This is a genomic window from Blautia sp. HCN-1074 (assembly GCF_037890165.1).
GTDB lineage: Bacteria > Bacillota > Clostridia > Lachnospirales > Lachnospiraceae > Blautia_A.
Window position 1 is genome coordinate 1 of sequence record NZ_JBBKBP010000022.1, and the last position, 57,671, is coordinate 57,671.

General features: G+C 42.6%; 51 protein-coding genes, 1 tRNA gene and 1 pseudogene (1 of these 53 running past the window's edge). 5 read left to right on the forward strand and 48 right to left on the reverse strand.

Translation table 11 applies throughout. The features are described from left to right. Nucleotides 1–74: 74 nt before the first annotated feature. The 20 genes from WKT11_RS15535 to WKT11_RS15630 all read right to left on the reverse strand — a co-directional run bounded on the left by WKT11_RS15535 (nt 75) and on the right by WKT11_RS15630 (nt 19,568). Nucleotides 75–728: an HAD family hydrolase gene (locus WKT11_RS15535; RefSeq protein WP_118137090.1), complete on the reverse strand. Its 654-nt coding sequence runs from the start codon at nt 726–728 to the stop codon at nt 75–77. A 115-nt stretch (nt 729–843) separates the two neighbouring features. Beyond that, complete coding sequence (gene radA, locus WKT11_RS15540) at nt 844–2,220, reverse strand: DNA repair protein RadA (protein ID WP_118247297.1); 1,377 nt, start codon at nt 2,218–2,220, stop codon at nt 844–846. Beyond that, on the reverse strand, nt 2,214–2,627 hold the full coding sequence (locus WKT11_RS15545; protein WP_008705473.1) for a hypothetical protein: 414 nt from the start codon (nt 2,625–2,627) through the stop codon (nt 2,214–2,216). The genes radA and WKT11_RS15545 overlap by 7 nt, the downstream gene beginning before the upstream one ends. A 325-nt stretch (nt 2,628–2,952) precedes the next feature. Continuing rightward, nucleotides 2,953–5,406 carry an ATP-dependent Clp protease ATP-binding subunit gene (locus WKT11_RS15550; RefSeq protein ID WP_118137086.1) on the reverse strand — a complete coding sequence of 818 codons (2,454 nt, stop codon included), beginning with the start codon at nt 5,404–5,406 and terminating at the stop codon, nt 2,953–2,955. Between the two features lie 8 nt (nt 5,407–5,414). After that, nucleotides 5,415–5,792, reverse strand: a complete 378-nt coding sequence (locus tag WKT11_RS15555; RefSeq protein WP_118247298.1) for a GntR family transcriptional regulator — start codon at nt 5,790–5,792, stop codon at nt 5,415–5,417. Between the two features lie 231 nt (nt 5,793–6,023). Further along, nucleotides 6,024–6,794, reverse strand: a complete 771-nt coding sequence (locus WKT11_RS15560; protein WP_117676473.1) for an SseB family protein — start codon at nt 6,792–6,794, stop codon at nt 6,024–6,026. Between the two features lie 4 nt (nt 6,795–6,798). Continuing rightward, nucleotides 6,799–7,521 (reverse strand): DNA alkylation repair protein, encoded by a 723-nt coding sequence (locus tag WKT11_RS15565; RefSeq protein ID WP_242986801.1) that lies wholly within the window; start codon nt 7,519–7,521, stop codon nt 6,799–6,801. Between the two features lie 369 nt (nt 7,522–7,890). Continuing rightward, nucleotides 7,891–9,165 (reverse strand): phosphoribosylamine--glycine ligase, encoded by a 1,275-nt coding sequence (purD, locus tag WKT11_RS15570; RefSeq protein WP_340285192.1) that lies wholly within the window; start codon nt 9,163–9,165, stop codon nt 7,891–7,893. A gap of 25 nt (nt 9,166–9,190) precedes the next feature. Continuing rightward, nucleotides 9,191–9,832 (reverse strand): phosphoribosylglycinamide formyltransferase, encoded by a 642-nt coding sequence (gene purN, locus WKT11_RS15575; protein ID WP_117676475.1) that lies wholly within the window; start codon nt 9,830–9,832, stop codon nt 9,191–9,193. Beyond that, a complete protein-coding gene (purM, locus tag WKT11_RS15580) occupies nt 9,826–10,851 on the reverse strand; it encodes a phosphoribosylformylglycinamidine cyclo-ligase (RefSeq protein WP_117676476.1) in 1,026 nt (341 codons plus the stop codon). Before purM ends, purN begins: the two co-directional genes overlap by 7 nt. A 75-nt stretch (nt 10,852–10,926) precedes the next feature. Next, on the reverse strand, nt 10,927–11,427 hold the full coding sequence (purE, locus tag WKT11_RS15585) for a 5-(carboxyamino)imidazole ribonucleotide mutase (protein WP_117676477.1): 501 nt from the start codon (nt 11,425–11,427) through the stop codon (nt 10,927–10,929). Nucleotides 11,428–11,640: 213 nt separating this feature from the next. Continuing rightward, nucleotides 11,641–13,662, reverse strand: a complete 2,022-nt coding sequence (locus tag WKT11_RS15590) for an aminopeptidase (protein WP_117676542.1) — start codon at nt 13,660–13,662, stop codon at nt 11,641–11,643. A gap of 38 nt (nt 13,663–13,700) precedes the next feature. Next, nucleotides 13,701–14,021: a DUF6142 family protein gene (locus WKT11_RS15595; protein WP_117676478.1), complete on the reverse strand. Its 321-nt coding sequence runs from the start codon at nt 14,019–14,021 to the stop codon at nt 13,701–13,703. Continuing rightward, entirely contained in the window at nt 14,005–14,478 is a 474-nt protein-coding gene (locus tag WKT11_RS15600; RefSeq protein WP_117676543.1) for a VanZ family protein, read from the reverse strand. Before WKT11_RS15600 ends, WKT11_RS15595 begins: the two co-directional genes overlap by 17 nt. Nucleotides 14,479–14,575: 97 nt before the next feature. Further along, nucleotides 14,576–14,728, reverse strand: a complete 153-nt coding sequence (locus tag WKT11_RS15605; RefSeq protein WP_178761025.1) for a hypothetical protein — start codon at nt 14,726–14,728, stop codon at nt 14,576–14,578. A gap of 58 nt (nt 14,729–14,786) precedes the next feature. Next, nucleotides 14,787–15,467, reverse strand: a complete 681-nt coding sequence (pyrE, locus tag WKT11_RS15610; RefSeq protein WP_117676479.1) for an orotate phosphoribosyltransferase — start codon at nt 15,465–15,467, stop codon at nt 14,787–14,789. Nucleotides 15,468–15,577: 110 nt separating this feature from the next. Then, nucleotides 15,578–16,480, reverse strand: coding sequence for a dihydroorotate dehydrogenase (locus WKT11_RS15615; protein WP_117676480.1), 903 nt, complete (start codon nt 16,478–16,480; stop codon nt 15,578–15,580). Next, a complete protein-coding gene (locus WKT11_RS15620) occupies nt 16,480–17,268 on the reverse strand; it encodes a dihydroorotate dehydrogenase electron transfer subunit (RefSeq protein WP_117676481.1) in 789 nt (262 codons plus the stop codon). Before WKT11_RS15620 ends, WKT11_RS15615 begins: the two co-directional genes overlap by 1 nt. A gap of 10 nt (nt 17,269–17,278) precedes the next feature. Further along, nucleotides 17,279–18,205 carry an orotidine-5'-phosphate decarboxylase gene (pyrF, locus tag WKT11_RS15625; RefSeq protein WP_117676482.1) on the reverse strand — a complete coding sequence of 309 codons (927 nt, stop codon included), beginning with the start codon at nt 18,203–18,205 and terminating at the stop codon, nt 17,279–17,281. Between the two features lie 76 nt (nt 18,206–18,281). After that, a complete protein-coding gene (locus WKT11_RS15630) occupies nt 18,282–19,568 on the reverse strand; it encodes a dihydroorotase (protein WP_117676483.1) in 1,287 nt (428 codons plus the stop codon). 307 nt (nt 19,569–19,875) lie between these two features. Here WKT11_RS15630 and WKT11_RS15635 point away from each other — a divergent pair, with 307 nt between their 5' ends. Then, complete coding sequence (locus WKT11_RS15635) at nt 19,876–20,076, forward strand: cold-shock protein (RefSeq protein WP_008705499.1); 201 nt, start codon at nt 19,876–19,878, stop codon at nt 20,074–20,076. A 122-nt stretch (nt 20,077–20,198) separates the two neighbouring features. Here WKT11_RS15635 and WKT11_RS15640 read toward each other — a convergent pair whose 3' ends face one another. Then, on the reverse strand, nt 20,199–20,669 hold the full coding sequence (locus WKT11_RS15640) for a hypothetical protein (protein WP_181977704.1): 471 nt from the start codon (nt 20,667–20,669) through the stop codon (nt 20,199–20,201). Nucleotides 20,670–20,747: 78 nt separating this feature from the next. Further along, nucleotides 20,748–21,587, reverse strand: coding sequence for a DegV family protein (locus WKT11_RS15645; protein ID WP_117676485.1), 840 nt, complete (start codon nt 21,585–21,587; stop codon nt 20,748–20,750). A gap of 211 nt (nt 21,588–21,798) precedes the next feature. Between WKT11_RS15645 and WKT11_RS15650 the strand changes: the two genes are divergently transcribed. Further along, the gene (locus tag WKT11_RS15650) at nt 21,799–22,299 is read left to right on the forward strand and encodes a DUF5721 family protein (RefSeq protein WP_117676486.1); all 501 of its coding nucleotides are present in this window, start codon (nt 21,799–21,801) and stop codon (nt 22,297–22,299) included. A 9-nt stretch (nt 22,300–22,308) separates the two neighbouring features. On the opposite strand, the gene WKT11_RS15655 is transcribed toward WKT11_RS15650, so the two are convergent. From WKT11_RS15655 to WKT11_RS15685, 7 genes are all read right to left on the reverse strand, one after another. After that, nucleotides 22,309–22,653: a sporulation initiation factor Spo0A C-terminal domain-containing protein gene (locus tag WKT11_RS15655; RefSeq protein WP_117676487.1), complete on the reverse strand. Its 345-nt coding sequence runs from the start codon at nt 22,651–22,653 to the stop codon at nt 22,309–22,311. 596 nt (nt 22,654–23,249) lie between these two features. Beyond that, the gene (htpG, locus tag WKT11_RS15660) at nt 23,250–25,319 is read right to left on the reverse strand and encodes a molecular chaperone HtpG (protein ID WP_118410981.1); all 2,070 of its coding nucleotides are present in this window, start codon (nt 25,317–25,319) and stop codon (nt 23,250–23,252) included. 143 nt (nt 25,320–25,462) lie between these two features. Beyond that, the gene (locus WKT11_RS15665; RefSeq protein WP_340285193.1) at nt 25,463–28,207 is read right to left on the reverse strand and encodes an Ig-like domain-containing protein; all 2,745 of its coding nucleotides are present in this window, start codon (nt 28,205–28,207) and stop codon (nt 25,463–25,465) included. A gap of 313 nt (nt 28,208–28,520) precedes the next feature. Further along, on the reverse strand, nt 28,521–28,778 hold the full coding sequence (locus WKT11_RS15670) for a glyoxalase (RefSeq protein ID WP_117844711.1): 258 nt from the start codon (nt 28,776–28,778) through the stop codon (nt 28,521–28,523). A gap of 1 nt (nt 28,779) precedes the next feature. Next, nucleotides 28,780–29,589 (reverse strand): HAD family hydrolase, encoded by an 810-nt coding sequence (locus tag WKT11_RS15675; protein WP_340285194.1) that lies wholly within the window; start codon nt 29,587–29,589, stop codon nt 28,780–28,782. Continuing rightward, complete coding sequence (locus WKT11_RS15680; RefSeq protein WP_117676491.1) at nt 29,576–30,241, reverse strand: HAD family hydrolase; 666 nt, start codon at nt 30,239–30,241, stop codon at nt 29,576–29,578. The genes WKT11_RS15675 and WKT11_RS15680 overlap by 14 nt, the downstream gene beginning before the upstream one ends. A 6-nt stretch (nt 30,242–30,247) precedes the next feature. Then, on the reverse strand, nt 30,248–30,841 hold the full coding sequence (locus WKT11_RS15685; protein ID WP_117676492.1) for a Maf family protein: 594 nt from the start codon (nt 30,839–30,841) through the stop codon (nt 30,248–30,250). A 233-nt stretch (nt 30,842–31,074) separates the two neighbouring features. Here WKT11_RS15685 and WKT11_RS15690 point away from each other — a divergent pair, with 233 nt between their 5' ends. Next, complete coding sequence (locus WKT11_RS15690) at nt 31,075–31,494, forward strand: hypothetical protein (RefSeq protein WP_118411019.1); 420 nt, start codon at nt 31,075–31,077, stop codon at nt 31,492–31,494. A 96-nt stretch (nt 31,495–31,590) separates the two neighbouring features. Here the strand turns inward: WKT11_RS15690 and WKT11_RS15695 are convergent, their stop codons facing one another. Continuing rightward, the gene (locus tag WKT11_RS15695; protein WP_118410982.1) at nt 31,591–33,258 is read right to left on the reverse strand and encodes a glutamine--tRNA ligase/YqeY domain fusion protein; all 1,668 of its coding nucleotides are present in this window, start codon (nt 33,256–33,258) and stop codon (nt 31,591–31,593) included. Nucleotides 33,259–33,611: 353 nt separating this feature from the next. On the opposite strand from WKT11_RS15695, the gene WKT11_RS15700 reads away from it, so the two are divergent. Continuing rightward, the gene (locus WKT11_RS15700) at nt 33,612–34,121 is read left to right on the forward strand and encodes a Uma2 family endonuclease (protein ID WP_117676494.1); all 510 of its coding nucleotides are present in this window, start codon (nt 33,612–33,614) and stop codon (nt 34,119–34,121) included. A gap of 87 nt (nt 34,122–34,208) precedes the next feature. After that, nucleotides 34,209–34,508, forward strand: a pseudogene (locus WKT11_RS15705) (Uma2 family endonuclease); the annotation flags it as partial. A gap of 665 nt (nt 34,509–35,173) precedes the next feature. On the opposite strand, the gene WKT11_RS15710 reads toward WKT11_RS15705, so the two are convergent. The 18 genes from WKT11_RS15710 to WKT11_RS15795 form a co-directional block, all read right to left on the reverse strand. After that, nucleotides 35,174–35,245 (reverse strand) — tRNA-Thr (locus WKT11_RS15710). A gap of 121 nt (nt 35,246–35,366) precedes the next feature. Next, the gene (gene sigH, locus WKT11_RS15715; protein WP_117676497.1) at nt 35,367–35,966 is read right to left on the reverse strand and encodes an RNA polymerase sporulation sigma factor SigH; all 600 of its coding nucleotides are present in this window, start codon (nt 35,964–35,966) and stop codon (nt 35,367–35,369) included. A gap of 134 nt (nt 35,967–36,100) precedes the next feature. Continuing rightward, nucleotides 36,101–36,838, reverse strand: coding sequence for a 23S rRNA (guanosine(2251)-2'-O)-methyltransferase RlmB (rlmB, locus tag WKT11_RS15720; protein ID WP_117676498.1), 738 nt, complete (start codon nt 36,836–36,838; stop codon nt 36,101–36,103). Next, the gene (locus tag WKT11_RS15725) at nt 36,835–37,314 is read right to left on the reverse strand and encodes a Mini-ribonuclease 3 (RefSeq protein WP_117676499.1); all 480 of its coding nucleotides are present in this window, start codon (nt 37,312–37,314) and stop codon (nt 36,835–36,837) included. Before WKT11_RS15725 ends, rlmB begins: the two co-directional genes overlap by 4 nt. Further along, nucleotides 37,299–38,708 (reverse strand): cysteine--tRNA ligase, encoded by a 1,410-nt coding sequence (cysS, locus tag WKT11_RS15730; protein WP_117844715.1) that lies wholly within the window; start codon nt 38,706–38,708, stop codon nt 37,299–37,301. The genes WKT11_RS15725 and cysS overlap by 16 nt, the downstream gene beginning before the upstream one ends. Before the next feature lie 134 nt (nt 38,709–38,842). Further along, on the reverse strand, nt 38,843–39,319 hold the full coding sequence (gene ispF / locus WKT11_RS15735) for a 2-C-methyl-D-erythritol 2,4-cyclodiphosphate synthase (protein WP_117676501.1): 477 nt from the start codon (nt 39,317–39,319) through the stop codon (nt 38,843–38,845). 2 nt (nt 39,320–39,321) lie between these two features. Beyond that, a complete protein-coding gene (locus WKT11_RS15740) occupies nt 39,322–40,596 on the reverse strand; it encodes a sn-glycerol-1-phosphate dehydrogenase (protein ID WP_117676502.1) in 1,275 nt (424 codons plus the stop codon). Between the two features lie 231 nt (nt 40,597–40,827). After that, nucleotides 40,828–42,312: a serine hydrolase gene (locus WKT11_RS15745; protein WP_117844717.1), complete on the reverse strand. Its 1,485-nt coding sequence runs from the start codon at nt 42,310–42,312 to the stop codon at nt 40,828–40,830. Nucleotides 42,313–42,594: 282 nt separating this feature from the next. Continuing rightward, entirely contained in the window at nt 42,595–44,952 is a 2,358-nt protein-coding gene (locus tag WKT11_RS15750) for an ATP-dependent DNA helicase (protein WP_118516725.1), read from the reverse strand. 308 nt (nt 44,953–45,260) lie between these two features. Next, complete coding sequence (locus tag WKT11_RS15755) at nt 45,261–46,580, reverse strand: aspartate kinase (protein WP_117844721.1); 1,320 nt, start codon at nt 46,578–46,580, stop codon at nt 45,261–45,263. A 145-nt stretch (nt 46,581–46,725) separates the two neighbouring features. After that, complete coding sequence (gene tsaA, locus WKT11_RS15760) at nt 46,726–47,436, reverse strand: tRNA (N6-threonylcarbamoyladenosine(37)-N6)-methyltransferase TrmO (protein ID WP_340285198.1); 711 nt, start codon at nt 47,434–47,436, stop codon at nt 46,726–46,728. 133 nt (nt 47,437–47,569) lie between these two features. Further along, nucleotides 47,570–47,836 carry a type III toxin-antitoxin system TenpIN family toxin gene (tenpIN, locus tag WKT11_RS15765; RefSeq protein WP_147417420.1) on the reverse strand — a complete coding sequence of 89 codons (267 nt, stop codon included), beginning with the start codon at nt 47,834–47,836 and terminating at the stop codon, nt 47,570–47,572. Between the two features lie 321 nt (nt 47,837–48,157). Beyond that, the gene (locus WKT11_RS15770; RefSeq protein WP_161233744.1) at nt 48,158–50,293 is read right to left on the reverse strand and encodes an Ig-like domain-containing protein; all 2,136 of its coding nucleotides are present in this window, start codon (nt 50,291–50,293) and stop codon (nt 48,158–48,160) included. Next, on the reverse strand, nt 50,280–51,170 hold the full coding sequence (locus WKT11_RS15775; protein WP_022380417.1) for an ECF transporter S component: 891 nt from the start codon (nt 51,168–51,170) through the stop codon (nt 50,280–50,282). The genes WKT11_RS15770 and WKT11_RS15775 overlap by 14 nt, the downstream gene beginning before the upstream one ends. Beyond that, the gene (locus tag WKT11_RS15780) at nt 51,149–52,906 is read right to left on the reverse strand and encodes an ABC transporter ATP-binding protein (protein WP_340285195.1); all 1,758 of its coding nucleotides are present in this window, start codon (nt 52,904–52,906) and stop codon (nt 51,149–51,151) included. The genes WKT11_RS15775 and WKT11_RS15780 overlap by 22 nt, the downstream gene beginning before the upstream one ends. Next, complete coding sequence (locus WKT11_RS15785; protein ID WP_195659076.1) at nt 52,903–53,895, reverse strand: energy-coupling factor transporter transmembrane component T; 993 nt, start codon at nt 53,893–53,895, stop codon at nt 52,903–52,905. The genes WKT11_RS15780 and WKT11_RS15785 overlap by 4 nt, the downstream gene beginning before the upstream one ends. Next, nucleotides 53,888–55,138: a DUF4430 domain-containing protein gene (locus WKT11_RS15790; protein ID WP_340285196.1), complete on the reverse strand. Its 1,251-nt coding sequence runs from the start codon at nt 55,136–55,138 to the stop codon at nt 53,888–53,890. Before WKT11_RS15790 ends, WKT11_RS15785 begins: the two co-directional genes overlap by 8 nt. Beyond that, nucleotides 55,135–57,671, reverse strand: partial view of an Ig-like domain-containing protein gene (locus tag WKT11_RS15795; protein ID WP_055151894.1) — the 3' portion only. Its footprint extends 1 nt past the window's final position; only the last 2,537 of its 2,538 coding nucleotides appear in the window; the start codon is cut by the window's right edge — 2 of its three bases fall inside, at nt 57,670–57,671; the stop codon is at nt 55,135–55,137. Before WKT11_RS15795 ends, WKT11_RS15790 begins: the two co-directional genes overlap by 4 nt.

Below are 57,671 nucleotides of genomic sequence, written 5' to 3' on the forward strand. Positions count from 1 at the left end.
ACGGGCTTGGCGTACCTTATCCCCCGAAACCGAGCCAACAGGAATGATCTGACGGACTTGGCGTACCTTAACTTTCACTTAATATACTCTTTAACTTCATACAACGACCTCAATATTTTCTCTGCCAACACCCTCATCTCCTCCGTCGGTTCCTTCAGATCCGGCACCATAATAGGATGCATCCCTGCTGCATGTGCTGCCCTGATCCCATTATAAGAATCTTCTATCACATAACAATTTTCCGGTTTTGATTCCAGTCTTCTGCATGCCTCCAGAAAAATATCCGGTTCCGGCTTACTCCGCTCCACCATATCTCCCCCGATAATCTGATCAAAATATCCCAGCAGCCCGCCATCTGAAATCTCCGAACGCACCAGTGCCTCCCTGGTAGAGCTGGCAAGCCCGATCTTAAACCCCTTCGCCTTCAGATATTTCAAAAGTTCCTCAACTCCCGGCTTCTTTGCCAGTTTACCTCCTGAAGCATGACTGAAAAACACTTCTGCCATCTCCGCTTTATATTCCTCATATGGGAAATCTTCACCATAATGTTTCAGAAAAACCCCTTTACTTACAACACTGTTTGTTCCCAGACACTCATGACATGCCGCCTCAACTCCTGCGATTCCATGACGTTCTGCCACTTCTTTCCACGCTTGAAGCACAAGAATCTCCGAATCAAAAATCACTCCATCCATATCAAATATCACTGTATCAATTCCACTCGCCATAACTTTTGATCCTTTCCTCTTTCTCTCTGTCAGCAGACTTTCTCAGACAAAAAATATCTTTGACGACAGTCTGATCGACTTATCAAAACCATATATAAGCAAGTAGTCTGCCAATCTATTTTTTCATAATATAACCAATCGCATCACGAATCTGCGACACATAAACCAAATTGATCCCTTCCACTTTTCCAACAGAAGACTTACACACTTCCGGAAGCACAACTGTTCCAAAGCCCAGTTTTTTCGCCTCCTGCACACGCTGGCCTGCCATACTCACCGCGCGGATTTCACCGCTCAGGCCAACCTCACCAAACACCATCACATTATCAGGAATCACAATATCCTTCGCACTGGAAACAATCGCCAGACAGATTCCAAGGTCAATTGCCGGCTCTGTCATCTTCATTCCCCCTGCAATATTGACATAAGCATCCGATGCAGCCAGACGAAGTCCGACTTTCTTCTCAAGCACAGCCATAAGGAGATTCACTCTGTTAAAATCAGTTCCCACCGCTGTCCGCCTCGGAATACCGAAATTACTCTGGCACACAAGTGCCTGGATTTCAACCAGAATCGGACGGGTTCCTTCCATAGAACACGCCACAACAGAACCCGACGCATCCTCCGGTCTGCCATTCAGCATATATTCCGACGGATTCTTCACCTCCTCAAGACCTGTATTGCACATTTCAAAAACACCAATCTCATTCGTAGAGCCAAAACGATTCTTCACTGCACGCAGGATACGATAAGAAGCATGCCGGTCACCTTCGAAATAAAGCACCGTATCTACCATATGTTCCAGAACCCTCGGACCTGCCACATTTCCTTCTTTCGTCACATGACCTACAATAAAAATGGACACACCCATCCCCTTTGCGATCTGCATAAGGATATTGGTAGATTCTCTTACCTGAGAGACACTTCCCGGTGCCGAACTTACATCTTCATGAAACATGGTCTGAATGGAGTCGATCACAACCACATCCGGTTTCCTGCGCTCGATCACCTCACGTATCACTTCCAAGTTCGTCTCACATAAAAGCTGCATCTTATCCGTAAACTGCCCGATACGATTAGCTCTCAGCTTAATCTGTCTCAGAGATTCCTCGCCTGAAATATAAAGGACCGAAACCTGCTTCTCTGCCAGATTCCTGCACACTTGTAAAAGCAGCGTAGATTTTCCGATGCCCGGATCTCCTCCCACTAAAACAAGGGAGCCGGGGACGATACCGCCGCCCAGCACCCTGTCAAGTTCACCAATCTGAGTTGTCTGTCGTTCATCTTCTGACAGGCTGATGTCTTTAAGGATCACCGGTTCCTGCCTTTTTTCTGATGATTTCATTGCTCCAGAAGAGGATGGCTTCTTTGTGGAAACTGTCTCTTCCACAAAGGTGTTCCATGACTTGCATCCCGGGCACTGCCCCATCCATTTCGCAGATTCATATCCGCACTCCTGGCAAAAATATACTGTCTTTTTATTTTTTAGCATTTTACAATTTTTACTTCTACTCTTGCAGCATTTCCAAGTTCTACACTAAAGGAAAGTTTACCGCCAAGGTTTGTCTTCATCTTGCCAGTGCTTGCCTGCTCGATAAATACTTCATACTCTGTGTCCGGTTCCATCTCTACTGTGATCTGTGCATCTTCCGGTCCTTCTACATGGAAGTCCATCTGCGCTTCACTCTGTGTAAGGTTAAACACTGCTGTTCCCGGAACTGATTCGTAAACGAACATTCCGTTTCTCTCGAGCTTGGTAATCTCCTTAAAAGTTTTTACTTTATACATATCGCCCTGATGCTGGTAATCTGATAATTTAGATTTCTGTGCAAGCTCATAATCACCAAAGCTGATTGCTCCATTCTCTTCTGTGCGGATTAATTCTTTTACTACTGCCATTTCCCTATGTCCTCCTAAGACTCTTTTGTTTGCCGTCCCCGCCGTTTTATTCACCGGCATTGATACAGTTTTCATCATCACTGTACCTTTCCCGACATTTTATGTGGTTATTATATAATAAATTCACCTTTTTGACCAGTGGCTCACTGGTTTTTTTATACTAATTTCACAATTCCAGATACCAGGGTTGCAAAATCAAAAGGCGTTTGATCTTGCAACCCGCCAAGCATGAGGAAGTAGCGATTTACGTAGTAAATCTGCGGATTCCGAATGTTTGCAGAATTGCGAAAGCTGCCTCGCAGCGGAGCAATTCGTAAGTATCGTACTACTTCACTTCAAACATAATCTCATTCTTATGAAGTTTCACCTGTACGTGGTCTCCGTGTTTAACTTTGCCTTCCAGAATCTCATTCGCAAGTGCATCCTCGATTCTGCTCTGGATTGCGCGGCGAAGCGGACGGGCACCGTATTTGTTGTCAGAACCTTTATCTGCAATAAAATCTTTCACTGCATTTGTTACAGTAAGCTGAATATCCATCTGCTCTGCGCATCGTTTCTCCAATGTCTTAAGAAGCAGAGTTACGATCTTACGGATATCTTCTTTATTTAATACATGGAATACCATGATATCATCAATTCGGTTGAGGAATTCTGGTTTGAAGATACGGCGTACTTCTTCCATTACACCGCCTTTCATCCGTTCATAGTCCTTCTTCTCATCATTATTTGACATGAATCCCAGACGTTTCGGCTCCATGATTGCCTGCGCACCTGCATTAGATGTCATGATAATAATCGTCTGTTTAAAGTCTACCTTTCTACCCTGTGCATCTGTGATATGGCCATCATCCAATACCTGAAGAAGAATGTTAAATACATCCGGATGAGCTTTCTCAATTTCATCAAAAAGCAGTACACTATATGGATTTCTGCGGACTTTCTCGCTGAGCTGTCCACCCTCTTCATAGCCTACATATCCCGGAGGAGATCCAATCAGTTTGGAGACGCTGTGTTTCTCCATATATTCAGACATGTCAACCCTGATCATTGCCTGCTCACTGCCAAATACTGCCTCTGCAAGAGCTTTGGAAAGCTCTGTCTTACCAACACCTGTCGGTCCAAGGAAAAGGAATGAACCAATCGGACGGTTCGGATCTTTAAGTCCTACTCTTCCTCGCTTCACCGCCTGTGCAACAGCTTTTACTGCTTCATCTTGTCCAATCACTCGTTTATGAAGCTCTTTTTCAAGACGTGCAAGACGTTTGGTTTCTCCTTCTGTCAGACGCTGAAGCGGTATTTTCGTCCAGTCAGAAATAGTTTCTGCGACAGCAGCTTCATTTACGACCAGTTTCTTTCTCTTATTTCTGCGCTCTGTCTTAATACGGATTTTCTCCATCTCGGCTTCTACTTCGTTCTGGCGGGTCTGCGCTTTTCTGGCACGTTCAATATCTGCCGTCTTAACTGCCTGCTCTTTTTCCTCGCGAAGCTCGTTAAGTTCCATTTCATATGCTTCCAGTTCCGGTGCTGACTGATAACCTGCAAGCTGGACCTTGGATGCTGACTCATCAATGATATCGATAGCCTTATCCGGAAGAAAACGGTCATTGATATATCTCTGAGACATTTTCACTGCTACCTCAAGGGCCTCATCTTCGATCTTCACTCCATGGTGTTTCTCATAATATGGGCGAAGTCCCTTAAGAATCTCTATTGTCTCTTCTGCTGATGGTTCTTCCACTGTTACCGGCTGAAATCTTCGTTCCAGTGCCGCATCTTTCTCAATATGTTTACGGTATTCCTCAAGAGTCGTTGCTCCGATAAGCTGTATCTCACCTCTGGACAGAGATGGTTTCAGAATATTTGATGCATCCAGCGCACCCTCAGCTCCTCCAGCCCCGATAATGGTATGGATTTCATCAATAAACAGAAGAATTCCCTGATGTTCCTTCACTTCCTGAATCACATTCTTGATACGTTCCTCAAATTCACCTCTGTACTTGCTTCCCGCAACCATACCGGAAAGATCCAGAACAACAAGACGTTTATCTTTCACTGTATCAGGAACCATTCCCATGACAATACGCTGAGCAAGCCCTTCAACGATAGCTGTTTTACCAACTCCCGGCTCACCAACCAGACATGGATTGTTCTTAGTTCTTCTGCTCAGAATCTGGATAAGTCTGGTAATCTCTTTATCACGTCCTACTACTGGGTCAAGCTTTCCTTCTGCGGCAAGCTGTGTCAGATCGCGGCTGTATTGATCCAGAGTAGGGGTGCTTGTCATCTTTTTATTTCTTGCATTCTTTGCATACTGAAATTCCTCTGCAATCGTATCATTATCAAATCCCATCGCTGTCAGAATCGCTGCAAAAAGTTTCTGGATATTTACTCCCATTGTAAACAACAGTCTGGTAGCTACGCAGTCTGTCTCTTTCAGAAGTGCAAGCAACAGATGTTCTGTTCCGCAGACGCATTCCATGCTCTCTGCATCTTCCTGCGCCTGCTCAATGATTCTCTTTGATCTCGGGCTATACTGCGGATCCTTTTCTTCTACAACAGTATCTCCCTGTGCCGGAGCAATCAGCTGGCTGATCAGCTCCATAAGCTTTTCTTCTTCTACATTAAATTCCTGCAGTACTTTTCCCGCAGTACCCTCCGGTTCCTTTAAAAGACCTGCCAGAAGATGTTCTGTTCCGATATACCCGTGTCCACAAGACTTCGCTGTCGTCTTTGCCAGTTTAAGGGCATTCTCTGCCTGTCTGGTAAATTGTCTCTCCATGTCGTCTCCTATCTGTCTTTATTATAGTCATCAAAAATTTCGTCGATAAGCTGATGTACTTCCTCTCTGGTCACACTCTTACAGCATCCTTTCGCAAGAGCCACCATGAGATTCTGTTTCAGTTCTTCTAACGCTTTACGTTTATTTACATCAATGGAAATCACTGCACCACGTCTGCGGTCGATAGTTACAAATCCCTCCTGCCTTAACAGTGAATATGCTTTATTTACTGTGTGCATATTAATTCCTACTGTATCTGCAAGCTGCCTTACGGATGGTAAAGCATCACCTTCCTGCAGCCTTGACGTGGCAATTCCCATGATAATCTGATTGGTCAGCTGGATGTAAATGGCTTCATCACTGCTGAAATCTATTTCAATCATCATATGGATTTTTCTCCTTTTTTGTGTTACACATATCCTAGCACAAACCAACATTTTTTGCAATCATATCTGTAAGGTTTTGGAAAGGATAAATTTTGTAACATAAAAAGGTGTATATTATGCATTTTTTTACATAATCTACACCTTTTTTATTTCATGTTACTATTTTCCAGTCTTCTCAAACATACCAGAGTTAGTCTTCACTCTGTAACGCGATCAAATGTCCAGCTCAGATTACTTTAACCCAATAATCTTGTTCAACTGTTCTTTATTCAGAATAAGGTTGAATCCTAATGGATTAACTGCATAAGCCATTGCCTTGTCAATCATCAGTTCCGGAAGTTTTGCAAATGGTACTTTTGCAATACGGAGTTTCTGACCTTTGGTAAATTTCTCAAGTTCCATGACATCAGTAAATACCGGCTGAAGAATGTCACCTTTTTTATTCTTCAGATATGGAATGTTGATCTTCTTCGGATCTTCCGGATCCACATTCATGGCAACCAGATATTCTGATTTTTTAAGGTTCACGATCAGCTCTTCCTCAAGTTCACGGATATTTCCATGCTGATCTTTCTCTACCGGACGGCGAAGTTCCTGTACAAAATAAATACCGGAAAGTTCAAGTGTCGGATTGAGAAGTGGTCTCTTGGCCGGCTCAATTTTGCTCATGTCAGCCTGTTTTGCAATATCAGGAAGATCAATCTCAATCTTATCTTCACCGTCTACCCATACAACAGTGTTAACACCAATGGCATAAAAAGTACCATATAATCTTGGATAATCTTTCTTGGAAAATCTCATTCCCATAAGAAGAATCTTATCTTCAATCATCTTTTTGCCGAATTCCTTGATTCCCTCTTCTGTGGAAAAAATCCATGCCTGGTCATTATAAGTCTCTTCGTCACATTTCACATATGGCAGTTTGGTAGCCTGTGAGTATGCAACAAATACTGTCTCTCTGTTCTGTAATTCCTTGATTGCTTCTTCTTTGCTGATTCCCATTATTTTATCCTCTCTGTCTCATTTCTTTTATGATCTTTTTCATTTCCTTATCAACACGATAAGACTCTGTGATCTTCTGTAGTGATTTCTTATATGTAAATTCATCCAGTTTGTGACCATCCTGCAAGTATGCCAGCATCTCATCCGGAAATGCCGCAAAATATACAGATACTGCCCACGCCACTGCCATCTTTGCATAATAGCCCTGCTGAGTGATACTCTCCAGACGTTTGATACTCTCTTTCAAATATTCACGCTTCACAAAATGTCCCAGAAGCATGACTGCCGCAAATCTTGCTTCGTATTCTTTATCCGAAGTAAAATACGGTTCAATAAAATCCCAGTATTCCGTCTGGTATTTATCTGCATCTTTTAATGTACTGCAAAAACAGTCGCACACTGCCCAGTTATTAATGTCCGGCACAAATTTTGCCACATATGTTAAGCGTTCTTTGCATTCCATCTTTGCGTAAGCGCTCACCAGTCCACGAAGCATCGTTTCTTCATACCACTGATCATCTGCCTGTTCAAACCATTCCTGCCAGTCCATACCAGAAAGCTGCTTTGCAAATTTTCGCAACACCGGAAGTCTGATTCCCATAACATTATCCACACCCGGCAGAAGATTGCTGTGAAAATCCCGATAACCGGTATCTTCATTCTCCTGTAGAAACTGGCGCACCATATGTGTCGTCACCTGAATCTCTTTCTGACTTTTCCTGTTCATAATATTTCTCCCATTACTGCGCATATGCTGAACAGTAACTTTCTCCTCGCTGTTTCTGCTACGTTACAATTCATCTCAATCTGTAACTTTGCTTTACAGCACTTTTCTATTTTATAACAGATTGCATGAAAAGTAAAGGAAATCGCTCGTATTATTTATGCAAAAATATTTATGTGGATTCTATCGTTCTTTGAGGAAATACCATATTGAAAACACTTCTGGACAGAAGAAGTATCTGCTGACTATAAAATAGGAGACAAGAATAGGACTTTTCTCCCAGTCTTGTCTCCTGTTTATTTTTAATCATCGTAACTGTTCAGTACCTCGCGGGATAGTAGACCGCTGAATAGTTACTAATCATCAATATTTTTACGCTTCATCAATTGCTTTTCCAATATCATGGCGCATATATTTATTTGCGAATGTAATCCACTCTGTAGCTTCATATGCATTCTTTCTTGCTTCTTTTAAATCTTTGCCTGTCGCAGTGATTCCCAGAACACGACCGCCGTTAGTAACGATCTGGTCGTCTTTCAGTTTGGTTCCTGCGTGGAAGCAGTAATATCCGTCTTTGCCTTTGAAATTTTCAAATCCGTACATTGGGATACCTTTTTCATATTTTACAGGATATCCATCACTTGCAAGTACTACGCACACTGCTGCATTATCCTCGAACTGAAGGTCTACCTGGTCCAGTGTTCCATTTACGCACGCTTCCATTACTTCAATGATATCATTCTTCATACGTGGCAGGACTACCTGTGCTTCCGGATCTCCGAAGCGTGCATTATATTCCAGTACTTTCGGGCCATCTGCGGTAAGCATAAGGCCAAAGAAAATGATTCCTTTGAACGGACGTCCTTCTGCTGCCATTGCATCTACTGTCGGCTGATATACATATTTTTTGCAGAATTCATCCACTTCTTCTGTATAGAACGGACTTGGTGAAAATGTTCCCATTCCGCCGGTGTTAAGTCCCTGATCTCCGTCCTGGGCACGTTTGTGATCCTGTGCAGAAGTCATGGTGCGGATTGTTTTTCCATCTACGAAAGATAAAACAGAAACTTCACGTCCTGTCATAAATTCCTCAATGACCATTGTATTTCCGGCATTTCCGAATTTCTTATCCTCCATGATCTCTTTTACACCGTCTTCTGCTTCTTTCAGATCATTACAGATCAGTACACCTTTGCCAAGTGCAAGACCATCTGCTTTCAGAACGATCGGAAATTTCGCTTCTGTACGGAGATATTCCAGTGCTTTCTCAGGATCATCGAAATTCTCATATGCTGCTGTCGGGATATTGTATTTCTTCATTAAATCTTTTGAGAAAGCTTTAGATCCCTCAAGAATTGCAGCGTTCTTTCTTGGTCCGAATACTTTCAGACCGCGGGACTCAAATACATCTACGACACCACCGACCAGCGGATCATCCATGCCAATGATCGTAAGATCGATTTCTTTTTCCTGTGCAAAATCAGCAAGTTTCTCAAATTCCATTGCACCGATATCTACACATTCTGCAAGCTCTGCGATTCCTGCATTTCCAGGTGCACAATAAATTTTATCTACTTTCGGGCTTTTTGAAACACTCCATGCAATCGCATGTTCTCTGCCGCCGCTGCCTACAATTAAGACTTTCATTTTATCTTGCCGCTCCTTTTTGTATCTACTCTTCCGTATCGTATTCTTCTATTTCCACTCTTCCATCCACAACCTTCACCTTGCCATTGGCAATGAGATTGATTGCCTTAGGAAGGATTTTCCACTCTGCTTTCTCCATGACACGTCTCTGGAGAACTTCCGGAGTGTCATCAGATTTAATCTTCACTGCTTTCTGAAGAATAATCGGACCGGTATCTGTGCCAGTATCAACGAAATGTACCGTAGCGCCTGTAACACGAACCCCTCTTGCTAACGCTTTCTCATGCACATGAAGTCCGTAATAACCAACTCCGCAGAAAGACGGAATCAGTGACGGATGGATATTAATGATCTTATTTGGATATGCTTCCACGATCATCGGCGGAATTGCTACGAGGAATCCTGCCAGAACGATAAGCTCCACGCCACTCTCTTTCAGCTTTTCCAGAAGTACTTTGTGAAATTCTTCTCTGCTTTCATACTGTTTCGGAGAAATACATACGGCTTCTATGTTATGGTTCTTCGCCCTCTCCAGAGCATAGGCATTTGGATTGTTGCTGATGACCAGAGATATTTCTGCATTTGTGATCTTTCCACTGTCAATGGCATCCAGGATGGCCTGCAGATTTGTGCCGCCTCCTGAAACCAGTACACCGACTTTTAACATAAAGTCACTCCTTTTTCACCTGCTTCGATACGTCCGACTACATATGGAGTATCGCCTGCTGCTTTAATTGCTTCCATTGTTTTATCAACATCTGCTGCATCTACGGCAAGAACCATTCCGAGTCCCATGTTGTAGGTGTTGTACATCATCTGTTCTTCAATGTTACCTTTCTCTGCAAGAAGTTTGAAGATTGGAAGTACCGGATAGCTGTTCTTCTCTACTACTGCACGTGTACCATCTTTGAGCATACGCGGAATGTTTTCATAGAAACCGCCACCTGTGATATGGCTGCATGCATGTACGCGGACACCTGCATTTTTGATGCTCTTTAATGCTTTTACATAGATTCTTGTCGGGGCAAGAAGAGCTTCACCAAGTGTTGTTCCAAGTTCATCATAGTAAGTATCAAGGGATTCTTTTGTCATATCAAATACTTTACGGACAAGTGAGAAACCGTTGCTGTGAACGCCAGTGGAAGCCATACCGATCAGGACATCTCCGGCTTTTAAATCTTCTCCTGTGATCATATCTTTCTTATCGCAGACACCTACTGCAAAACCAGCCAGGTCATATTCATCTTCCGGCATTAATCCCGGATGTTCTGCTGTCTCACCACCGATGAGAGCTGCATCAGACTGTACACATCCTTCAGCCACACCGCCTACAATAGCCGCGATTTTCTCCGGATAGTTCTTTCCACATGCAATATAGTCAAGGAAGAATAATGGTTCTCCGCCTGCACATGCGATATCATTGACACACATGGCAACTGCATCAATTCCGATGGTATCATGTTTGTCCATGACCATCGCAAGTTTTACCTTTGTTCCACATCCGTCTGTACCGGATAAGAGTACCGGCTCTTCCATTTCTTTGATCTTAGCAAGGGAAAATGCTCCGGAAAATCCGCCCAGGCCTCCGAGCACCTCTTCGCGCATGGTTCTCTTTACATGTTCCTTCATCAGCTCTACTGATTTATATCCTGCTTCAATATCTACTCCAGCGGTCTTGTAATCCATAATTATCCTCCGTCTTTTACTCTCAATTTCAGATTGTTTTCTATTACCGTTCACTTCGTGTATAGTAATTATTTTTTAGTAATTTTTATATCCAACTTCCTGCAGTCTTGCGTCTTTTACTTCTACCTGCTCTTTTAATTCCTGGCTGTATGCTTTTAACTTTGCAAGAAGTTCTGCGTCTGAGGTTGCAAGGATCTTAGCTGCCAGAAGTCCTGCGTTTGCACCGCCGTTGATAGCTACTGTTGCAACCGGGATTCCTGATGGCATCTGTACGATGGAATAAAGGGAATCTCTTCCTCCAAGGGAAGTTGTGTGCATAGGAATTCCGATAACCGGCATCGGGAAGATTGCCGCGCACATTCCTGGCAGATGTGCTGCCATTCCGGCACCTGCAATAATTACTTTAAAGCCTTTTTCTTCTGCTGTTTTTGCGTATTCAAAAAAGACATCCGGTTCCCTGTGTGCGGAAATGATCTTCATCTCATAATCAATTCCCAGTTTCTCCAGAATGTCTGCTGCTTTGCTCATGATCGGCATATCTGAGTCGCTGCCCATCACAATTCCTACTTTTGCCATGATTATTCTCCTTTTCTTCTCAAGTATCCTCTGACAGATATGGTTATACCCGCCGGAGACTCACATTTTATTCTTATTGATAAAAAAAGTACGGTTAGAAAAGATTTTTTCAAAACCCTCTCTAACCGTAGATTCTACTAAGATTCCCTTTTTCTGTCAATAATATTGGAGCAAAGAAATATTTTGATGAACTAATAATTTTTTTATTGACTATTATTCATCCCCAAACGGTTCATTGAGTGCTTCTGTTCCCGGCAGTACAAATCTTCCATCTTCAATGATTGCTGTCATTTCACCCTCATCATCAATAGTGCGGATACTTCCCAGTTCATCATACGGGATCGTGATATCTGTGTGGCATCCATAATAAGCAAGGCTGACATCATCTTTTCTCATCTCAGAAATCTCATTGTCTCTTGCAATGATTTCTTTTCCATCAGGATTATAAACCGGAGTATCCTCTTCCCAGCTGTAGCAGGTATCTCCTACCGCAAAATGCGGTCCCATCTTCTCTGCGATAAGAATCGGAAGTTTATCCGCGATGTCATATTTGTGTGCGGCCACATAAGCTGTCGTATTCGTTCCGATTGCAAATTCTCCCATTGCAATCTTCGGATGATGGAACAGGATGTTATCCTCGATATATTTGCGGTTCTCTTCCTCTGTCTCAAAATTGGAGCAGCTGTAGTCAATAACCTGTCCGCAGTCAAATACCAGTTTCAAATCCCTGAACTGCAATCCATTCAGATATACCTTGGAAACATGAAGCATTCCGCCGGTTCCTGCAAGCACAGGAGAAGTGAACACCTCACCTAACGGAATATTCACATCCGCCACGCAGTTTTCGAAATTTGTCTGTGTCTTCGGATCTGTCAAGGTATGAAGATGAATGAGCAGATCTGTCTCATTCTCTCCCCTTCCCTTGATTTCTATCCATTCACAGGTGTCAAGAGTATCAATGATCGTCTGCTGGATCTTCTGATATTTTTTGTAATCCAGTGTATTGATTTTCACGATCTCACGGAAAATCTCAGGGAAATTTTCTCCGATTTCAGGCACCGGATATGCAATAATCGTAAAACTTCTCTCATCACCTTTGATATAGCGGTTTGTGATCTGGCTGGATTCATTATCCAGTTCCAGCTGCTGTTTCTGCTGTGCCTCTGTAAAAGTCCAGCTCTCTGGTTTGCTTACCGGTGAAAATGGAATTTCACCAAATGTCTCGATTACCGCCGGTCCACCATGTACCGCTGCCAGTTCTGCATATTCATCATAGGATGTCTGCATTGCGCGAAGTTTGCGTTTCACGAAATCAGAATCCATAAATAACGCACAGTCCTGTCTGTGGTCGTAATCAAACTGTGGGTTCGCAATTCCACCTGTAAATCCACTTCTGAACTGGTTACGTCTGTTTACTGCATGAAGTGCATGACGATAGATCACTGTTTTAAGTCCCATCTCTTCAAACTGACAGATAGCAGCTTTTACCATACGCTCAAACCCCAGATGATAGCGGATATTAACGGTCTTTTTCCTGGTAATATCTTTTCTTCCTGTAATAAAGCCGATACGGTATCCTTCTGTATAGGTACGTGCCATATCATCAATTTCTTTCTGGGAAAGGGAATTCATAAACTCCGCTGTTTTCAGCTCATTCTCTGAAACATACTCACCTGACTGATACAAATAGCTTAAATCATTCAGATCAGATTCCATGATTAATTTCACTATGAAGTTATTTTCAGGATCAATCGCTTCTCTGATACGCTCTTCTACCATATCCTGGCAATAATCATTTACATAAGAGACAAGAATCTCCTTCACCTGTTTCTCAGTAGGAATTTCCTCCTGCGCAAATGCGGAATAGATTTCCAGAAACAGTTCCAGTATAACCGTAAGATCCCATGCTTTCTTTTCAAAAGCATAGGCAATCCCACCATGAAGTTCTGTATACAGGAATGTAAATACCTTTCCGTATTCTCCCAGCATCTTCTGTGCATAGGCCGGATTTCCATAAGAATTCTCATAATTCTGTGGCAGGATATCCTGGTATAATTCATGATTCTGCACTTTCAGTTCTACAAAGTTTTTTCCCTGCGTTCCATTATCCATTACAGTGATGATCTGCTGTAAAAACGCAGCTTCTTTTACAAAAAAATCACGATATGGCTCTTCCACGATCGTTTCCTGCGGTATCTGGGCAATTCTTTCTTTTGCCAGTTCATATCGTTCCATAACCCATTCGTCCAAATTATTCCCCTCCTTTTTGTCTTTCAGCCTGAAATTCCCATCAGGAAAATCCCAAGCCAGCCAATCATTATTATTCCATTTGCAATAGACCCAATCATGCTTGTGCGATGTGTCCTGTTTTCTTCCGAGAAACTCTTAAGCCCCATTGTGAATCCATATATAGACAGCAACATCGCACAAAGACTGACACCGCCTACAATGTATCCAAATTTTCCCTTCAAAAAAAAGGACAGCAAAACTGCAGTCACAAATAAAAGCAGGGAAGCTGCCGCCAGACCGGTCGACAACTTACCCTTCTGCGCTTCCTTTTTCTTTGCAAATGCATATCTATATCTTTTTGCCATAAATCTTTCTCCTCAGGTGATTGCAGATAAAAAAAAGCAGATATCCCAGCGCTGCCCCCGCTGTATTAAGTATCATGTCATCTACATCGAAACATCCAACTTTGGTAATAAGCTGGATTACTTCCACTGTAACACTAAGTCCAAATCCTGCCAGTATAATCAGCCATCCGCTTCTCATTCTCTCCAAAATAACCGGCAGTATAAATCCAAAGGGCAGAAAGCCTATCACATTTCCAAAAAGATTTGTAAAGACCGCCAGAAATCCCAGCTGTTTTCTATACACCCAAAAACGTCGTATTTCAACAAACGGAATCAGATTATACCTGTATTCCCGTTCTTCCATTGCTACTCTTCCATATTCTTCTGAAAAGAAAAGGAAATAAATCAGTGCCAGAACATACAGGATAAACAGAACCGTTCCCAGTGTCCGTATGATATGCTTTGTTTCTTTCTTCAATGTTTTCTCCTGTTTCTGACTGAAAAACCACACAGAGCAATTTCCCGGTCTGATACAGACAGTTCGAAAAATTTCCCCATGTGGTTTATGCGGTCTTTTATATCAATATATCTGATTTCTTTTTCAGCAGTCTTGCACCGCTTACGATCATCATAATCCCTGTTACGATTCCTGTTGTCAGTACAATGATTCCGACTGCCAGACTGCATGCTCCTGTGGAAGACATGGTTTTATATATTTTTTCGTTCATAGTCATCCTCACCTTCATGTCAGGCCTGTGTATCGCAGACCAAAGCACATTTATTCATTTATTTTGCACCGTACTGCTCATAATATGCATCAATCGCAGCTTTAAGAGTATCGTCAATGATTACTTTTCCTTTGTACTCTTTGTTGTAAAGATGTTCAATTACTTCCTGCATGGTAACAATCGCATTTGTCTCAAAGCCATAGAGGTCATGCACTTCATCAAGTGCGCACTTCACGCCGCCTTTTCCAACTTCCATACGGTCAAGAGAAACCATCAGACCAACGATTTCTACATTTGCCGCACCTTTTACCTTTGGTACTGTTTCTTCCATAGATTTACCGGATGTGGTTACATCCTCGATCATAACTACACGATCACCGTCTTTTAATTTACTTCCAAGGAAACTTCCCTTGTCTGCACCATGGTCTTTCTCTTCCTTGCGGTCTGAGCAATAACGAATTTCTTTTCCGTATAATTCGCTGAATGCGATGGCTGTTACAACACTTAACGGGATTCCCTTGTATGCCGGTCCGAAAAGTACGTCAAAATCATCGCCATATTTGTCGTGAATCGCATGTGCATAGTATTCGCCAAGTTTCTTTAACTGAGAACCTGTTACATATCCACCTGCATTCATGAAAAATGGAGACTTTCTTCCACTTTTAAGAGTAAATTCTCCAAATTTCAGTACTTCACTGTCTACCATAAATTCAATAAATTCCTGTTTATACTGTTCCATCTTATGTTCTGCCTCCTGTATTTATTGCAATTAATCTAATAATACCAAGGTTTTAAGTCCAAAATCAATTCGTATCTGCGCGATAAAGTTTTTTGAACTTAATAGTATTTTTATTTTACAATACCAACCATATCTTTAACAGAATCAAATCCATTCTTCTTCATATATGCTTCGATTCCGTCAATAACCTCCATCGTCACTGCAGGATTATGGAAATTCGCTGTACCAACAGATACCGCGCTTGCTCCTGCAAGAATAAACTCGATAGCATCCTCTGCGCAGGAAATTCCGCCCATACCGATGATTGGAATGTTTACTGCCTGGGCTACCTGATATACCATGCGGACTGCGATTGGCTTCACGATTGGTCCGGAAACACCGCCTGTCTTGTTTGCAAGTGCAAATGTTTTTCTGTTGATATCGATTTTCATACCTGTCAGAGTATTGATCAGGGATACCGCATCTGCTCCACCGGCTTCTGCTCCCTTTGCAATCTCTGTGATATCTGTAACATTCGGTGTCAGTTTCATAATCACCGGCTGTTTTGCAATCCTTTTAATCTGGGCTGTGAGTTCTTCTACATGATGTGCGTCCTGTCCAAATGCAAGGAAACCTGCATTTACGTTCGGACAAGAAATATTAATCTCCATCATATCGATTGGCTGGTCTGCCAGACGTTCTACCACTGCCAGATATTCTTCCGGTGCATGACCACATACATTGACAATGATCTTTGTATCATACTGCTTCAGAAACGGAATGTCTCTCTCACAGAAAAGGTCAATGCCAGGGTTCTGCAGACCGATAGCATTCATCATACCACCGTAAACTTCTGCTACACGCGGAGTAGGATTTCCTGCCCATGGAACATTGGCCACACCTTTGGTTGTTACTGCTCCGAGTTTATTAATATCTACATAATCAGCAAATTCTGCTCCTGAACCAAAAGTTCCGGATGCCACTGTTACCGGATTTTTCCACTCTATGCCGGCAATATTTACACTCATATCCATCAGATTTCCACCTCCGTAGAAAGAAATACCGGGCCATCCTTACAGATTCTCTTGTTATGCACATTGCTGTGTGCATCCTTCTCTTTGGACTTGCACACACAGGCAAGGCAGGCACCAATCCCGCATGCCATACGTTCTTCCAGAGAAATATAGCATTCAATTTCATTTTCTTCTGCGTACTGTTTGATCGCACGGAGCATTGGAGTAGGACCGCACGCATAGATAATATCTGCATTTAGATCATTTTCTCTGATAGCATCCATGACATTGCCTTTTGTTCCTACACTGCCATCCTCTGTAGCAATATAGAGTGTTCCTGCTGTCTCAAACTCCTCCCTGAGGAAAGTATGACAGTCGCGGTATCCTGCAACGATCTGTTTCTTCTCACATTTCATCTGCTTTGCCAGTTCCAGAATCGGAGGAACACCAATTCCACCGCCCATAAGGAATACATTCTTTCCCTGTGCTTTCTCTACCGGAAAACCATTTCCAAGCGGTCCGAGAACCGGAATCGTATCTCCGGCTTTCAGTTTTGAAAATTCATCTGTGCCGGTTCCCGGTCCGGTTACTCTGTAAACAAGATGAAGTCTTTTATTTGCTTTATCAATCTCGCAGAGGCTGATCGGTCTCGGGAGAATTTTAGATTTATCATTTGTATAAAGTGATACAAACTGACCTGGTTTCGCATCCACTGCAATCTTATCGGTCTGAATCCACATACTGTAAATACCTGCACCGATGCTCTCCTGGCTTACAATGGTACAGATTTCTCTTGTTTTCTCGCTCATTCTGCGCCTCCTAGCGGTTATTTAAAGCACTGCTGATGTCTTCAATCATATCTTTTACTGCCTGACGGGATGCATCTGCATAGTTTAATTCACCAAAGGAAGCATATTTCTCCTGTTTGTAAGCTGCGATAATTCCACGGGAAGAGTTAACGATCGCACCAAGTCCATCTTCATTGAAGAAGTGTACAAGGTCTGCACCTTTGCCACCCTGTGCCCCATAGCCAGGTACCAGGATAAATGTTTTCGGCATGATCTTACGGAGTGTTTTTCCCATTTCAGGATAAGTTGCACCTACTACAGCACCTACGTAGCTGTAGCCATTTCCCATATGTTCTTCGCCCCACTGGGCAACTTTCTCACCAACCCACTCATAAAGCGGACGGCCGTCAATGATTCTGTCCTGGAATTCTCCACTGGACGGATTGGATGTTTTTACAAGTACAAAGATACCTTTGTTCTCTTCTTTGCATACGTCGATAAATGGTTTCACACCGTCTGATCCAAGATATGGGTTTACAGTTGCGAAATCTTCGTCAAATCCTGCGATTTTGTTGCTTCCCACCTGAACTTTTCCAAGGTGTCCTACTGCATATGCAGCGGATGTAGATCCAATATCACCACGTTTGATGTCGCCGATAATCACCAGGCCTTTTTCCTTGCAGTAATCAACTGTTCTTTTGTATGCCATTAATCCAGGAATACCAAACTGCTCATACATGGCGATCTGCGGTTTTACAGCCGGAATCAGATCACTGACTGCGTCCACGATTCCTTTATTATACTGCCAGATTGCCTCTGCTGCGCCTTCTAATGTCTCACCCAGTTCAGAAAATGCTTTCTGCTGAATGTGCTGTGGAATATAATTAAGCATTGGATCCAGTCCTACAACGATAGGAGCGTTTGTTTTCTGGATTTTTTCAATAAGTTTGTTGATCATGAGTCTTTCCTCCTGAATATTTATCTCTTGATTTTATGACGTCAGAATCAAAGGGTCTTTTGACCCTGATATCATTTTATACGTTCTGATACACAACTTTTCCATCGCAGATAGTGTAAAGAATCTTTCCTTTTACTTTCCATCCGTCAAATGGAGTGTTGCGTCCTTTGGAAGCAAATTCATTTTTATCTATTTTGTATTCATGGCCGATGTCTGCGATGACAATATCTGCAGGATGGCCTTTCTGGATGGTTCCCCTGTCACTTCCGAGAATCTGCGCCGGATTCCAGCTCATTTTCTCGATCAGCTGTGAAATTGTAAGAATACCGGTTTCTACCAGTGCTGTATAGGATAATGCAAAGCTTGTCTCAATTCCTACGATACCGAAAGCTGCATTTCGGATTGAGCCGGTCTTCTCAGGTACAGCATGTGGTGCATGGTCTGTACTGATTACTTTAAAAGAACCATCTTTCAGCCCCCTGATCAGTGCATCTACATCTTTTTTTGTGCGAAGAGGAGGGTTCATTTTGTAATTTGGATCATCACATTTGATATCATCTGAAGTAAGAATAAAGTGATGTGGGCAAACCTCTGCTGTGATATTATCCAGACCTTCTTCCTTTACAATTTCCATCATTTTGGCAACGCCTTCTGTAGAGCAGTGACAGAGATGAAGCTTTGCACCTGTCTCTCTTGCCAGAAGAATGTCTCTTGCTGCGATCACATCCTCTACTGCATTGCAGATACCTGGCAATCCCAGTCTCTTTGCATTCTCATCATCATTCATGCAACCATCTCCACGCAGGTCAATGTCCTCACAGTGTGCAAAAATCGGAACATTCAATTCCTTAGCTACTTCCATCGCTTCTTTGCAGAGTCTGGTATTCATAACTGACTTTCCATCCTCAGACAGCGCAGGAATTCCTGCTTTTACCATTCCTTCAATATCGGAAAGCTGTTCGCCTTTCTCTCCCTGTGTAATTGCCCCTGCCTGAAGCACATGAATACCGGAAAGCTGTTCTGCTTTATTGTGTACATAATTTACACGGTCCGGATTATCAATAACCGGCGTTGTGTTTGGCATGGCAACAACAGTTGTCACTCCACCTCTCGCAGCAGCGCGGGAACCTGTCTTTATATCCTCTTTCTGTGTCTGTCCAGGATCTCTGAAATGAACATGAAGATCGATCAGGCCTGGCATTACCAGACATCCTTTCGCGTCAATCACTCTGTCATTTTTATCCTTTACTGAAAGTTTCTCACCAATTTCAGTGATCACTCCGTCTTCCAGATAAACATCGCCTTTTTTATCAGTATCGGTGGCTGCATCTACGATACGCCCTCCCCGAATCAGAATACCCATGCAATTCTCTCCCTTCGTTGTGGTACTTTAGATACTTTCTATCATCTATGTTGATTACAAAGCAGTAACTTTCTGATATACATAATACACGAAACCGCTTATTTTATAAAGTCTTTTTTTGCTTCTATGCGGTCTTTTTTGCTTGACATTTCAAAATGCGGGAGATATAATCAATTCATATCTGGATTATTTAATGTATAGTCACTGGTTTTTAGAGATTATATACTGGTATATAATCTGTAAAATCTGGTGATTTTTTTATTGCCAGAAGCTATATAATTTTTTTATTTTTTATGGAGGTAACAACATGAACAAGGGAACTGTAAAATGGTTCAACGCAGAAAAAGGTTACGGATTTATCACTGGTGAAGACGGCGCAGACGTATTTGTACATTTCTCCGCTATCAATGGTGAAGGATTCAAATCCCTTGAAGAAGGCCAGGCTGTAACATACGACTTAACAGAAGGCGCTCGTGGAATGCAGGCTGCAAACGTTACAAAATTATAATTCATAATTTTCAATAACGTGAGAGGATTGAATTCCGCACTTTTAAATACGGATTAAACCTCAAAAAATCCCCGGATGATCCGGGGATTTTTTTTGGCTTTTTTAATTATAAAAACTTGATCTTATTCAGCGTCTGTGCTGTCTGTAGAAGCAGAATCTGTACTTTCTGTCTCTGCGTCATCTGTGGATGCAGTATCGTCTGTTGATTCTTTATCATCAGCGGTTTCTTCTGTATCTGTGGCAGTATCATCTGTAACTGTGTCCTCGCTGTCTGTGTCTTCAGAAGCAGTTGTATCTTCAGCATCTGCATCTGTTGTATCAGCATCTGTGCTGTCTGCATCATCCGTTGTATCTGTTGTCATATTTGAAATGTAATTGTCAAGCGCAGTAGTATCCATTACTGTATTCTGAACCACATTCTCTTTGGCTCCTGTTACTTTGGCATATGCAGAATAGCCAATCCATGCAACGATCACAACACAAATAAATGCCCAGGCAAACATTTCCAGTCCAAAAAGCATTTTTTCTTTCTTGTCTGCTTTGCTATGCTGTCCTTTTCTGGCCTTATAAGCATCGACTTTCTTCTGGCTCATGATATATCTCCTTTGCATCTAATATTTCGTATTTTCTGATTATAGCACACTTTATTGCAAAAGAAAATAGGCAATCTATTATACAGCAACGATCACTCCGCCGTCATTTGCATACATCGAACTTACGCCTGCTGTGTCAAGAACTACGATCTTCGCAAGTTTCATTCTTTCCTCAAAAGCTTCCTTGAGCACCTGTGCTCTTGCAGGACAGTTGCAATGACTGATTGCCAGCACTTTTTCAGCACTGTCCGGAGTTTTTGCTATCACCTGTTCCACCATTTTGATCATGGCACGGTTCATTCCTCTTGCCTGATCCAGCTGACAGATATTTCCATCATCTGTAGATCCCATAACCGGCTTGATCTTTAATGCACTTGCCACTAAAGCTTTCACCTTGCTGAGGCGTCCATTCTTTCTCAATGTATCAAGGTTCTCAAGTACAAAGAATGTATGCTGTCCTTCAATATAGTGTTCTACTGTTGACACCACCTCTTCAAAGCTCATTCCCGCTTCTTCACATTCCTGGATTTTCATTCCAATCAGGCTCTGTCCGATAGATGCGGAACGTGAATTAAATATATGGATTTTTTTATCCGGATGATCCTCCAGAAGAAGATTTCTACCAAGCAATGCACTGTTATAAGATCCACTCAATTCAGAAGATAAAGTTACTGCATAAATATGCTCTGCCTCACAATCATACGCCTTCATATATCTCTCCGGTGACGGGCAGGCTGACTTCGGGCATTCCGGGCAGTCAGCCACTTTCTTAAGAAAAGCCGCCTGGTCAAACGTCTCATCATCTATGATCTGCTCAGCTCCCACCATCAAAGTCAGAGGGACTGATTCAAAATGTTCATCATCTTTCCATTCATCCAAAAGTTCTCCACAACTATCTATGACAATCTTATATCTCAATTATATCGTCCTCTTTTCCATTATATGTAGTATTCAATACCAGATATATATTATCATACTGATTTACATTTGAAAAGGCTTTTTCATAAAAACGCTGTTCTTTTTTTCAAAAGTGATTTATAATAAGAAAACGCTCCTTGCAAAATACAGGGAGCGCTGTTGAATCCACGAAATAAGTATTATAAAAAATGTGTTGTAAAAGAGGTGTTGTATGCTCGCTTTAAGAATTATTGATATAAAAGATTTTATGAATAAGCTCCTGATTGGTGAAGTATTTGATCATTTTTCCTTTATTGAATCATCTATTACAACTTTCAATACTTTCACTATCAACGGCAAACTTCAGCACGATTTCTTTGATACAGATACAAAATCTGCTCTTCTGGAAAAATCCGCCGAATATTCTCTGTGGCATGATGTGAAACCATTCTGTTTCTCTGTTATACGTGGCAAACGCACACCATTGAATTTCAAAATCGTATTTGAGCTTTCTCACGAGCAGGTGCAGTCTTTGTTAAGAAATGAAAGTCTCCCTTCAGACATTCCCGTCCGCAATTTCTATCTGAATATCCAGTATAAAAATCAGGCACTTTTATGTACAACAGGTGTTTCCTACACTTCCTTCAGCCTGGACAAACGTCTGGAACATCTCTGGGATGATTCTCTGGTCACTTTTTTCTCCAGTCATCATATTTCCTGTGAGAAATTATAAGCGGCCTTATTATTTGTTACCTGTTCCTGCTTTAGCAGAACAATACAGATAATACACCAGAATATCTATAAACTCACTGTTAGTCGGTTTATCTGACATTGTACATCCTGCGATTTCCTGCAATGTATCTTTATGGTTCATCCAGCACAAATTTACCAATGTCCTGATATTATGTTCTACATTAGAAGGTGTTGATTTATATTTTCTCGCAATGATCGGGTAAATATCTTTCGTCACCTTAACCGGACGTTCATGTATTCCCTGTGCCATCTCCACAGCATCTGCAACATAATAATATCCCTTATACTTTGACGTTGCACCTAATTTTCTAATAATTCCATACACTTCAGTCATACTTCGTTCCTCCTAACAATCTCCATAGCCTGTATGATCACAGGTCTGGTATCTCTTTTATTTACACACATTTTTTCATAACGTAAATGGAAGATACAGTAATTGTCATTCGGAATTTCCGTTACCCAGTTACCATATATAAAGCATACGGCAACCGTTATACTTCTTATGGATTCGACATGTTATTAAAATATCAGCAATTTAATCATAAAAATTTATAAGACGTTTGTCAATACCAATCGTCAAAAAAGTACTATATTTTGTTTTTTATTTAGTCAATCGGATATTCGCAATCCGCTTTCGCTACTTGCTCATAACCAAATAACTGCTTCGCAGTTTATCAGAAGGGGCTTGTACCCCTTCTGATACAAGCAAGTCCCCACCCACTGCTTATTGCTCTTCGCAATTGAAGCAGGGGACTTACTTGATTTGGTTAAAACAGCATACTTTCACTGTAATTGGAGCAAAAACGAGGCAAAGCAGATTCTATCCACCTTACCTCGTATCTTAACCGAATCAGGCAAGTTTTCTGCGGAGGTTGCGAAGAACAATAAGCTTGTTGTTCGTTATGGGCGCTTAACTCACTATCTGACGGATTATTTTGTTATCATCAGCAGAATCTCATTGCTTCTCTGAACAAATTTTGTCATTTCCTCAGGTGAGAGCTGTTTATGGCTCATCATTGCAAGGTCGTACAGCTGCTCGCAGATTACAGGTGCTTTATCAGATTCCTTATTCTCTGCCAGATATTTAACCAGCGGATGATTTGCATTCAGAACCAATGTTTCCTGTCCGCCAAACATATTCGGATCCATTCCGTACATATTGTACATTTTCATCATATCCTGCATACGGCGGCTTTCTTCAGAAAGAGTCATCATTGCAGATACATTTTCATTCTTCAGATTCTCTACATGTACTTCCAGTTTATCCTTGTGAAGATTCTTACGGAAAAGTTCTGTCAGTGCTTTTACAGTTTCTTCATCTGCTGTGCCTTCACCCTTCATTTCCTCTGTAAGGTCAGCGTCGATTCTCTTGAACTGTACATCCTGATGTTTCTGTTCCAGACTGGAAATAAATGCACTGTCAATGTTGTGTTTCAGGATAACAGCATCCTTTCCTGCCTCTTTGAACATATTAATATACTGGCTCTGCTGAACCTCATCAGTTACATAGAAGATTACGGTCTTCTCAGGCTCTTTCTCCTGTGCATCTTTATTTTCTTCAGATGCAGTATCTTCTTTCTTCTCTTCTGTCTGATTTTCCGGTTCTTCTGTTTCTTTCTTGTTCTCTTCAATGCAATCTTTCAGTGTCAGATATTTGCCGTCAAGATTCTTGAAGAGTACATAATCTCCCATTTTCTCTGCAAATTTAGTATCCTTGATGCAGCCATATTTAATGAATGGGCTGATGTCATCCCAGTATTTTTCATAGGATTCACGGTCTGTTTTGCACATTCCTGTCAGTTTATCTGCTACCTTCTTGGAAATATACTCGGAAATCTTCTGTACAAATCCATCATTCTGCAGTGCACTTCTGGATACGTTCAGCGGCAGATCCGGGCAGTCAATTACACCTTTCAGCAGAAGAAGGAATTCCGGAATTACCTCTTTGATATTATCTGCGATAAATACCTGGTTATTATACAGTTTGATTGTTCCTTCGATAGAATCATACTCTGTATTGATCTTCGGGAAGTACAGGATACCTTTTAAGTTAAACGGATAATCCATATTCAGATGAATCCAGAATAACGGCTCTTTGTAATCCATAAATACTTTACGGTAGAATTCCTTATAATCATCATCTGTACATTCATTCGGATGTTTCATCCAGAGAGGATTGATATCACTGATGGAAACCGGACGTTTGTTGATCTTTACTTTATCCTTTGCAGGGGAAACTTCAACAACTTCCTTCTCACCATTCTCGTTTTCTTTCTCTTCTGTCTTAGCTTCTTCATGAATATGTTCAACAACTACATCATCATCTCTTAATTCAGCTTCATCGATCGTCTCATATTCCTGCGGTGCGTTTGCCTTGGAAAGATAAATGTGAACCGGCATAAAGGAACAATATTTCTCCAGAATCTCACGCATACGATATTCGTTTGCAAATTCCAGACAATCTTCATTCAGGAATAATGTAATCTCTGTACCGATTGTATTCTTGTTGCCTTCCTGAATATCATACTCTGTACCGCCATCACAGGACCAATGTACAGGCTGTGCACCTTCTGTATAGGAAAGTGTATCGATGTGTACTTCATCTGCTACCATAAATGCAGAATAGAAACCAAGTCCGAAATGACCGATCATCTGGTCATCTGTTGTTTTATCTTTGTATTTCTCAAGGAACTGGGTTGCACCTGAAAAAGCAATCTGAGTAATGTATTTCTCAACTTCTTCAGCAGTCATACCGATACCATTATCGATAAATTTCAGCGTCTTTTCATCAGGGTTAACAATTACCTGAATTTCCGGTTTATATCCTTCCGGGAAATTATATTCTCCCATTACTTCCAGTTTTTTCAGTTTTGTAATCGCATCACATCCGTTGGATACCAGCTCTCTTACAAAAATATCATGATCGGAATATAACCATTTCTTAATAATCGGGAAAATATTTTCACTGTTGATTGATAAACTTCCATGTTTTACAGCCATGCTGTCCACACTCCTTTTTTTGTATTTACTGCAACTTTTTATCTGTAGTTGCTTCTCTGAGAGATATAGTAATACCATTTAATCCAAAAGTCAAGAAAAAATTAGCACTCATTTAAAATGAGTGCTAACAGTTTGTTTTGTATTTATTTTTTCTTCTTTTTATAAACCACAACACCTGCGATACATCCTGCCGCAATCACCAGAATGATCACAAACGGCGCGATATTCGTTGTATCTCCTGTCTTTACAGCAGATTTTGCGGTTGCTCCGTTTGGCTGTGGAGTTGGAGTTGCCGTTACTGTCTGTGCCTGAGTAATATTGAAGTTTACCTGTTTAGTATCCTGCTCTCCTGTATTTTCCCACTCTTTTCCATTATACATCTGGCGGTCAAATACAACAGTCAGTGTATAAGTTCCTGCTTTTGTAATTCCAAATGCTGCCGTATACGGTGCACTGCTCCAGCTGTTTGTGTTGATTACTTTCCAGTTATATGGTACATAGCGGACATCTCCTTTTCCAGGACTCTCGTTATCCATACCTGCACCAACTGCAGTGAAAGTAATCTTGGACTGCGTTGTATATCCCTCAAAACTGATTCCTGTGATCTTATTATCTGCCGGATCTGCAATCTTCGCTTTGCGAACAGTCTTAACTGTAAATTTGACATTTACCTTTGCACTGACGTTCTGATCAGTATTAACGGCGATAGCTTCTGTATAAGAACCAGCCTTCAAGCCTTCTTTTGGACGAATCTTAAATGTCGCGCTCTCGCCCGGTGCAAGTTCTGTAGCAGAAAATTTACCAATTTTAAAGTTCTTAGCTGAAGGTGTATTTAAAGTAACATTTGTATTTCCTTCATTTGTCACAGTAACTTTCTGTGCTTCCGGTGCTTCGCCGTATCCGGCTTTTGTATTTCCAAAATCCAATTCTGTCGGATCAACAGATAATTTATAAATTTTTTCCACTTCAGAAACAGTAATCGAAGCATTTACTGTTGTCAGCACTTCTTCCTGTCCATCAGCGTTTGTCTGCATAATCTGGATACTGTCCATATAGTCTCCGGCTGTCAGTCCTGTTACCGGAGTTACTGTAAATTCAGCGCTATCTCCCGGATTCAGTTCTGATGCAGAAAGTTCTCCGATATTAAAATATTCTCCCACCGGCTGTACCAGTGAAACAGTTGTATTTCCTGTATTTGTAAGTGTAACTGTTGTTGAATCAGGAGTATCATACCCCTCTTTCAGATCATCATAATTAACAGAGGCCGGATCTGCCTGAATCTCTGTAATCTGCTGTTGTGCTTCTTTTACTGAAATTTCAGCAGTCACCTGTGCGGTTACTTCTGATTCTTCATTGCTTCCAAATACCAGAGTATCACTGTAATCTCCCTTAGTCAGCCCTGTCTTTGGCTGTACCATGAACATAATGGATTCCCCTTTTGCAAGCTGTGTTCCTGATGCAGCTTCGCTTCCATCCTCATTCAGTACATTAAAGTATTCTGACTGTGGTATTCTCAGTGTAACAGCACTGTCGCCTGTGTTTGTTACTGTTACAGACAAAGTCTCATTTGCCTGTGTATAATTTTCCTCAACATCACTGAAATTCAATGTCCCGGTATTTATATCCAAAGACTGTGCTTCAAGAGATGCGTCTGTATTATCATCTGATGTCTTTGAATCATCCGGTGTTTCAGCCGGTTCTGTGGTGTCAGACGGTTCTTCTTTTGGATCTTCTACCGGTTCCAAATCCTCGTCATCTGCGTCAGATGATTCACCCTCAATCGTAATCTTTGCCTCAAAGGATACCTCTGTTCCCTCTTCTGTCTCGTAAGTGATCACATCATCATAATCTCCGGCTTCCAGTCCTTCTCTTGGCTGTACCCATACATTCACAGATTCACCTGCTGCCAACGGTTCTGTAATATCAGCAACCATAAAATGTTCCGGACTGATTTCCTGAAAATTTAAGGTTTCACTTCCTATATTTGTGATCTGCACATACTGTGCCTCAACATCTCCGAGATCACTCTGTGCTGTTCCAAAATCACAAACCGGATCTTCACTGTCTTCTACAGATGCAACAGCCTCATAAGCTTCTTTGCTGTCTTTTCCCGCAGTGTCTTCTGCGTTTTCATCTGTTTTGTCAGTCTGCACATTTCCATCTTCATCTACCTGAAGCTGTTCTTCTGTATAGATTTTCATCTGAGAATCATCAGTTCCCTCTGAGCTGTCTGTCTCGTTATATGTCTGATCAGACGCATTTTCCTGTGAACCATCCGTCTGCTGTGCACTCTCATTATCGTAGTCAGTCTGTGTTTCATCCAGCTGGCCTTCTGTTTCCTGCACTTCATCATTCTGTGAATTTTCTACATTCTGATTCTCATCTGTCTGTGTTTCATCAGTAGTCTGATTCTCAGAATCCTGATTGTTCTCTGCTTCATCTGTAGTCTCCGCCAGCTGTGCTTCCTCCGTTTCATCCAGATTCTGCTCTGTAAGGGCTTTCGCCTCATCCTCTGTAGCCACTACTTCTAATGTTTTGGCTGTCAGCGTTCCTGTAAGACCACTTCCGTCTATCGGTGTGATATCAAGTTCCAGTTTATATCCCAGATCCTCCTGAGTAATCGTATACGTTTTCTCAGTCCCTATCTGTGTTAATCCCTTCTCTCCTGTCTGTCTTGACCAGGAAAAAGTAAAATCTTCATCTGTCACTCCCTCCGGTGTGACCTTTGAGTAATCCGCGCTCACAGTTACCCCTACTGCTGCAAGCCCTTTAACCTTAAGCTTGCCACCAAGCTCCCCTGACGGAGCTGCCGCAAAAACCATGGATGGAATCAATGAAATAACCATCATCACAGTCATCACGATTGCAAGAAATCTCCTTCTCTCCATCTGTAGTCCTCCTTTTCATTTATAATAGAATTGTGATTTCATTACTGTTCATTGCATCTCCTCAATATATTTCGCAGGATATTTACAATGAGTGGCAATGACATTTCCTTCATTCTCTGCATAAAGCCATTATAACACTGTATTTTAAGAAAATGTAATCTGTATTTTTCTTCCTATAATATCAAAAAGAGCCACTGTAAACTTCATTACAGCAGCTCTAAATTACCTTTTACACCTATGGGTACTTATCCTGCACCATTTACCAACAATAGTTAACGTTCATACCATCATTTCCAAGACAGATACTGTTGTTTTATCCCTCTACGATCAGATATTTTCCATCTGGCAGTGCAAAAACTTCGCTTGCTTCTTCCAACTCTTCATCTGTCATTCCATCCACATCAGCTCCGATCTCTTCCAGATATTCTCTGACCTCTTCGATAGAATCTACTACCTGTGCCATGCAGTCCTCAAGAAAAGCTTCTGCTGCCTCATAAGATTCTGCCACCGGCTGTGGAAAAAGCTGCTCCTGATTTTCCAGAAAAGTATTGATACATTCTTCTGTAAACATTTTAAATTACCTCCTCAATTTCTCCCTTTGCCAAAATCAGCTTCTCAAGGATCGGTTCAACCCGTTCTGTCACATAGGACGCTGCTGCCCGTACCCCCTCCTTGGAATGCGCCATGGCAAAGCCATATTTTACTGCCTTAAGCATCTCTATATCATTATATTCGTCTCCGAATGTCAGACATTCTTCCGGCGAAATATGATATCTCTTCTGATATTCTATAATTCCCTTTGCCTTATTAGTACCAAAAGGGATAAAATCAATCCATTCATTTCCCGACGTAACAACCACACAGTCTTTTCCAAATCTTCCGGTCCAGTATTTTACGGACTCTTCGGTAAGACCACCCGGCTCAAATACAGCCAGCTTCATAATCGGATCTGTCATTTCATCCAGACTTTTTACAAATCTGCACTCATTTTTTACTTCATATAACATATGATCATGGAATTTCTTTGTCTTCGGCATCAGATAATGGTAATCCTTTGCTGAACAGGTAAACTCTGCATCTTTCTTTTCCATGATTGCAGAAATGATCTCATTTGCAAGTTCCCTGTCAAAAGAATCCTGATACAGCACTTCCCCATGATCTACTGCCAAAGCACCATTTTCGGAAATATAAGAAATCTCTGACGCAACAGGTGCAAACAGTTTTCTCATATTCGGGTACTGTCTGCCACTGGCTGCAACAAATATGATTCCCATTTCCTGTAACTGTCTGATCAGTGGAAATATCTCTTCCGGCAAAGATTGTGCTTTATTTAAGAGCAAAGTTCCATCCAGGTCACTGGCAACTAACTTAATCATTTCCATGTTCCTCGCAAATCTTTACTAAGTCAGTCGGTGCTTCGGCAACTATATCTGCGCCATTTTCGTTGAGTTCCTCACGGTCACGGAATCCCCATAATGCACCAACTGTGAACATTCCTGCTGCTTTTCCTGTTTTCATATCTGTGCTGGTATCTCCTACATACATGCACTCTTCTGGTTTTACACCAAATTTCCCCGCAACCATCAGAGGACCGTCCGGAGCAGGTTTTCTGCGGATTGCATCACTCTGTCCGACCACCATGTCAAACTCTTCTCCGAAAAGCTGCGCGATAACTTTTACAGCTGCCGGATGCGGTTTGTTGGAGCAGACTGCCAGCTTCATTCCATGTTTCTTCAGCTCTTTCAATGTCTCCGGCATTCCCTTATAAGGAACTACTTTATACATCGGATCTGCTGCAAACATTTCTCTGTAAAGTCTCTCTCCTTCCTCATAATGAGTAAGCTCCGGGTCCCCGGCATCTTTAAGTGCACGGCGGATCAGCATGCTTGCACCTTCTCCGCTGTAATATCTGAAATTATCCACCGGAAGTGTCTTTAAACCAAATTTTTCCATGATAACGTTTGTGACATATGCCATGGATTCCAGTGTATCAGCTAACGTTCCATCCAAATCAAATATACATGCCTTAATCATCTTTTGTCATCCTCTCAAGTCAATTCCTGATTTCTTCATTTCATAAAATAATCTGGCGGCCGGAAGCCCTACCACATTATTGTAGTCTCCATTAATTCCTTTTACATATATTCCGAAAAACCCCTGAATCCCGTAACTTCCCGCTTTATCCATAGGCTCTCCTGTCGCAACATATTCTCTGATTTCTTCATCTGAAACCGGATAAAATGTCACATCTGTACTCTCATAAAAGGCATGTTCCTGCCATTGCCCATTCTTTTTCTCCAATACAGAAACGCCAGTGTATACCTGATGGGTGTTCCCCTGCAGTTTCTTCAGAGTATCTGCTGCGTCTTCCTGATCGTGTGGTTTTCCAAGAATCATATTCTGAAACACTACCACTGTATCAGAACCGATAATTACAGTTCCCTCTTCGGCATCCTCTACTGTCGCTTTAACAGAAACCGCCTTATCTCTTGCCAGCTGCGCAACTGCCTCTTTCGGGTCATCAGAAGTCCGATTCTCGTCTCCTGATGCGGGTATCACTTCAAATTTCACGCCTGCTCTCTCCAGCAGTTCTCTTCGTCTGGGTGAAGCAGATGCTAAGATAATTCTTCTCATATATAAACCTCTTCTGTTACTGTTCGAACGCCGTTATTCTGTAAAGTGTTTTTATCAGCGCCCCTCTTCTTTCGTGTCATAGTATACCTTGTATCTTTTTGCTATGCAACTGCTTTCAGAAAAAGTTTTGCTTTTCTTTTTATGCAAAACGTATTAAAATATGAATAACCAATCACTAATCTGTTTCATATTCGCAGAAATAGGAGAATATCAGAAAGGAGTTTATGATTATCATGGCTAAAATTAATAAATACTGGGGATTTGTTGCAGTCGGCGCTCTTACCGCAGCTGCTGCCGGTGTCGTTGCCGCTATTATCGCAAAGAAAGGATCCTGCAAAGAGGATTTTGATTTTGAAGATGACTTTGATGATTTTGATCTGACAGACGAAGAAGAGAAAACTGAGGAAAAAGCTGACGAAGAAGCTGAAACTGCAGAAGATTTCCAGTCCTGGGAACATACAGGTGAGCAGGCAGAGAATGACAGTGCTGAAGACAAAGCTGACGAAGTAGCAGCTGAATCTGATTCAGAAAATTCAGAAGAAGCTCCTGAAGCAGCCACAGAAGTTGAAATCAAAGATGCTGAGGAAGAAGATGCCGACGATCCAAAAGACTTCGAAGAAGCTATTGAGGCAGCAGCTGAATCTGAGGAATGAATCAACTTGTCGGCACACTAGTACAGCGTAATTATACTATATGTTGCAAACAGCCAGACGAATAATCGCCTGGCTGTTTCTTTATTTTTTATTGCATTATGCTTTCGGCAGTTTAAATGAGCTCTTAAGAGATACGATACGGTTAAATACCGGTGCTCCCTCCTTAGAGTCATGGATATCTGCGCAGAAGAATCCTGTTCTTACAAACTGGAAGCTGTCATAGCCTTTTGCTTCCATCAGTGCAGGCTCTACATAAGCAGTAACTTTAGTCAGAGAATTCGGATTTACGTTCAGTGAACCGTCTTCCTTGTTGTACACACCTTTTTCCTCATCTACGATATTCTCATAGAGACGAACTTCTGCTTTGCCAGCCTGGCTTGCTTCTACCCAGTGAATTGTTCCTTTTACCTTTCTGCCATCCGGTGCGTTTCCACCCTTTGTTTCCGGATCATAAGTACAATGTACTACGCGTACTGTACCATCTTCGTCTGCTTCGTATCCTGTACATGTTACAAAATATGCATTCATAAGACGAACCTCTGTGCCAGGGAACATTCTCTTATATTTCTTAGGCGGATCTACCATGAAATCCTCTCTCTCAATATAAAGTTCTCTGCCAAATGGCATCTTACGTGTTCCAAGTTCTTCGTTCTCCATATTATTCGGAGCTTCCAGATACTCAATTTCACCTTCCGGATAGTTATCGATCACAAGTTTGATCGGATCAATGATTGCCATCAGACGCGGACGTTTCAGTTTCAGGTCCTCGCGGATACAGTACTCAAGCATTGCGTAATCAACAGAGCTGTTTGCCTTGGATACACCACAAAGTTCAACAAACATCTTGATAGATTCCGGTGTGAAGCCACGACGGCGCAGTGCTGCGATGGAAACCAGACGCGGATCATCCCATCCGTCTACAATTCCTTCTTCTACAAGTTTCTTGATATAACGTTTACCTGTGACAACATTTGTCAGGTAAAGTTTTGCAAATTCAATCTGTTTCGGAGGCTGCGGATATTCCAGTTCTCTTACAACCCAGTCATACAGCGGTCTGTGGTCCTCGAATTCCAGTGTACAGATGGAATGTGTGATTCCCTCGATTGCATCTTCGATCGGATGAGCGAAGTCATACATCGGATAGATGCACCATTTATCGCCTGTTCTGTGGTGTGTCATATGAGCAACACGATAAATAACCGGGTCTCGCATATTCATGTTCGGAGATGCCATATCAATCTTAGCGCGGAGTACTTTCTCTCCGTCTGCATATTTACCCTCTTTCATCTCCTCGAAAAGCTGAAGATTCTCTTCAACAGTTCTGTTTCTGTATGGGCTCTCTTTACCTGGCTCTGTAAGTGTTCCGCGGTATTCACGGATCTGATCTGCTGTCAGGTCACATACGTATGCTTTTCCTTTCTGGATCAGCTTTACAGCAGCTTCATACATCTGGTCAAAATAGTCAGATGCAAAGAAAAGTCTGTCTTCCCAGTCAGCACCCAGCCATTTGATATCAGCTTTAATAGATTCTACAAATTCGCTTTTCTCTTTTGTAGGGTTTGTATCATCAAAACGCATGTTGAATTTGCCGTTATACTCCTGAGCAAGGCCATAGTTTAAAAGAATAGATTTCGCATGACCGATATGAAGATATCCATTCGGTTCCGGTGGGAAACGTGTATGCACGGTGTCATAAACACCCTCTGCTAAATCTTTATCAATAATATTCTCAATAAAATTCTTGGAAACTGTTTCGTTCTCCATCTTTTTCCCTCCTGTTTTCGTATTTTATACATGTTTCATGTCACTGCATTATCTGCCCGTACCCACAAAACCAGTATATCCGTTATTTTCAGTTATAATATAAGTACATTTTATTAACTATATTGATTTTCCTTCTATTAAGCACAAACGAATGAATTTATATTATCATTGGAAATTCCATCTGTCAACTGTTTCCACAATGGTGGCAAGCCTTATTTTATGCACTATTGAGGCTGATACTGACATCTGTTTTGCCATTTTAAGTTTCCGGTTTTCTTGACGAAATCTGTGTTAACACTTATAATTATCTCAATATATACGATTATACCAATATATTCAGGAGGTGCAGCAACATGAGTAACGCATTGCCAATCGAAGATTTAAGCAAAACTTACCTCGAACATTCTATGGTAATTAACAACTTCGTTATTAAAATTGGAAGCCAGATTAAAGATAGTCTTTGTCGTGTTTTTGGTGACGGTGTTCAGTACGAATGGCGTGAAAATGACGACAAAGTAATCATTCCTGATGTATCAATCATCTGCAACCTGAGAGATCGTAAAAACATTTCTTTTACCGGCATTCCTCGCTTTGTAATGGAGGTTTTATCCAATGCCACTGAAGAATATGACCGCCACGAAAAAATGGATATTTACTGTAAAGTCGGTGTTTCTGAGTACTGGATTGTTGACTGGAGAAAAAAATCTGTAGAAATTTATCTTTTTGACTTTAAAGAAGATGGTACTGGTTATCCGTATCTTTATAAAACAGTTACCGCGCAGAATAAAGAAGATTTGCAACTGGTTATGTTTCCAAATTTGAAGATAACTTTTGATGAGCTATTTGATATTGGGGAATATTAACATTGTCAATGGGGCTGCTGTCCGATTGTTATCGTTGAATATTCTATCTGAATCCATTATAATATAGCCCAAAAGGAGCGTGATCGTATGGCTTTATCTAAAGAAGAATCTTATACCATTGAAGATATCTATGCTCTGCCAGACGGAGAAAGAGCCGAGCTTATTGACGGGCATATCTATTACATGGCACCGCCAACCTATAAACACCAGAAAATTGTTATGGAACTCTCCGCTTCTATCCGTAATTATATAAAACAACACAAGGGATCTTGTGAAGTGATTCCTGCACCATTCGCAGTACATCTTGACGAAGCAAGTAATACCTACGTAGAACCGGATATTTCTGTAATCTGTGATAAAAATAAGCTTGATGATAACGGTTGTAATAATCTTCAGCATCTTAATGGATGTACACTGGTAGAATGCTTTTGCTCCGATTCTTCTTATACTTGATGGTAATTCTCTCAGAAATCAATCTCTGTTTCCAGAGGAACACGGGTCTTCGACACTTGTGAGGCAGATAAATAGCAATAGTCACGGGTGCAGATTATTAAAGAGAATAAACCTATCAACTGAGCCATTTTGGGAAATAAGGAATAAACCAACGGGATAGTGATAGTTTACGTTACTGTTCACTCCGTTCTCAGTAACGTAGCCAAAATTCATTCCAGATTGCCTGCGGCAATGGAATTTTGGCTTGTATGTCTCGGGATTTTGGCATATTTATGCCAAAACACCTCGCGGGATAGTGGTGGTGTGTGAACAGTAACTATTTTACTCTTTTTTATTTTTTCAGACTCATCTGCATATTGATTTCATGATCTGCATATGCTATAATGCCAGTAGGCAAAAGGTATTAAAGTGTTTATAACAAAAAGAATGAAAGCCCTTGAAGTTGCAGCTTCTTGGGCTTTCTTCTTATTGTTAGGGCAAGGCCCTGTAATTATTGGGTTTGACGGGTGTTTTTTGTTAATTTACCTGCAAAAGTCAGGTTTTGATTACTTTTGAGGTACCGAGGTTCAAGAAATCCTTTATTTTCAAGCATTAAAAAAAGCTGATGACGGGAATTGAACCCGTGACCCCTTCCTTACCAAGGAAGTGCTCTACCTCTGAGCCACATCAGCATCGTGTCGGATTTACCGCTCACATTTGGATATGTTACCAGAACTTAACCGTATTGTCAATCCCTATTTTTTAACTTTTTTATTTTTATAAAAATTACCTTCGGTTAAAATTCTGTATTTTTTATTTACGGAGCTGTTCCAGTTGTTCTTTTATTTTGGTGCGGATTCTGCGGAGTGCGTTGTCTATAGATTTTGGTGTTTTTCCCATAAGTTCGGCAATCTCTCCGTAGCCGTTTCCTGCCAGATAGTATTCCAGTACCTGATTCTCCATTGGGCTTAATGTGGTAGTGATCTCTTGTTCCAGATTCTCAACGTTTTCCTGGTCGATGATGATCGATTCCGGATTTTCTACCCAGGTATCACCAAGATGTTCTTCGTTCTCTCCGCCCTGCTCACTGAGAGAGACATATGAGTTAAGCGGCTGATGTTTCTGCCTGTTAGAACTCTGGATTGCATTGTAAATCTGTCTGTCCACGCATATGCTCGCAAAAGTCTGAAATGTGGCATCTTTGTCCGGCTGGTAGTCGCGGACTGCCTTAAACAGTCCGATCATACCTTCCTGTATCAGATCATCATTCTCCCCGCCTATCAGGAACATGGTCCTTGCTTTCTTGCGGACCATGTTCTTGTATTTTTCCATAAGATAGTCGAGAATCTCTGACTCTCCGTTTTTAAAGCGAAAGATTAATTCTTCATCCTTGATTCCGTCATACTGTTTCATCAATTTAAACCTTCCGTTTTCCATAAATCTTGCTATTAACTGAAACAATTCTATTCTGCTGCACAACCAATACGCTATTTACACCAAAACAGATTAACCACATAACCCTCTAATAACTAATGTAAATATGGCACTTATTTCTTCTGCATTCTCTGACGTACGATCTCATAGCCGAGTACGCCTGCTGCTACTGATGCATTCAAGGAATCAATATCCCCCTTCATCGGAATAGATGCTACAAAATCACATTTCTCGCGAATCAGTCTGCTTACTCCCTCACCTTCGTTACCGATCACAACTCCGATCGGACCTGTAAGATTCAGGTTATACATAGTTTCTCCACCCATATCTGCGCATACAAACCACACACCCTGCTCTTTCAGCTCATCAATGGTATGTCCCAGATTTGTCACTTTTGCAACAGGTGTATAGTTTAATGCACCTGCTGAAGTCTTGGCAACTGTAGAGGTCAGTCCTACTGCACGTCTCTTCGGAATGATCACGCCATGTGCTCCTGCCAGGTTTGCAGTACGGATGATTGCACCGAGATTATGAGGATCTTCAATATTATCCAGAATAAAGATAAATGGATCTTCCCCTTTTTCCTTTGCTTTTGCAAGGATATCTTCTACGCTTGCATATTCATAAGCAGCTACCTGGGCGATTACGCCTTGATGTGCACCTGTCTCACTTAACTGATCCAGACGCTCTTTTGCCACATAATTGATAATCGTATCTTTTTTTCTCGCCTCTCTGGCAATAGTGCGGACTGGTCCATCCTGGCATCCATCCAGGATAAACAGCTTATCTACACATTTACCGGAACGAAAAGCTTCCAGGACTGCATTGCGTCCTTCTATCTGTTCACTCATATCTGATCCTCTCCGATTCCAGCACGGACCAATTCTATGATCCTGCCAAAATCATCTTTTAAATATAAATATCCCATCAGAGCTTCAAACCCGGTTGCTCTGCGATAATCTGCCATTGTTGCGTGCTTTGCCATTGTCGGGGAGTGCGCATTTCTGCCTCTTTTATAAACGCTGTGCTCCTCTTGCGTAAGCATTGGTTCGATCACTTCCATCATAGAAGACTGTGTGCCTGCTTTAACCAGACTGCTTGCCTTTCTGTGCAGCTGATTTACCGGACAGTTTCCTTTTTTCACAAGAATCGTGCGGATCACCAGTTCGTAAACACCGTCTCCGATATAAGCTAAAGTCAAGGGTGAGTAAGACCTCATATCATTATCTTTCAGATGAAATACCTGATGAAGCAATCCTTTTAAACCAGCAATATCATGCTTATCAAACTCATTTATTTCTGCCATACCGTTTAAGCTCGTTTCCATTTTACTCCCTCACGGGTATCTTTAAGGATAATTCCCTTAGCCAGAAGCTCATCTCTGATCTCATCTGCTCTCGCAAAGTTCTTTGCTTTTCTTGCTTCCTGGCGTTCTGCAATCAGGTCTTCGATTTCTTTATCAAGAATTTCTTCTTTCTTCTCTGCTTTCAGACCAAGTACATCGCATAATTTTACCATTGTATCAAGCAGTACTCCGGCGAATTCTGAGGAGCTTTCTTCGGATACATTTGTATTGGCAAATTTAACCAGTTCAAAGATTGCAGCCAGTGCGTCCGCAGTGTTGAAGTCATCATCCATTGCTTCTTCGAATTTCTTAACAAACTCCTGAGACTGTGCAAGGAGTTCTTTCTCTGCATCTGTCGCAGCCTCTGTCTGTGCTGCTGCTTTTCTGTCTTTTAAGTTTGCAGCTGCATCTGTGATACGCTCTAACGCATTCTTTGCAGCTTCCATCAGATCTGCGCTGAAGTTCAGCGGGCTTCTGTAATGTGCATTCAGCATGAAGAAACGAAGTACCTGAAGATCATACTGCTCGCTGATCTCACGTACAGTACGGAAGTTTCCAAGAGACTTGGACATTTTTCTGTTATCAATGTTTAAGAATGCATTGTGCATCCAGTATTTTGCAAAAATCTTATCGTTGCAGCATTCACTCTGTGCAATTTCATTTTCATGATGTGGGAAGATCAGGTCCTCACCGCCTGCATGAATATCAATCTCATCTCCGAGATATTTCTTTGCCATAACAGAGCATTCAATATGCCAGCCAGGACGTCCATCACACCATGGGGATGGCCAGGATGGCTCTCCCTCTTTTTTCGGTTTCCAGAGAACGAAATCCAGCGGATCTTCTTTCTGGTCTTCTCCTGATACCTGCAGAGAGCGGAAACCAGACTGCAGATCATCCAGATTTTTGTGAGAAAGTTTTCCGTATTCTTTGAATTTCTTAACTCTGAAATAAACAGTACCGTCTGCTGCCGGATATGCATATCCTTTATCAACCAGAGTCTGGATCATGCTGATCATTCCACCGATTTCCTGCGTTGCCTGTGGATTTGTAGTAGCAGGTTTTACATTCATGCCATCCATATCTTTCCTGCACTCTGAAATATAACGTTCAGAAATCTCCTGAGCACTTACGCCTTCCTCGATTGCTTTCTTGATGATCTTATCATCTACGTCTGTAAAGTTAGAAACAAAGTTTACTTCATATCCCTTGTACTCCATGTAACGGCGTACAGTATCGAAGATGATCATTGGACGGGCATTTCCGATATGGATCAGATTGTAAACAGTCGGACCGCAGACATACATGCGAACCTTTCCCTCTTCAAGAGGTACAAATTCTTCTTTTCTGCGTGTCAGTGTATTAAAAAGTTTCATTCTCTATTCCTCCAGTTTTCCCTATGTTTTATCATTCTATAGAGTTTTTGTTACTGTTCCGTAACACGCTTCGCGGAATAGTGGCGTGTGTACAGTAACGATTTTTTATAAAATCTTATTATATGAATTACCAATTACTTTACTTCATTAAGAAGACATATTGCCTGAGATGCAATTCCTTCTTCTCTTCCTGTAAATCCCAGTTTCTCTTCTGTAGTAGCCTTAATATTCAGCTGAGACTCATCAATTCCCATTGCTTTCGCCATATTTGCCCTCATCTGTGGAATATGAGGTGCCATTTTCGGTTTCTGCGCAATGATCGTTGCATCTATATTTCCAATCTCATAATGATGTTCTTTCAATAGCTTCGTTACGTGTTCCAGCAGCAGAATACTGGAAATTCCTTTATATGCAGGATCTGTATCCGGAAAATGTTTTCCGATGTCTCCCAGCGCAGCTGCTCCTAAAAGTGCATCCATCACCGCATGGATCAGCACATCGGCATCTGAATGTCCCAGAAGACCTTTCTCCCAGTCAATCTTTACTCCTCCAAGGATCAAATCTCTGTTTTCGGTTAGTCTGTGTACATCATATCCCATTCCAATGCGCATAATCATTCTCCTTTGATTTCCAGCATTTTGCTGAGTCTTAATAAGCTTAATCGTCTTCTTGTATAAGGTGCAAGTCTGAGACTTGGTAAAACAGCTGCTTCATCAAGTCCGATATCATAAACCGTCTTTGCACATCCAGCCTTCTCCAGCATGTGGAACATATCCTGTTCGCTCGGAAGCTCATCTATGATCTCCGCGATTCCACCCAGGCAATTCTCCAGATGCTCCGGTGAAATGGATTTCAGAAGTTCCGGTTCATTTTCTTTCTTTATCTCTTCCAGAAATCCTTTACTTCCAAAGGTTTCCTCCAGAAGTTTCTCGTCTTCATTCTCATACGGTTTTGCGTGACATCGTCCCTGTGTGATAGCTGTGGCAATGCGCTTGTACTCCTCCAGTACAAGAAGTGTTGCTACAGAGACTTTCTCCCCATGAAGTGCATCCAGCGGGCCATTGATCACTTCCATATCCCACAGATGTGTCACCTGGTGCTCTGCACAGGATGCCGGTCTTGAATTCCCGATCATCTGCATCGCAAGCCCGGAAAGGATCAATGCATACATCAGCTGTTCACATTCATCTTCCTCACCCTCTGCAATATCCTGTATGGAAGATCTGACCGTCTTTAAGGCTTTTTCTTCCAGTCTTACAGTTTCCCGGCAAAAATATTCTCCGGTAACCAAATTTGCGATTTTCCAGTCTGCAAGACAGATATATTTTCCCATCAGATCTGAAATTCCCGCATCTGTAAGACGCCGGGGAGCTTTTGAAAAAATATCTGTATCTGCATATACACAGATAGGCGCAATTGACGGTACTGTTTTCTTCACGCCGTCCAGGTTCATGGCAGCCACTGTTGTTACAAATCCATCTCCACTTGCTGCGGTAGGCACTGAAATGAAAGGTACTTTGTATTTGTGTGCAACATAGCGGCTGATGTCGTGAATCGTTCCTGCCCCTACTGCGAGGATCAGGTCAATATCTTCCTCCATGTTGTTCTCCACAATTCTTATCGCTTTCCGGTCAGCCAAAAGCCCCTCTGCGTCCAGAACTAATACCTGGCATCTGTCATAGATATCCTCCATGATTTCTTCTGTTGCCGCATAGGTATTGGTGTCGCAGATAACCAACGGAGATATATATTCTTTCAGCATCCCCTCTGACATCTCTTCTTCAAGCTTCTCTACTGCTCCGGCTTCTATCAAAATCTCTTTCACTGCAATCTGGTGTTCCCTGCCGCAGCTGCAAGGTCGGGCAAAATCGTCCGCATCAACTCGCATTTAAATTCTTCCTCCTGACTTTATACAATTGTTTGTTTCAATCCACAGTCGGTAATTTCACAGAATATGACATACAATCACATAGATGACTGTGGCTTGTCACGTGTCAGTGGGGGATACCGATTCCTCTCTGCCCGCCACTGCTGTTAAGTTTCATCGTACATGACATAGTTCCATGGTATTATACATGATTTTCCAGTAAAAATCAATCATTCGCCGCACACAATGCCCTTACAGATTCAGGTAATTGTAAACAATCTTTGAAATATTCCGGATATTTGTTACTGCTGTACCTTCCGGGCAGTTTTCGGACATGATACACAATATGTATGTTGTCTTTTCTCCGTAAATGATTGCAATATCATGCTGGTCCTGATCTGTCTCTCCGGTTTTATTTGCTGATTTTATTCCGTCAGGAAGTCCTTCCGGGATTTTCCAGGTATTTTCCTGATTCGACAGAAGATTAAGCATTTCCTCTGATGCTTCTTTGCTGACGCACTCTCCCTTGAAAATGCTCTCAAGCAGAGCTCCGCAGTCTTTTACAGAAGTCATATTTCTGCCGCCAAGACTTTCCTGCGCGGAGGTTGCCGGGTGGAGTGTATGCTGTACACTTGTTTCTGTATATCCCTCTTTTTCCAGATATTTATTGATGTCCTCTGCACCTTTTTTGAAATCGAGTGCATCTGTCTGAAGTTTCACCAGTTCATTACAGGATTCGTTGTCGCTGACAGTGATCATATTCCACAACAGATCATTTAATTTCACATCTACGGTTTTCATATCCGTTGTATTTAATTTCTTCGCTTCATCCGTTCTTACCTGTTCCATATCCTGGTAAGTCTTTGCCATGACAAATGGCTTGATAAGGCTTGCAGAATATAACGGCGTATCGTTAATCAGAAACTCTTTATCCTCGTTGAGATCTTTGACATATACGCTCCATGTTCCCTGATATCCTGACAGCAGATTTTCAAGTTGTGGTTTGAGGTTATCGATTCCCAGATCATCCAGATTTATGACTTTACCTGTGTCATCCACTATGAATCCGTCTGTTGTCACTGTATTCTCCTGCACCAAAGCTCCGTTCGCACCGCCGAAATAATAGTTTCCGTCAAAATTCATTTCATAGCAGTCCATCTCAAGCGAATGGATTCCCGGCTCTGTTACCATTCTGCCATTTTCATCAAAGTAATAATAACCATTTAACGTGATTCCGTCTATCGCCAGGTTATCTATATACCTTACCTGCGGGGCTGCCGATAGTCGTCCAAGATTATTTACAAAATAGAAGCCATCAAATTTGTCTGTTTCCTGTGTTTTCTGCGCATCAGTTGTCTCCTCAGCCTCTGTATTTTTAAATACTGTAACACCTTTCAAACGTTCCATATGCGGGCTGCATGCTTTAAATTTTCCATCTGCATCATGGTAATAATATCCGTCAAATACCGTTCCATCAATTTCATAGTCCTGAAAATAATGAATCTCTGCCTGATTGCTTTTCGCTCCATTTACATCCAGACAGTAAAATCCGTCACTCTTCATGATATACTTATTACTTCCATCACCTATCGGCTGAATCTGTGCCTGTTCCGTAACAGAAGACATACTTTGCTGTGCAGCCAAAGCAGTGTCAGGCAAAGTCGTTGTCATTACAACAGCCCCTGCCAGAGTTCCTGCCAGGATAAAAGTTTTCGTCGTTCGTTTATTTTTTTTCATGTAAAACTCCTTTTACAGTTGCTTTCCATATCTCTTCGTAACTGTTCACTGCCATCGTCAGATAACAGCTGACAGAATTGTTACATCTCTTTCTTATAGTAAGCAAAGTATATATTGTTTTTTTCAGGATAGCAACATTTTTGTCTTTTTTCCAGTAACAACCTATCCAGCATAGTTACTGTTTACTTCATTCTCAGTAACACCGTATGTCTCGGGATATTCTGGTTATATACCTTGTTTGTTTAATGGAAATCATATCATATTCTGACTCTGGTCAGCTTTTTATTTATCCATACAAACCCTGTTCCAGAATTCTCCAAGCTGCTGTTCCACCGTATTCAGAGTACAGTTTCTGCGGTCAGACCATTCTGCCGGGAAAAGATTGCGATAGTTATGATCAGCAAAGCGCTCATCCAGCAAAAGTATGATTCCTGTATCCTCCTGGGTTCTTATCACACGTCCTGCTGACTGCAACACTTTATTCATTCCGGGATATCTGTATGCATAATCAAATCCATCTGCGCCTTTTTTATCATAATACTGCCTGAGTATTTCCCGTTCTGTCCCAATCTGGGGCAAACCTGTTCCTACTATAACCGCCCCGATCAGTTTCTCCCCCATCAGATCAATACCTTCCGAAAAAACACCACCCATCACACAAAATCCAACCAGTGTCCCTTCTGATGTAGAAAATTCTTCGATAAATTCCTCTTTTTCCTGTTCATGCATCCCTGATGTCTGAGAGATGCATCGTACCCAGTCCACTGAAAACTCATTCTCATACACCTCCAGCACATCTTCCATAAATTTATAAGAAGGAAAAAATACCATATAGTTTCCTTTTCTCGCCCATACTGTTCTTGCAATATATGACGCAATTTTATGATATTCTTCATAACCTCTTCTGGTATAACGGCTGCTCACATCACGTCCCGTAAGAATACATCGTTTTTCCTGCTTAAAAGGTGATGGAACATAAATGCCATAATCATCTTTTCTGGTGCTTAAAAGTGTACGGTAATAGTCCATAGGAAGAAGCGTCGCCGAAAAGAAAACCGCGCTCTTCCCCTTTTCCAGACATCTTCCGATATTCGCCGCAGGATTTACGCAGAAAAGCCGCAGTATTACTTTTCCCTGCGTTCCGATTTCTGTATAAATCACATAATTCTCATCCAACAGCTCATCTATATTCAGAAAATCTCTGACGCAAAAATAAAAATTCAGGAGCTGTTCCGGAAGCTCTTTTCCGTGAAGTTCTTCCAGAAGCTTGTCCATCTCTCCCATCACCTGTAGCATACTCAGAGAAACCGGTCCGGGATTCTGTAAAATCTCATAATCTCCACAGTCTTTCTCCAACGCCAGCAACTGACGGTTTACTTTTCCTAGCGCACGTACAAGTCCCTTACTGTAATCCGCGGCCAGCTTCTTTGCTTCCAGAACATCCGCTCTATCCACAAAAGCACTGTACATTTCTCTGCCTCTGTCCACCAGATTATGGGCTTCATCAATCAGAAAAATATATCCTCCCGAGGTACCTTCGCCAAAAAATCTCTTCAGATACACATTTGGATCAAATACATAATTATAATCGCAGATTACCGCATCCACCCATATTGCGAGATCAAGACATAGCTCAAACGGACATACCTGCCATTTCTTTGCATACTCAAGAATCCTCTCTCTGCCATAGCAGTCCTGTGTCGTCCACAATTCATAGACTGCATCATTAATTCTGTCCAGATGTCCTCTCGCCCAGAGACAATTCTCCGGATTGCATTCTGTTTTGTCACAGAAACATAGTTTTTCCTTCGCAGTGATAGTGATCACTTTAAACTTCAGTCCATGTTCCTTTAATATTAAAAACGCTTCTTCTGCCACTGTTCTGGTGATCGTTTTTGCTGTCAGGTAGAAAATGTTTTCTCCCAGTCCGGCACCAACTGCTCTTACCGCCGGAAAAATCGTGGACATGGTTTTCCCTACCCCCGTAGGCGCCTGTATAAAAATCTGCCGTTCTGCTGATATCGTATGATACACACTGGATACGATCTTTCGCTGACCTTCTCTGTATTCAAACGGAAACTCCAGACCTTCCATGGATTCATTCCGCTCTTTTTTCCATGCCAGCTGATACGAAATCCATTTATGATATCTGTCCAGAAGTTCCTGATACCAGTCTTTAAGTTCCTCCAAAGTAAATTCTTCTCTGAAATACTTGAGTTCCTCTGTATCCAGATTTCCGTATGTCATCTGAACACCGATTTTCTCTAATTGCTGTTCTCTGGCATAGATCCAGGCATAGCACATGGCCTGGGCACGATGTACTTCCACTGGTTTCTCAAGCTGGCTGACATCTGCATAGACACCTTTGATCTCGTCAATGAAATATTGCTCGTCCTCTGTGAATATCCCGTCAGCTCTGCCTTCTACCACGATACTTACATCATCATATTCCGTCGTATATTTAAGAGAAACTTCTGCCCTGTAATGACTTCCCATCTGACTTTGTATCTTCCTGTGAAGTCTGCTGCCTTTCAGCATCGCTTCTTTATCCGCAGAGCCTCTGCGGTTATCAAGGTCACCGCTTCTTAATATAAATTCCACCAGATTTCTGACCGAAATACGAACCACCGGCTTATCCATGTCTGCCCCCTATATCTTAAGAGTTACTGTTCACTCCGTTCTTAATAATCTCTAAAATCTATTTTCATTCACCATTCAACTTATCGATTCATCAAATGCAAGGTCTTTTAAAGATAATACACGATTATAGCACATCTTCTCAACACATGAAACGAAAAAGCCGCCAGAAATCTTTATACAGATTCCTGACGGCCTGTTATTTTCTTTATCTTTTATCTATCTTAATCTTCCGATGTACTGACAAGCTGATTCCTGAAATAATCTTATTGATACATGAACCTTAGCTCCACGATTCTATATAATAGGAATTACATCTGAGTAAGTACAAAAATATCATAGATTGCTTTTACAGCAGTTTCGAAATCTCTGTTCTCAACACCAATAATGATGTTCAGTTCACTGGATCCCTGGTCGATCATCTTAACATTTACATTTGCATGGGCAAGTGCTGAGAAGATTCTTCCTGCTGTACCTCTGGTGGATTTCATACCACGTCCTACAACAGCGATCAGTGCAAGGTCAGATTCCATTTCTACGAAATCCGGCTGTACTGCACGATGAATTCCGGCAATTACCTGCTGTTCCTTTTCTTCGAATTCATCCTGATGTACATATACAGTCATTGTATCGATTCCTGATGGAACATGCTCAAAGCTGATTCCCTGATCTTCGAATACCTGAAGTACCTTACGTCCGAAACCAACCTCACTGTTCATCATGGATTTCTCAATATTGATAGAACAGAATCCCTTCTTACCTGCAATACCTGTGATTGTAAATTTCGGTTTCTTGCATGTGCTCTCAACAATAAAAGTACCCTTGTCTTCCGGTCTGTTTGTGTTTTTGATATTGATCGGAATTCCCTCTTTACGAACCGGGAAGATCGCATCTTCATGAAGAACAGTTGCACCCATATAAGAAAGCTCTCTGAGTTCTCTGTAGGTAATGCTCTCAATCACTTCCGGATTTTTAACAATACGTGGGTCTGTTACCAGGAAACCGGAAACATCTGTCCAGTTTTCATAGAGGTCTGCCTTAATAGCCTTTGCCACAAGAGAACCGGTTACATCAGAACCTCCTCTGGAGAAAGTTTTAACTTTTCCATCTTCACCAGCGCCATAAAATCCAGGGATAACGGCATGTTCACATTTTGCCAGCTTTTTGGACAGAAGTCTGTCTGTCTTCTCGGCGTCCAGATTTCCGTTCTTATCAAAACGGATCACATCTGCTGCATCAACAAATTCATAACCCAGATATGCTGCCATCACCTTACCATTGAGAAATTCTCCTCTGGATGCTGCATAGTCTGTGCCTGCCTGTGCCTTGAAATCAGCTTCGATCTGAGCAAATTCATCTTCCAGAGAAAGATCAAGGTTCAGTCCGCGGATAATCTCATAATATCTTCCCTTGATCTCCTGCAGAATCGGGATGAAATCTTCCCCTTCAACTGCAGTATTATAACATTTATAAAGTAAATCTGTAACCTTTGTATCTCCGTCAAATCTCTTTCCGGGAGCGGACGGAACCACATAACGTCTGCTCTCATCACTTCTGATGATCTCCCCTACTTTCTGAAACTGTTCTGCATTTGCCAGAGAACTTCCTCCGAATTTAACAATTTTCTTCATTTTTCCTGCTCCTCATATGTCACTAAATATTTTCAGACCGATCTCCCATCAGTCTTTGTCACTCTACCAACATAAAGTCTGTTTAATATTGTATTGAATAAACGCCAATTTTGCAAGCCTTTCTTACAGAAATATCCGAAAATGGTTATTTTCCACAATCTGCCGAAGATTCCTGCTGTTTTTTTACAAATTCTGTCACATTATAAACACGAAGGATATCTCCATCCACCCGAAAATGAATATCCTTCTCTCCAAAAGGCATTCCGTAAGACCGTTCCGGATCATTCTGATAAGCAGGACGGGGATCATCTGCAAGCACTGCGATCAGAGCCTCTCTGCTTTCCCCGGGTATTCTTTCCAGAAGCTCCTTGGGAAATTCTACATTCAGATGATGATCTTTGGAATATTCGGTAAAACTTCCTGTTGCTTCCGGATGGCAATCCGCATAAGGAATGTACGGTTTAATATCGAAAATCGGTGTTCCATTCATCAGATCTGCACCTTCTACATAAAGTACAGGGCTGTCCGGCTCATCCAGAGCTACTTTCTCAAGCTTCACACAGGATAATCCTATGGAATTGGGACGGAAGGGAGATCTTGTGGCAAAAACTCCTTTTCTCACATTTCCCCCAAGTCTGGGCGGGCGGACAGTCGGTGACCACTTTGTCCTCTTTGCCTCCGAAAACTCCCAGATCAGCCAGATATGACTAAACTCCTCCAGACCACGGCAGGCATCCACATTGCGATATTCCGGCTCGAATACAATTCTCGCTTTAAGTGCCCCTACACGGCCACTCTGCCTGGGAATACCGAATTTGGTTGGAAAATTATTTTCTATATGTGCGATTGGAACCATTGTATTATTCTCCTTTTGTAACTGTTCAGTACCTTCACAGTTACGAGTCAAAATCCACAAGAAAGAATCCTGCTTGCGGGATTTTGGCATGTTCATGCCAAAACACCTCGCGGGATAGTAGACTGCTGAATAGTTACGAAATATCTTTTATAATAGCAATTTTAGTATAATCAAGTCCTGATCTATGTTTTTGCGAACGAGACGATTTGCGAAAGTGATATGCATATTTATGGGAAATCTCTGTTCTATATGGAATGCATATAAAATATCCATAATGACTTTGAATAAGTAAACAAGCATATCTTCTTTCCTTTTTCTTTAAAAGTTCTTTATATGGCGGATTCGGATATTTCTCGTAAAATTCATCTGAAAGGCTATAAACAGCATAGTCAATTTCCAATTTTCTTCTCCTTATATACATATAAACGAGAGGGAAAATGAACTCCCTCTCGTTATACTCTTCGCTTGGTCATATTTTATTTTACCGATGAGTCAGAACCGTCACTCATCTCATCTCTCGGTTATATTTATTTTACCGATGAGTCAGAACCGTCACTCATCTCATCATGCGAATAGAGAATTAACTCTCTATATATTGTATTATATAACATATTTTCTTAAATAGCACAATCCTATATTTTTAATTTTTCAAACACGCTCTAACATCGTTTCTGTTCACAGCAATATGCTTTCTAACACACTGGACTTGTGTGAATTTATATTATTTGATCTTAGCGCTCTTTGCTTTAGAATAGCTGCTGTATATTCTTTTACCGTTTTCGGTACGATATGCCCGCACCTTGTAATAGTATGTTTTCTTAGACGTAAGCTTCTTATTTATATAAGAAACAGTGCTTCCCTTTTTAATCGTTGATACTGCCTTATATTTACCGGATTTGGATGTGGCACGGTATACTACATACCCTTTGGCACCGCTTACCTTTTTCCATTTCAGTGTAGCCTGTTTCTTACCGGCAGTTACTGTGACAGCCGGGGTTTTCGGTTTTACTGTCTGTGCCGGAGTTGGTGTCGGTGCAATTCCATTGGTTGTTACAGAGAAGTTTTTGTCATAACTGCTTTTAATAGCACCGCCCCATTTGGTGGAAACAGCCTGTACACTGTAATAATAAGGAGTTGACGGAGAAACCGCTGTATCTGTATAGGAGAGGTCTTTGACCGTAGCAATCTTTGCGAATTTGCTTTCACCCATCTTACGTCTTAAAATAATATAAGAATCTGCATTTTCATATTTATTCCAAGTAAGAAGAACTGTATTTCCTGCCGCCTTGCAGGTTGTGATCTCTGGCATTCCTGCTGCAAAGAGGTCTTTCGCAGTACCCTTTACAACTACATGGCACACTGCGGTTACATTCTGATCTGTTTTTACACGGATATCGGTTTCTCCTACAGAAACAGGTGTGATAACACCCTTCTGGTCTACTTTGGCAACGCCTGCATTATCAGAGGTCCATACCAGTTCCCCGCCGCTTCCCTTCGGACTGAATGTCCAGGTCAGGGTATAGGTTCCCTGATCAATTGCCAGAGTCAGCGTTTTGTCACTCAAAGCAATGCTCTGTGCCGGTGCTGTAACAGTCACGTGGCAGGTGCCTTTCGTTCCATTGTCCGTAGTCAGTGTAATATCTGCAGAACCGGCACCCACAGGAGTTACCTTGCCGGAGCCATCTACGGTTACTACAGAAGAGTTGGAAGATTCCCAGTACAAAGAGGACGGTTTTGCGCCGTTTGGCGTGATCGTGTAATCCAGTGTCCTGGAACCGCTTTTCGTTGAGAGATTCAGGCTGGACGGAGAAATACTCACCCCTGTCACACTGACCGGTCTGGAAGAAACGGAAATATTGCAGGTCGCATAGACACTTCCGGAAACTCTCGCAGTAATCACCGCAGAACCTTCTCCCACTGCTGTTACCACACCACCGTTTACACTTGCAACAGAATTGTTGGAAGAAGTCCAGCTTACAGTTCCCACCGCATCAGACGGAACAATCGTATAAGTCAGTGTATAGCTGTCTCCCTTTGTAAGAGTCAGATCAGAAGCATTTAAGCTGATCAGCTTCGGTGCTACCGGAAGCTTTGACTCAATACTTTTAAGCAGCTGAACCGCTTCATAAACTCTGTTTGCAGACGCATCCAGCGTAGTCAGCGCACTGTCCGCTTCGGCATATGCACCGGAGAATCCGCTGACCTGGGACCATCTGGAACGCTCTGCATTTGCCTTTCCCATCATGCGGATAAGCTCGCTCTTATCTGCCGCCTCAAAAATCTGCCTGTTATTATTATACGGGTCACATCCTGTAATGTCCGTACCACCGCAAAGGGCAAACATAACACGCAGGACACTTCCGTCTGACGGATGACTCGCACCCATTCCGACACCCATAAATACATTATCCAGAGTATACGTCCATCCGGATGCGGAGCAGTAGGAAAATTCTGTCAGATCCGGTGCATATTTGTTATCAGTAAGCTTATAGGCATCACCGGTCCAGGTGGAAGTCTCGGAGAGAACCTTCTGGATACATGCCGGTGGATTCAGGCTTCCACTGTCACAGTTGGCAATTCCCCTTAAGTAGAAACCATAACTTGTATTTGTGTCATAAAGCGGCGTAATCCCGTTCTCACTTAACCCGCGGAGCAGAACATCTGCACAGGTTTCTCCTTTCGCAAATTCCACCTGTACAGGATCCAGGATCATACCCTGGCCGATCGTGTTCTTCTCCACAGTCAGCGTCAGGGTATCTGCCAGAACATCGGTCTGTCCCAGCGCAAAAATCCCCACTGCCATTCCGGCTGCAAGAGTCAGCCCCTTAATGGCCTGCCATAGCTTATTCTTTGTCATATTCATTTTCCTCCTTATTTTCGGGCCGCTGCAGCAGCCCGTATTTTCTTTTTACTCTCTCCAGTTTCTCCAGCAGAGGCCTGCTTAGGATCCACAGGAAGATTACCGTAGAAGTTGCCTGCACCAGATCTACCGGTGCACCTGAGATATAAAACGCGATCAGGCTCTTCTTTGTGATGTATCCGTATGCCATCAGAATAGATGCCGGATTCATGATCCCGCCGAAGATCAGAAACACACTTAAGAATCCGTAAATACACAGATCCACCTTCCTGGCTTTGAGAATCCCTTTCTGAAAAAGGATTCCTGCCAGATATCCGATCATTCCATAGGAAAACATCTGCCAGGGTGTCCACGGTCCCTGCCCGAAAAACATATTTGAGATCATCATGATCAGACAGGCACACAGAAACCCCGCCTCACCACCTAAGGAAACCCCGGTAATGATCACGATGGCCGCAATCGGCTTAAAGCTTCCGATCATAAAGAAAGCACTCCTGCCTGCGACCCCAAGAGCCGCCATTACGGCAATGACCATAATCTCTCTTGCCTGTGGATGCCGGCCCTCAAATACCATAAAGAACGGGATCGTGGCATAGGCAAGTATTAAAAGACTGATCACTACATCATGCTTACCATGAAACTTATGAACCAGGATAAAAAGCACCAGCGGAACAAAAGCCAGAAACATAATCAGACCAATCCAGGTACGCTTCTCAATCTTTCCTTTATGGATCGGCTGGATAATGATTCCATCCTCTTTCAGTTCATATTCCTCTAATTCCTGTCCGGATTCCTCTTCCCCGGGCAGGCTCTGTGCACAGGAATCCCCGAAGAAACGGTCCATAAACTGGTCTAAAGCCTTGCCTTCAAGCACGCAGCCACCTCCTTTCCGGTAACAGCATCAGGAAAATAATGCCTTGCCATGCGATTGGCAGCAGTCGTATAAAAGCTGTTTCCCGCAAAGAAATCCCTTGCACTCTTACACGTCACCACATTTCCCTGAAAGAACAGGCCGACCCTGTCTGCATATTCTGCGACAAACTCCACATCATGCGAGATCATAAAGATAGTGATCCCGTGAGCTTTGAGCTTCTTTAAAATGTCTCCCAGTTCCTGTTTATATTCTGCATCCAGCCCCTTCGTTGGTTCATCCATCAGAAGAAGCCTCGGCTGCAACAGCAGAACCTTAGCCAGTGCAAGACGCTGCTGTTCTCCACCGCTTAAATCATACGGATGACGGTCAAGCAGTCCTTCCAGTCTGGTCAGACTTACGATTCCCTCGATTGCCTCTGCCTTCCTCATATTGGCAGTGTATTCGGAAGATTTCTTCTCCTTTGCCCCACCGATGATAGAATACAGATCCTCCCGGACTGTCTTCTTGATAAACATGCTCTGGGGATTCTGCGGCAGCACGCCCAGATACCCTCTGTAAAGCTGGGTATCCGTATACCTGCGGATATCAGTCCCATTCAGGAAAATCTTGCCCCTGTAGGGAGCACGAACACGACTGATCAGCGATAAGGTCGTACTTTTCCCCGTTCCGTTTCCACCGACAAGCGCATAAAATTCTCCCTGCTTTACTTCCAGGTTCAGATCCTGCACAACATCCTTTCCGTCTTTTTCATAACGAAACCACACATCCTTTACCTCAATAGCCGGTGGCATAGAGCTTTTGGAACCAGGCAGCAGTTTATCTCTGACTGTATTCAGCTTTTTTTGCAGTTTTTGTTTATTTTTACAAAAATAACTTTCTTCACAAACAGAAACTGTATCAGAAGCTGCTGCCATCACCTGTGTGATCCAGTTCCTTCCCTCTCTTACAGTCAGCGGACATGGCAGATTATTTTCTACCTCTGCATAAATCTGCATGGGAACCGGCATAGACAGAAACATTCCATGATGTTCCCTCTTCAGGAACTCACCGATCTCCCGTGGCGCCCCCTGCGTGAGCAGACTGCCCTTATCCATCACATATACCCTGTCCGCCCACGGAATGACATCCTGCAGCCGGTGCTCCGTCAGAATTATGGTAGTGCCGATATCCCGGTTAATCTTTCTCACCGTTTCCAGAAAATCAGAAGCCGCGATCGGATCAAGCTGAGAAGTCGGCTCATCCAGAATCAGAAGTTTCGGGTGCATAGCCATGATCGCCGCCAGGTTTAAAAGCTGCTTCTGCCCTCCGGACAGCTCCGAGACATTCTTATAAAACCACTGATGAATCCCGAAATAGCTTGCCATCTCTGCCACTCTCAGACGAATCGTAGGCGTATCATATCCCAGACTTTCCAGACCAAATGCAAGCTCATGCCACACCTTATCTGTCACGATCTGATTTTCGGGATTTTGCAGTACATAGCCAATTTCCTGGCTCTGCTGCCGGTGGCCGACTTCCTTCAAATCCCGCCCATAATAACAGATTTTCCCGGAACTGCTGCCAAAAGGAGCCAGATCCGACTTCAGCTGGCGAAGCAGCGTACTCTTGCCACAGCCACTCTTACCGCACAGCACATTAAAGGTACCCTCCTCCACATCCAGTGACACATGAGACAGTGACTCCCTGCTGCCATTCGCATAACGGAAGGAAAAATCTCTCACTTCTATTATCTTCATCTCGCTTCTCCTTCCATATCTTCATAAATCTTTCTGTAGGTCACTGCCATCTCTCCCTGTACGTGGCTTCTGCTTTTCTTCATGGCAGATTCCTCACACAGATCCAGAATCAGCGGCAGAAAACAGAACACACCAAAGCTGACAAATGTGACAGCAGCCAGCAGCGGACTGCACGACTGCTTCGGAACCCTTCCGAAAACAGTAAAACCGGCAAGCAGGATTCTGGGATTGTACTGTGCAAAAGTAGCTCCCCGGTAACATCCATATCCGAAAATCACACAAAGCCCGACAAGCATAGTTCCCAGTAGTTTATCCCTTCTGTTAAAACGGTAAATAGAAAAAGCCGTACGTCCTCTTAACCCATAGCCACGGCTTTTCATGGAATCAGCCGTCTCAATCGCATTTTCCAGTGCCCATGTGACAAGAATGGACACCATATTTAACGCATAACGGATCTTCTTAAACCATTTGCCATTGCTCACATCCATCCCCACGCATTTCTGTCCATTGCGGATCACCTTCAGCTGGGCCATAAAGTGAGGCACAAACCGAAGCGCCATAGACAGCATCAGAGACATCGCAGGGATAATCCTGCCAAAAAGATAGATAAATTTATCACTTGTCATGATCTGGTTATAGCAGGAGAACCACAAAATCATAATAAAAAGTACACATCCCAGAACGATTCCATATACCATTGCCTCCAGCGTAACCCAGTTTCCGCTGCTTTCTATATAAAGAAGCGGTGTGACTCCGTAATGGTTAAACATCGGGTTTAAGAGTGCCACGATAAGGAGACTCGGTAGCGTCAGAAGAAAATTGATTTTCAGAACCTTCTTTACTCCGTTAAGCCACATGGAGTAAGCTGTGGCAGCCACAAAAGAGACTGCCAGGTAAACCGGGTGCTGGATAAACATGGTAAACCCCAGCACCACGGCAAAATAAAAGAAATTTAAAACAGGATGGCACCTGGAAAAAGCATCAGTCATAATACTGATCCCCCACATCCCTGCCAAGATTGCAGGTATAACGCCATTCTACCGTATCGCCGTCCTCCAGCGTATATTTCGAGCAGCCATAATTCGGATACCAGCCGTTGACACAGTACATCCATCCGGAATCCTTGCCACAGTCAAACTCATACAGGTTATTGATACCGGATACATAATAACTGTTATACATAGGTGTCCACTCCGACTCCATCTGAATACTGGCCTGATTACATACACGCTTCAGCACATCAAATACCGTCTCCCCCTCATAGAACTCCACCTCCGAAGGATACAGGATCCAGCCGTCCGCAGGCACAAATTCTGCCTTGGACTCTTTCAGATCATCCCAGTTATTCAGGATCGTAGAACACTCGATAGAGAAAGTACAGGTCATGGCTGTATCTGAGCTGTCATCGCCACCGGAAGTGTCTGTATTGCCTGTTCCATCGCCGGAAGTGTCTGTCTGTCCGGAACTGGTATTTCCATCTGTGCTGGACTGACCGCCAGAACTTCCAGTGGAATTTTCACCGTTTTGTGTATCCTTATTATCAGCAGTGCCCTTGGATTTGTCATCGGATTCATCCGTAGATTCACCTGTGGTAGAACCGCCGATCAGATAGAAATCTCCTCCTGTCTTAGTCACGTTAAAGGTAAGTGTTGTGCGCTCTGTTTTTTTCTTTCCGGTTTCTCTGGTAGTAATCTTTGCAGTATCAAGCTGATAAAGCTTTCCATCTTCTTCCAGACAGTAAAGAACCTTATCCGCGTCCCATTTTTCTTTCAGATTCAGGGTCAGCTTCGCAGGCGCTGCCAGATTCATCTTCTCCAGTGTGACTTTCAACGCATAAGGCGCATCATTGGCAAGCTTCTTTACCTCTTCTGTTCCATCTTCACTGCACTGTACCAGAAGTTTTTGCTCCACCGGATTCTGAATCTGGCTTCCATTGTAAGTCCATTTATAACTGATCCCGCTGTCCGTTTTTCCGGTAAAATAATACTTTTCGTCCTTTCCGGCGATCGTTTCCATCTGTGCCTGGGTGATGATTCCGTCCTCAGGAAGCTTTGTTTTCTGCTTCAAAGGTTCCACATCTGTATCAGAATCTTCCTCCGTGCTGTTTAAGATCTCAGCTCCTTTTTCGGAAAGCTGTGTCATGCCGTCATCCCCGCCGCCACAACCTGAGAGCGAACTTACCCCCAGAAACAGTGCAAGCCACAGGGCAAGTCCCTTTTTCTTTATCCTCATTTCTTCTTCCTCCGCTTCTTAATAAGAGCCCTCACTCCGGCCTTAATGCCGCTGCCTGCCAGTCCTCCCGCCAGAGCACCGCCTGCCGCAAAACCAAAGATCATACCATATTCTTTCTTCTTTGAGGTCAGACTTCCGGTTCCACTCTCCCCGGCAGTTTCCTGATATCCATCCTCACCGGTATCCATCTGTGAAGTCTCTTCCGACTCTGTATAAGGCTCTGCTTCGAAATCCCAGCCGCCGGAATTCTTATCCTTTGATGACTTACTGTTCTTTGATTTACTGTTTTTAGAATCCTTTGAACCGGAGCCACTATCCTTTCCTGAGCTTTCGGAACCCGTGGAGCTTTTGCTGCCGGAAGACTTACCACCCAGAGATTTCCCGGATCCACCCGGCGTTTTCGTATTGCCGCCTGACGGTGTTGTGGCAGGAACCGGCGTCGGGGTAGGAATCGGCGTGGGTTCTTTCAGACCGGTACCGGAACCATCTCCCTTGCCACCTTTTTTGATACTCACATCTGACATATCATAAAGGCTCGTCTTGCCATCCTTCAGGCGCTGGTAGGCAACCAGTGCGTAATATCCCTGCTCCGTAGCCATCCCGTCCAGAGTGCCTGCTGCCGCCCCGCCGTTATTTCCGGCACCCGCCTTTACATGCATAAATCCACTTCCATCGATATGATAGGAAAGAAGATTCTCTATTGTCCAGTGGCCGCCCTTGATGAAACGCGAATCCGTCTCCGGGTCAATCCCAAGGCTGCATAAAGCCGTGATGATCTGTGCACAGGACTCCTCTGTCTCCACACCCATCGTGGAATATCCACCGCTGTCGTTCTGCATTTCCGACAATTTATTCAGCCCTCTGTCAATGGCAGCAGTCACATTCTCATAACCTGATTTATGATAATACGGTGCCAGCGCCTGCAGTGTCATGCCGGTAATATCAGAATCCGCATTACTTCCCATCAGCGTCCATCCGCCACCCGGGAGTTCACTCTGCAGCAGGAAATTCACCAGCGCAGATTCCGAATTCTGCTCCTTCGCAGACGGGTTCTCCGGGAAAGAATATTCCGGGTGGCAGTTAAGGGCAAGGAGTGCCCAGATCGGACCGTTTAATCCCTGTTCCTTCACAAGGCTGAAATCAGAGATATATTGAAATAGATTGTAACCACCCACATTGCGGGCATCCTTCCCCTCTGAGGTCAGGACCAGGATTCTCTTGGAATACTCTGTATATTTGGAAGTATTGGTAAGGATTCCCTTCTTTTCCTCGATATAATTTGCCGTGTGATTATAATAGGTAGAGAAATATTTCTCCTTCAGGCTTAAACCGCCTCTCGCCAGTCCAAGCACATACCATTCGCTGCCAACAGAAGGATTGGTATCTGTTGCACGCATATAGGCGCTGGTCTCTGCCATAACCTGACTGACCGATTTCTTCAGGGCATTTGCTCCCTGCATGACCGTTACCTTACAGGAGGCCGTCATTTCCGGATGTTGTGTTACAGAAGCGGTAATCGTAGCTTTGCCATTCTTTACTGCTGTGACAACTCCCTTTTTGCTTACTTTCGCAACAGAAGTGTCACTGCTTTTCCATGTCACTGTATACTCTTCCGTAACCGATTCCGGTACCGGGACCACCTTCAGGGTGTATTTCTGCCCCCGGTTGATCTTAACGGATTTACTGTTAAGAGAGATTCCCTGAAGTCCTGCGGGGAAGTCAGCAATGATCAGATGGTTTAAAGTTCTGGCACTGTCCAGATAGAAGCGGTTATCTTCTGTCGTCTGAGGGGTCAGTTCCATAAACGAATCCCCGGTACTTCTAAGAACCCTCGGTTTCGTCAGACTCTCATATCCATCCGGGACAAGAAATGTCAGAGAGATCATCGTCATTGGCTGATAGTTTTCTCCTGTACGGATATCCGTATAGGAAATATTTATATCATAAAGAAGCTGTGGAAGAGTCCCCGGATATGCTTCGGAGAGCTCCTGTATAGTCTGTTCCTGATCCGGGTTCTCCTGCACATGGGTCTGCACATACCAGGGATTTCCCGTGGCGGTCACTCCACTGTCAGAAGAAATCAGTGCCGCAATACGGTTTCGGACAGTTTCAAGAGCCTCTTTGACTCCGGCATCAATTTCTGCCTGCTCCTCTTCTGTCAGACTGTCATAGGTGTCACTGGCAAGAAAGAACTTCGAGACCGTTTCTGAGGACAGATCAATTTCTTCGAGCGCCGCTGCTTCCTGAATACAGGAAATCATGGCTGGTATATCCAGCTTTTCTTCACCGGCTTCATTATTTTCTTCTTCATTTCCGGCCGCGCCATCGTCTGTCTCTGACTGAGATGGTTCGGTGTCAGACTGGAATTCATTCGCAGTTTCTCTGTCGTCAGAATCATCATGCTGTACAGGGACAGAAGTTTCTTCTGCCTCCCCGTGTATCTGCTCAGCCGGTGGCATCTGGGCTGCGGGTACAGGACATGCGGTCACAGCAATTCCTGTACTGAGAAGCAGTGCCATCCATTGTTTATTCA

Excerpts from the sequence above, each read along its gene's own strand:
- WKT11_RS15605 (WP_178761025.1), bottom strand. The coding sequence starts at position 14,728 with ATGAACGAAAAAATATATAAAACCATGTCTTCCACAGGAGCATGCAGT.
- WKT11_RS15665 (WP_340285193.1), bottom strand. The coding sequence starts at position 28,207 with ATGGAGAGAAGGAGATTTCTTGCAATCGTGATGACTGTGATGATGGTT.
- WKT11_RS15785 (WP_195659076.1), bottom strand. The coding sequence starts at position 53,895 with ATGACTGATGCTTTTTCCAGGTGCCATCCTGTTTTAAATTTCTTTTAT.
- WKT11_RS15770 (WP_161233744.1), bottom strand. The coding sequence starts at position 50,293 with ATGACAAAGAATAAGCTATGGCAGGCCATTAAGGGGCTGACTCTTGCA.
- WKT11_RS15685 (WP_117676492.1), bottom strand. The coding sequence starts at position 30,841 with ATGAGAAGAATTATCTTAGCATCTGCTTCACCCAGACGAAGAGAACTG.
- tsaA (WP_340285198.1), bottom strand. The coding sequence starts at position 47,436 with ATGGTTCCAATCGCACATATAGAAAATAATTTTCCAACCAAATTCGGT.
- WKT11_RS15545 (WP_008705473.1), bottom strand. The coding sequence starts at position 2,627 with ATGGCAGTAGTAAAAGAATTAATCCGCACAGAAGAGAATGGAGCAATC.
- WKT11_RS15655 (WP_117676487.1), bottom strand. The coding sequence starts at position 22,653 with ATGACTGAAGTGTATGGAATTATTAGAAAATTAGGTGCAACGTCAAAG.
- WKT11_RS15630 (WP_117676483.1), bottom strand. The coding sequence starts at position 19,568 with ATGGGTATTCTGATTCGGGGAGGGCGTATCGTAGATGCAGCCACCGAT.
- htpG (WP_118410981.1), bottom strand. The coding sequence starts at position 25,319 with ATGGCTGTAAAACATGGAAGTTTATCAATCAACAGTGAAAATATTTTC.
- WKT11_RS15635 (WP_008705499.1), top strand. The coding sequence starts at position 19,876 with ATGAACAAGGGAACTGTAAAATGGTTCAACGCAGAAAAAGGTTACGGA.
- ispF (WP_117676501.1), bottom strand. The coding sequence starts at position 39,319 with ATGCGCATTGGAATGGGATATGATGTACACAGACTAACCGAAAACAGA.
- WKT11_RS15670 (WP_117844711.1), bottom strand. The coding sequence starts at position 28,778 with ATGTTTACAGAAGAATGTATCAATACTTTTCTGGAAAATCAGGAGCAG.
- rlmB (WP_117676498.1), bottom strand. The coding sequence starts at position 36,838 with ATGAGTGAACAGATAGAAGGACGCAATGCAGTCCTGGAAGCTTTTCGT.
- WKT11_RS15790 (WP_340285196.1), bottom strand. The coding sequence starts at position 55,138 with ATGAGGATAAAGAAAAAGGGACTTGCCCTGTGGCTTGCACTGTTTCTG.
- WKT11_RS15675 (WP_340285194.1), bottom strand. The coding sequence starts at position 29,589 with ATGGAAATGATTAAGTTAGTTGCCAGTGACCTGGATGGAACTTTGCTC.
- purM (WP_117676476.1), bottom strand. The coding sequence starts at position 10,851 with ATGGATTACAAGACCGCTGGAGTAGATATTGAAGCAGGATATAAATCA.
- cysS (WP_117844715.1), bottom strand. The coding sequence starts at position 38,708 with ATGAAACTTTTTAATACACTGACACGCAGAAAAGAAGAATTTGTACCT.
- WKT11_RS15555 (WP_118247298.1), bottom strand. The coding sequence starts at position 5,792 with ATGATGATTGAAATAGATTTCAGCAGTGATGAAGCCATTTACATCCAG.
- WKT11_RS15560 (WP_117676473.1), bottom strand. The coding sequence starts at position 6,794 with ATGGGAATCAGCAAAGAAGAAGCAATCAAGGAATTACAGAACAGAGAG.
- WKT11_RS15690 (WP_118411019.1), top strand. The coding sequence starts at position 31,075 with ATGGCTAAAATTAATAAATACTGGGGATTTGTTGCAGTCGGCGCTCTT.
- purE (WP_117676477.1), bottom strand. The coding sequence starts at position 11,427 with ATGGCAAAAGTAGGAATTGTGATGGGCAGCGACTCAGATATGCCGATC.
- WKT11_RS15750 (WP_118516725.1), bottom strand. The coding sequence starts at position 44,952 with ATGGATAAGCCGGTGGTTCGTATTTCGGTCAGAAATCTGGTGGAATTT.
- WKT11_RS15700 (WP_117676494.1), top strand. The coding sequence starts at position 33,612 with ATGAGTAACGCATTGCCAATCGAAGATTTAAGCAAAACTTACCTCGAA.
- pyrF (WP_117676482.1), bottom strand. The coding sequence starts at position 18,205 with ATGATCAACAAACTTATTGAAAAAATCCAGAAAACAAACGCTCCTATC.
- WKT11_RS15780 (WP_340285195.1), bottom strand. The coding sequence starts at position 52,906 with ATGAAGATAATAGAAGTGAGAGATTTTTCCTTCCGTTATGCGAATGGC.
- WKT11_RS15650 (WP_117676486.1), top strand. The coding sequence starts at position 21,799 with ATGCTCGCTTTAAGAATTATTGATATAAAAGATTTTATGAATAAGCTC.
- WKT11_RS15740 (WP_117676502.1), bottom strand. The coding sequence starts at position 40,596 with ATGCGAGTTGATGCGGACGATTTTGCCCGACCTTGCAGCTGCGGCAGG.
- radA (WP_118247297.1), bottom strand. The coding sequence starts at position 2,220 with ATGCTAAAAAATAAAAAGACAGTATATTTTTGCCAGGAGTGCGGATAT.
- WKT11_RS15565 (WP_242986801.1), bottom strand. The coding sequence starts at position 7,521 with ATGAACAGGAAAAGTCAGAAAGAGATTCAGGTGACGACACATATGGTG.
- WKT11_RS15615 (WP_117676480.1), bottom strand. The coding sequence starts at position 16,480 with ATGGATATGAGTGTAAATATTGCCGGCATAGAGTGGAAAAATCCGGTA.
- WKT11_RS15550 (WP_118137086.1), bottom strand. The coding sequence starts at position 5,406 with ATGGAGAGACAATTTACCAGACAGGCAGAGAATGCCCTTAAACTGGCA.
- pyrE (WP_117676479.1), bottom strand. The coding sequence starts at position 15,467 with ATGGAACAGTATAAACAGGAATTTATTGAATTTATGGTAGACAGTGAA.
- WKT11_RS15680 (WP_117676491.1), bottom strand. The coding sequence starts at position 30,241 with ATGATTAAGGCATGTATATTTGATTTGGATGGAACGTTAGCTGATACA.
- WKT11_RS15725 (WP_117676499.1), bottom strand. The coding sequence starts at position 37,314 with ATGGAAACGAGCTTAAACGGTATGGCAGAAATAAATGAGTTTGATAAG.
- WKT11_RS15755 (WP_117844721.1), bottom strand. The coding sequence starts at position 46,580 with ATGAAGAAAATTGTTAAATTCGGAGGAAGTTCTCTGGCAAATGCAGAA.
- WKT11_RS15745 (WP_117844717.1), bottom strand. The coding sequence starts at position 42,312 with ATGAAAAAAAATAAACGAACGACGAAAACTTTTATCCTGGCAGGAACT.
- WKT11_RS15595 (WP_117676478.1), bottom strand. The coding sequence starts at position 14,021 with ATGGCAAAAAGATATAGATATGCATTTGCAAAGAAAAAGGAAGCGCAG.
- purD (WP_340285192.1), bottom strand. The coding sequence starts at position 9,165 with ATGAAAGTCTTAATTGTAGGCAGCGGCGGCAGAGAACATGCGATTGCA.
- WKT11_RS15535 (WP_118137090.1), bottom strand. The coding sequence starts at position 728 with ATGGCGAGTGGAATTGATACAGTGATATTTGATATGGATGGAGTGATT.
- purN (WP_117676475.1), bottom strand. The coding sequence starts at position 9,832 with ATGTTAAAAGTCGGTGTACTGGTTTCAGGAGGCGGCACAAATCTGCAG.
- WKT11_RS15590 (WP_117676542.1), bottom strand. The coding sequence starts at position 13,662 with ATGGAACGATATGAACTGGCAAAAGAAAGAATTGCCCAGATACCGCAG.
- sigH (WP_117676497.1), bottom strand. The coding sequence starts at position 35,966 with ATGAAACAGTATGACGGAATCAAGGATGAAGAATTAATCTTTCGCTTT.
- WKT11_RS15620 (WP_117676481.1), bottom strand. The coding sequence starts at position 17,268 with ATGAGCGAGAAAACAAGAGAAATCTGTACCATTGTAAGCCAGGAGAGC.
- WKT11_RS15640 (WP_181977704.1), bottom strand. The coding sequence starts at position 20,669 with ATGAGCCAGAAGAAAGTCGATGCTTATAAGGCCAGAAAAGGACAGCAT.
- WKT11_RS15695 (WP_118410982.1), bottom strand. The coding sequence starts at position 33,258 with ATGGAGAACGAAACAGTTTCCAAGAATTTTATTGAGAATATTATTGAT.